Consider the following 55,156-nt stretch of genomic DNA (forward strand, 5'->3'; position numbering starts at 1 on the left):
GGCGCGGTCCAACACGTCCGTCTGCCTCAAGATCGTCGATCCGGCGATTGCGGACCTCTCCGACGACGCGCAGCGGGCCTTCACCAAGGCCATGGTCAAGAAGCTCGAAGCCGAAGCCGCGGCCTATGACATCAATGGCTACCGTGATGCGCCGGCAGGCTTGCGCATCTGGTGCGGCGCGACCGTGGATACGGCCGATCTGGAGGCGCTGACGCCCTGGCTCGACTGGGCCTTCGCCGCCGCAAAGGCCGAGCTTTGATCTGACCGCGGTCCCCGGATCGGGGGCCGCTTTCCCGACATTACCGCCCCGAGTTACGCGGGCGATGCAGACAGGATGGAGCACGAGATGCCCAAAGTACTGATTTCCGACAAGCTCAGCGACGCGGCTGTGCAGATTTTCAAGGATAACGGGGTGGAGGTCGATTTCCAGCCCGACCTCGGCAAGGATCCCGAGAAACTCGCCGCCATCATCGGCGACTATGACGGGCTGGCGATCCGCTCCGCGACCAAGGTGACGGCGGACCTGATCGCGAAGGCCGACAATCTGAAGGTCGTCGGCCGGGCCGGGATCGGGGTCGACAATGTCGATATTCCGGCCGCGTCCGCCAAGGGGATCGTGGTGATGAACACGCCCTTCGGCAACTCGATCACCACGGCCGAACATGCGATTGCAATGCTCTTCTCGGTCGCCCGCCAGATCCCGGCGGCCGATGCGTCGACGCAGGCCGGCAAGTGGGAAAAATCCCGCTTCATGGGCGTGGAGATCACCGGCAAGACGCTTGGCCTGATCGGCGCGGGCAATATCGGCTCGGTCGTGGCCTCCCGCGCGCTGGGGCTGAAAATGAAGGTCGTCGCCTATGATCCGTTCCTCTCCGCCGACCGCGCGAAGGAAATGGGCGTGGAAAAGGTGGATGATCTCGACGAACTTCTGGGTCGCGCGGATTTCATCACCCTGCATCTGCCGAAGACCGACAAGACGGCCAACCTCCTGTCCGCCGAACGGATCGCCAAGATCAAGCCGGGTGCGCGTCTGGTGAACTGCGCGCGCGGCGGTCTGGTCGACGAGGCCGCGGTGGCCGAGGCGCTGAAAGAGGGCCGTCTGGCCGGTGCCGCCTTTGACGTCTTTGCCGAGGAACCGGCGAAGGAAAACCCGCTCTTCGGTCTGCCCAACGTGATCTGCACGCCGCATCTGGGCGCCTCCACCACCGAGGCACAGGAAAATGTGGCGCTTCAGGTGGCCGAGCAGATGTCCGACTATCTGGTCAAGGGGGCGATCTCCAACGCGCTCAACGCACCGTCGGTCACAGCCGAGGAAGCCCCGCTTCTGAAACCGTGGATCGCGCTCGCCGATGTGCTCGGCTCCTTTGCCGGGCAGGTCACCGAAAGCCCGATCGTGGAGATCGAGATCGAATATGTCGGCAAGGTGGGTGCGTTGAACCTCAAACCCCTGACCTCGGCCCTGACGGCAGCGCTCCTCAAACCGCTGGTGGGCGAGGGCGGTGTCAACATGGTCTCGGCCCCGATCGTGGCGCGCGAGCGTGGCATGCGGATCGCGGAAACCCGCAAGGACGAGCAGGGCGCCTACGGCACCTATATGCGGCTCGTCGTCAAGACCGAGAACCAGACCCGTTCTGTGGCCGGCACGATCTTCTCCGACGGCAAGCCGCGCCTCATCCAGATCAAGGGGATCGGGCTGGAATCGGAGCCTCTGCCCTTCATGCTCTACACCACGAACACCGACACGCCGGGCTATATCGGTGCGCTGGGGTCGGCGCTTGGCGCGCTCGACGTGAACATCGCGACCTTCGCGCTGGGCCGGGCCGAGAAGAGCGGCGAGGCAATCGCGCTTCTGGGCATCGACGAGCCGCTGAGCGAGGACATGCTGGCCCAGATCCGCGCCCTGCCGCAGGTCACGCAGGCCAAGGGCCTCAGCTTCTGAGCAGGCTCGCGCAACATCGCACCAATGGAACGGGCCCTTCGGGGCCCGTTTTCGTGACGGCTGCGGGGACGCGGCGAAATGACGGTTTCGCCTGACGGGGCAGGCGGCTATAAGCCGGATGACAGCACGGATCGAAAGGCGGAACCATGGCAAACGTCGTCGTCGTCGGCGCCCAGTGGGGCGACGAGGGGAAGGGCAAGATCGTTGACTGGCTGAGCGAGCGGGCGGATGTGATCGCGCGCTTCCAGGGCGGTCACAATGCCGGGCACACGCTCGTCATCGACGGCGAGGTCTACAAGCTCCATGCACTGCCTTCGGGCGTGGTTCGCGGTGGCAAGCTTTCGGTCATCGGCAACGGCGTCGTGCTCGACCCGTGGCACCTGATCAAGGAAATCGAGACGATCCGTGCGCAGGGTGTCGACATCACGCCCGAGACGCTGATGATCGCGGAGAACACGCCGCTCATCCTGCCGTTCCATGGCGAGTTGGACCGCGCGCGCGAGAACCAGAACTCGGTCGCCAAGATCGGCACCACCGGGCGGGGCATCGGCCCGGCCTATGAGGACAAGGTCGGCCGCCGCGTCATTCGGGTCGCCGATCTGGCCGATCCGGCGACGCTTGCCCTGCGGGTGGATCGCGCTCTGGTGCACCATAATGCGCTGCGCGCCGGTCTGGGGCTCGAAGCCATCGACCGGGACGCGCTGATCGCGCAGCTCAACGAGATTGCGCCGAAGATCCTCGAATTTGCCGGACCGGTCTGGAAGGTGATGAACGAGAAGCGCAAGGCCGGCAAACGCATCCTTTTCGAAGGGGCGCAGGGTGCGCTGCTCGACATCGATTTCGGCACCTATCCGTTTGTCACTTCCTCTAACGTCATCGCTGGTCAGGCGGCAACTGGCACGGGGATCGGGCCGGGCAGCATCGATTTCGTGCTGGGCATCGTGAAAGCCTATACGACCCGTGTCGGCGAAGGTCCGTTCCCGACCGAGCTTGACGATGCGGACGGCCAGCGCCTCGGCGAGCGGGGCCATGAGTTCGGCACCACCACCGGGCGCAAGCGGCGCTGCGGCTGGTTCGACGCGGTGCTGGTGCGCCAGACCTGCGCGACCTCGGGGGTGAACGGCATTTCGCTGACCAAGCTCGACGTGCTCGACGGGTTCGAGGAGCTGAAAATCTGCACCGGCTACGAACTGGACGGCGAACAGCTCGACCATCTGCCGATCGCGGCCGACCAGCAGGCGCGCTGCACGCCGGTCTATGAGACGATGCCGGGCTGGTCGGAAAGCACCGAAGGCGCGCGCAGCTGGGCCGACCTGCCGGCCGCCGCGATCAAGTATGTGCGCCGGATCGAGGAACTGATCGACTGTCCGGTGGCGCTTCTGTCCACCAGCCCGGAGCGGGACGACACCATTCTGGTGACCGACCCGTTTGCTGACTGATGGCGCTGAGCTACAAGGCACGGCGGCGCTGGTCGCTGGTGATCCTGCTCGTCGGGCTGCCGCTCTACATCGTGGTGGCAATCTCCATCGTGGCGCTTCTCGACCGCCCCCCTGTTCTTGTCGAACTTGGTATCTATATCATCCTGGGTATCCTCTGGGCGCTGCCGTTCAAATCCGTGTTTCGCGGGATCGGGCAGGCGGACCCGGATGCCGCCAAACCGGATGAGGAGAACCGACCCGATGCCTGACCTGACAGCCCTGCGCCGTCCGCTCGCCGCCGCCGGCCTTACACTGGCCGCACTGGCCGCACCCGCTGCTGCCGAACAGATCGGAGAGGTGGACACGGTCTGGAAGCTGCTCGGCGCCAACCACAAGATCATTGTCGAGGCGTTTGACGACCCGAAGGTGGAGGGCGTCTCCTGTTTCGTCTCGCGCGCCAAGACCGGTGGCGTGTCCGGATCGTTGGGGCTGGCCGAAGACACATCGGACGCCTCCATCGCCTGCCGTCAGGTCGGTCCGATCCGTTTCCGCGACGAGCTGGAGGAAGGCGAGGAAGTGTTCGGGCGCCGTGCTTCGGTGCTCTTCAAGAAGGTGCAGGTGGTGCGCTTCTTCGACAGGACACGCAACACGCTGGTCTACCTGACCTATTCCGACAAGCTGATCGAGGGCTCGCCCAAGAACAGCCTCTCGGCTGTGGTGATCCGCAAATGGGATGACCAGCCGGCAGACTGACCGCCGCCAAAAAATGCAAAAGGGCCGCCCCCTCGGGAGCGGCCCTTTGCTGTGCGCGCCTGCGTGGGGTCAGGCGGCGCCGATCTTGGTCTCGTAGGAGAAGAGCGCGGCGTCGGAGATGGAGAACTGGCCGTCCTCGCCGCGCAGGATGGTGCCGTTGCGCACCAGCTTGCCGAAGCTCTTGATCCGGGCTTCCGGCGAATAGTTCTTCTCGCCGCTCATCTGGTCGATCATGCGGATGACCGAACTGCGGCTGAACTGGTGCTGGCCCGACACGATGGTCATGTAGGCGGCCGACGCTTCGAGCAGTTCGGGCAGATTGGCCGCGCCGACCTTGCGGGCAAAGTCTCGCAGCTCGTCGCCATTGGCCGCACCGGCGTCGCTGCGGGCCGGGGTCAGGCGACCGCCATCCTGCACGAGGCGGACCACATTTTCCGGCCGTGCGGGCGCCGGCGTCACACGCTCGGTCGCACCCAGCGTCAGCGGGCTGGCGCTCGGCTTCGGCACAGCGGTCTCGGCAGCGGCCTCGGCCACCGGAGCGGGGGCCGGTGCGACCGGTTCCTCGACCTTCGGTGCCACCTTCATTTCCGGTGCCAGTTGCAGCGGCGTCAGCAGGAGCGGGGCCGCTTTCGGTTCGGCCTCCGCCACCGGCTCGGGCTGCGGCGCGGGGGCCGCTTCCGGCAGCGGCGCGTCCGTGGCGACAGGTGTGGCATCGGCCGGAGCCTCGAAGGCAGCGCCGAACGGCTCGTCCATGATCGGCGCGGCCTCGTCCGAGGCGAGCGGCGTCACTTCCGCGTCGGCGTCGATCACCGGATCCTCGGCCATCACGTCCTTCAGCTGAACCATCGGGTTGGCCGGCGGCAGGGCAGGGTCGGCATGGGTCTTGGCCAGAAGACGCTCCAGCGCCGCATCCTCATCCGCATCGTCGGTTGCTGTGGCGACGGCGTCGTCTTCGTTCGCCTCTGCCAGAACCGTCTCGATATCGGCGGTCAGGAACGGGTCCTTCTCGGCCAGCTGTGCGGCATCGGCAAGCGGGTCGGGCGCCCAGTCATGGCCGTCATCGAGCGTGTCGAAACCCACCGCCTCGATCGGGTCGAGCGGCGCGTCCTGACGCGTGTCATCGGCGGACACGTCGATCGCCGCGTCAACGGCCGTCACCGTGTCGGGGGCGGAGATGCCTTCGGCGACATCCACCTGCGGCTCGGGGACGGCTTCCGGCTCTGGTGCGGCCTCAATGGCAACCGGTGCGGCCGGCTGTTCCGCGGCCGCTTCAGCCACCATCGGCTCTGCCTTCGCTTCGGACGTGCCTTTGGTCGACAGGGCCGTCACGGAGGCTGCGGATTTGCGCAGCACCACCTGGTTGTCGGTCACCTCGGCAGAAATCTCGCCGCCCTTGTCGGCCTCGCTCGCGCTGTCGGCGGCCAGAACCGCCAGATAGGCGCTGTCGGGCCGCTCGGGATGCGCGCCGAAGGACGGGTCCCGGCTGGCCAGTTGCTGGAAGTAATCCACAACGTTGCGCATCACCGGAAACGGGTCGTCAAACCCTTCGAGCGTGCAGGAGAAGGCGCCATAGGCGACGGTCAGTTTCTTTTGGGAAAGTTCCATGAGCAGGGGGTTCCATACGCTGGGGGAGCGCGCCGATCGGTTCGCAGGTCGATCGGGACGAACGCAGGGGCGGGCGCAGGCAAGAGGCAGGCAAACAGGTTGACGCTGGCTGCGCGATGCAGCACTTCGATCATATGACGCAGACGCTTTATCATCTGTCCGAACCCGTTACCCTTCTGGGAGCTGCTCCCATCGACGATCGGGCGCTTGACCTTGCGACGCAGGTGGCTCCCGAGGTGATCGCCGCGGATGGCGGAGCGAACCTTGCGGCCGAGCGGGGCCTGGCACTCAAAGCCATCATTGGCGATCTTGATTCCATGGTTAACGCTAAAAATTGGCAAAAATCAGGCACAACCGTTCATCACCTCACGGACCAGGTGAGCACCGACCTTGAAAAATGCCTCTATTCGGTGGATGCGCCGCTCTATCTGGGGGTGGGATTTCTCAGCGGATTGCTCGACCATACGCTGGCCGCGATGCATGCGCTCGTCGCCTATCCGCACCGCAATCTGGTGCTGATCGGACCGCATGAAATCTGCTTTCTCGCACCGCTGGAGCTGGAATTGGACCTGCCGGCGGGCATGCGCCTGTCGCTCTTTCCCTTGGCCGAGGTCAGCGGCACCCGGTCGGACGGGCTGGTCTGGCCGATCGACGGTTTGACCCTGTCGCCGCTGACCCGCATCGGCACCTCGAATGCGGTCTCGGAAAGACCGGTGCGCATCGGGATCGACCGGCGGGCGCTTGTCGTGATCCTGCCGCGTGCGGCGCTCGGGTCCGTGCTGGCGGCGCTGGGTCCTGCCCGCGCCTGACGGGTCAGCAGGAGGGCACGTTCACAGCCAGCCCGCCCAGCGAGGTTTCCTTGTATTTGCTGTTCATGTCGAGCCCGGTCTGGCGCATCGTCTCGATACAGGCGTCAAGCGATACCAGATGCTGCCCGTCGCCGCGCAGCGCCATCGAGGCGGCGGACACGGCCTTGATCGCACCCAGCCCGTTGCGCTCGATGCAGGGGGCCTGCACCAGTCCGCGGATCGGGTCGCAGGTCATGCCCAGATGGTGCTCCAGCGCGATCTCGGCCGCGTTTTCCACCTGTTCCGGTGACCCGCCGAGAACGGCGCAGAGGCCCGCAGCTGCCATGGCGCTGGCCGATCCGACCTCGCCCTGACAGCCGACCTCCGCGCCGGAGATCGACGCGTTGGTCTTGATCAGCCCGCCGATCGCCGCGGCCGTCAGCAGGAAATCAGGCACCCGGTCGCTGTGCGCCCCGGGCACCATTTGCAGCCAGTAGCGCAGGGTTGCCGGCAACACGCCGGCCGCGCCGTTCGTCGGGGCCGTGACGACCTGCCCCCCGGCGGCATTTTCCTCGTTCACCGCGATGGCAAAAACCGAAATCCAGTCGTTGACGACATGCGGCGCGGTCTGGTTGCGGCCAAACTCGGCCTGCAGCGCGTCATGGATGCCCTTGGCGCGCCGCCGCAGGTTCAACCCGCCCGGCAGCGTCCCGTCGCGTGACAGGCCGCGCTCGATGGACCGGTCCATCACCGCCCAGAGTGCCGCGATGTCCGCATCGAGGTCAGTGCCGCTGTAATGCACCCGCTCGTTGGCGCGTTTCATGTCGGCAATGCTCTTGCCCGACGCGCGGGCCATGCGCAGCATCTCGAGGGCGGAATGAAACGGGTAGGGAACCGGTTTGTCCGGCTGGCCGGGGCCGCCATCCTCCAGCTCGCGTGGGGTCAGCACGAAGCCGCCGCCGACCGAGTAATAGGTCTCCTGCCGCGCCAGCACGCCGCGAGCATCATAGGCCGACACGACCATACCGTTGGCGTGGCCGGGCAGGGGCGGGCCGTAGTCGAAAATGATGTCCGTCTCCGGGTCGAAGCGGAGCGGGGGCAGTCCTTCGGGATGCAGCATCTTCTCGCGGTCGATCCGGTCCAGCTCCGTCTCGGCCGCGTCGGCGTCGAAATCGTCCGGCCGGAAGCCGGCCAGCCCGAGGATGGTCGCACGGTCGGTCGCATGGCCCTTGCCGGTGAAGGCCAGCGACCCGTGCAGCTTGCAGTCGACCGCGGTCACCGGACCCGCGCCCGGAATGGCGCCTTCGGTCCGCCGCATCAGGTCCAGAAACCGCCCGCCCGCCACCATCGGACCCATCGTGTGCGAACTGGACGGGCCGATACCGACCTTGAAGATATCGAAGACGCTGAGGAACATGTGCGCGTAGGCCTGCCGGTCATGGTTGCAATCGGACCGGAGCCTAGCGGGGCGGGAACCGCGGCGAAAGGGGGATTGCGACCCCCTGCGCGCAGGCCGCGTCACGGACCCTAGCAACGCGTGTCCGGTCGGGGCGAAACCGCTCGCACCGCCCCGGAAAACCGCCTATAAGTCCGCGCAAACGCCCCGCCAGCTCCGAGGACAGACCATGCAGCCCGCCACATCCCCCGCCGAACGCGCGAAATTCTATGCCGCCCGTCATGCGTTGAAAGAGGTCAAATCGGGGATGCGTGTCGGGCTCGGCACCGGTTCGACGGCGGCCTGGTTCGTGAAGCTCCTTGGCGAGCGGGTCGCCAAAGAGGGGCTGGAAGTGCGCTGTGCCGCGACCTCCACCCGAACGGCGGACATGGCGCGCGAACTGGGCATCCCGCTCTTCTCGCTCGACGAGTTGGGCTGGCTCGACGTGACCTTCGACGGCGCGGACGAGGTCGACCCGAAGCTGAACCTGATCAAGGGCGGCGGCGGCGCGCTGTTGCAGGAGAAGATCGTCGCAACGGCGTCCGACCGGATGGTGGTGTTGACCGACAGTTCCAAGGAAGTGGACACGCTCGGCGCTTTCCCCCTGCCGGTCGAGATTGTCCGTTTCGGCTGGGAAACCACCCAGTCGCTCGTGACCGAGGCGCTCGACGGGGCTGATGTGATGGGCCATGGGGTGAGCCTGCGCAAGGATCGCGATCAACCTTACGTCACCGACGAAGGGCATTATATCCTCGATCTGCACCTGCGCCGGATCGGCAAGCCGCGGGCCCTGTCGAACACGCTTCTCAATATCGCCGGTGTGGTTGAGACGGGCCTCTTCCTCGACATTGCCGACAGCGTGGTGATCGGCTCACCTTCGGGTGAGGTGCGGGTTCGTGACCTTGAAGGCGAGGCGCATTTCACCCCAAGTGACGAGGAACTGGAAAGCGGCAGCATCTTCTCGCCCGATTACTGACCGGGCGTCCGGGGCAGGTCATCCGGCCCGGCTGCACGCCAGTCCAACCGACATGCCCGCCGCGTCGCGGGCCACAAAGCCACAAAAGGAGCAAATCCCATGGCCGAGTTCGACTATGACCTCTTCGTGATCGGCGGGGGCTCGGGCGGTGTGCGGGCCGCGCGGCTGGCAGCCCAGACCGGCGCCCGCGTGGCGCTGGCCGAGGAGTATCGCTACGGCGGAACCTGCGTGATCCGGGGCTGCGTGCCGAAAAAACTCATGGTCTATGCCTCGCAATTTTCCGAGATCGCGGACCATGCCGAGGGCTATGGCTGGAGCTTCGACAAGGGCCGGTTCAGCTGGCCCGACTTCATGGCGCATAAGGATGCGGAGATCGCGCGGCTCGAAGGGCTCTATCACAAGAACCTGAAGGCGGCCGGCGTGGAACTGTTCGACACGCGCGCCACGCTGCTTGATCCGCATCGCGTCGCCTGTTCCAACGGTGCGGAATTCACCGCTCAGCATATTCTTGTGGCGACCGGCGCCGCGCCCTTCATGCCGGACGTGCCGGGGATCGAACATGCGATCAGCTCGAACGAGTTTTTCGAGCTTTCGGCCATGCCCGAGCGGGTCCTGATCGTCGGCGGCGGATATATTGCCTGCGAGTTTGCCGGCATCCTGAACGGCATGGGTGCGCATGTGACCCAGTTCTACCGCCGCGACCAGATCCTGCGCGGTTTCGACCGCGACGTGCGCGACCATGTGGCCGAGGAAATGCGCAAGAAGGGCATCGCCCTGCGCATCCAGACCGATGTGGACCGGATCGAGAAAACCGACGCGGGCCTGACGGTCCATGTCGATGTCGGCGGCACGATCGAGGTCGATGCCGTGATCTACGCCACCGGCCGCAACCCCAATTCAGCCGGCATGGGGCTTGCCGAACTGGGTGTGGAACTGGCCGGCAACGGCGCGGTCAAGGTGGACGACTATTCGCAGACGGCCGTGCCCTCGATCTATGCGATCGGTGACGTGACCGATCGGATGGCGCTGACCCCGGTGGCCATCCGCGAGGGCATCGCCTTCGTCGAAACGGTCTTCAAGTCCAATCCGACCAAGCCCGACTACGAGCTTGTTCCCACTGCGGTTTTCACCCAGCCGGAGGCCGGTGTCGTCGGCCTGACCGAGGGGGCGGCGCGCGATTTCGGCCCGGTCGAGATCTACCGCACGAGCTTCCGGTCCATGTATCATGTGCTCGCACGGTCCGACGAACGGATGCTGATGAAGATCATCGTCCAGAAGGACACGCGACAGGTGCTCGGCGTCCATATTGTCGGCCACGGCGCGGGCGACATGATCCAGTTGGCCGGGATCGCAGTAAAGATGGGAGCGACCAAGGAAGATTTCGACGCCACCGTCGCAGTCCATCCGGTCGCGGCCGAGGAACTGGTCACCCTGCGCGACCCGGTTCCTGAGACTTGAAATTGTGTTAGGAATGAACAGGTTCATTTCGGTGGACCAGACGCGATAAATCAGAGGAAGAACAGCCACATGCCTTACAGCAACAATTCCGGTGGCCCTTGGGGGGGCGGCGGCAACAAGGGCGGCGGCGGCGATGACCGCAAGCCCGAGGGCAACCGGCCCGACCGGAACCGCCCGGGCGGGACCAATCCGCCGGTGCCCGATATCGACGATATCGTGCGCAAGGGTCAGGAACAGCTGAAGGTTCTGATGGGCGGCCGCGGTGGCGGTTCGGGCACCAACGGCAAGGGGCCGGGCGGCGACGGTCTGGGCCGCGCGCCGATCGTCCTTGGCCTTCTGGCGCTGGTCGGTCTCTGGATTTTCGCGTCCTTCTATTCGGTCAAGCCGGAAGAAAAATCCGTCGAACTCTTCCTCGGCGAATATTCCTCGACCGGAGAATCCGGCCTGAACTTCGCGCCCTGGCCGATTGTCACGGCCGAAGTGCTGCCGGTCGACGTCGAGAACACAGAGAATATCGGCCGCCGCGACGAGGAAAGCCTGATGCTGACGGGCGACGAGAATATCGTCGACATCGAGTTTCAGGTTGTCTGGAACATCCGCGACCCTGCCGATTACCTCTTCAACCTTGCCGAGCCGGAACTGACCATCAAGGCGGTGGCGGAATCGGCCATGCGCGAGGTGATCGCGCGCTCCGAACTGGCACCGATCCTCAACCGGAACCGTGCCGCGATCTCGCAGGAAGTGCGCGAACTGATCCAGGCGACGCTCGACAGCTACGAGAGCGGCGTGAACATCGTGCGTGTCAACTTCGACAAGGCCGACCCGCCCGCCGAGGTGATCGACGCTTTCCGGGACGTGCAGGCCGCGAGCCAGGAGCGTGACACGTTCAAGAACCGTGCTGACGCCTATGCCAACCAGGCGCTTGCCCGTGCCCGTGGTGAGGCCGAGCAGCTGCTGCAGGAAGCCGAAGGCTACCGCGCGCGCGTCGTCAACGAGGCGCAGGGTGAAGCTGCCCGTTTCACCTCGGTGCTGGAGGAATATGCGAATGCCAAGGATGTGACGCGCAAGCGTCTCTATCTCGAAACCATGGAAAAAGTCTTGGGAGACGTGGACAAGGTGATCATCGACCAGAGCGCCTCGGGCGGGGACGGTCAGGGCGTGGTGCCCTATCTGCCGCTCAACGAATTGCGGCGCGCGCCGCAGGCTGACGAGACCGGGGGGGTTAACTGATGGGACGTATGGCCATTCTGCTCGGCGTCGCGCTCGTTGCGCTCGTCATCTTCCTTTCGTCCGTCTTCATCGTCGACGAGCGCGAAAAGGCGCTGGTGCTCCAGTTCGGTCAGATCAAGGCCGTGAAGGAAGAGCCGGGCCTCGCCGTCAAGATCCCGTTCCTGCAGGAAGTGGTCCGCTATGACGGCCGCATCCAGTCGCTCGAAACGGAATCGCTCGAAGTCACGCCTGCGGACAATGTCCGCCTTGTGGTGGATGCGTTTGCCCGCTGGCGGATTTCCGATGTCGAACAGTTCCGGCGCGCAGCCGGTGGCGGCGGCATCACAACGGCGGAACAGCGTCTGGAAAACATCCTGAACGCCGAATTGCGTGCGGTGCTCGGGTCCGTGACCTCCAGTTCGGTCCTCTCGGCCGACCGTGTGGGCCTGATGAACCAGATCCGTGACGCGGCCATCGTGCAGGCGCGGGCGCTTGGTGTGGAAGTGATCGACGTGCGGATCAAGCGCGCCGACCTGCCGGACCAGAACCTCGCGGCGACCTTTGCCCGAATGCAGGCCGAGCGTGAGCGCGAGGCCGCGGACGAACGGGCCCGCGGTCAGGAGACCGCGCAGCGGATTCGTGCCCAGGCCGACCGTTCGGCGCTGGAGATCGTCTCCGAGGCGCGGCGCGACAGCGACATCGTTCGCGGTGAAGCCGACGCCGAGCGCAACCGGATCTTCGCAGAAGCCTTCGGGAAGGATGAGGAGTTCTTCGCCTTCTACCGGTCGCTCAGCGCCTATGAGGAAGCGCTCAAGGGGGAGAATTCGCAGCTGGTGATTTCGCCTGACAGCGACTTCTTCAACTACCTGAACTCCGTCGACGGGGCGGCCAGCCAGTCTTCGGGCGCGGCTGCCACCGCGAACTGACGGCCATGTTACGCGATCTGGCGTTCATTCTGGGCGCCGTCGCAGTGGTGGAGGGGCTGGTGCTTGCACTGGCCCCTCATCGTCTGGAGCAACTGCTCTCGCTCCTGACCGCACTGGGTCCGGAGCGGATGCGGCTCATCGGGCTGCTCGCGCTTGCCACCGGCACCGTGCTGCTCGCCTGGGCGCGGAGCGGCTGACGCGCGGCACCTGTCCTGCCATTCATTTCGAAATGTCTCGGCCTTGTGAGCCGATGCCACCGCTCGGCCCTTGCATCCGTCGGGGCTGGCTCGCAAATATGGGTGAGGGAGTTCCGGTGCAGATCATATTCCTGCGGCGGGACCTGACATCAGGGAGGATGACGCGTGAATTCGAGACGCCCGAGCGGAGCCGTGCCGGCCGGACATACGGGGCGCGGCCCCGTCAATGCAAAAGCGGTCGCCCGCACACGAAACGCGGATGGTGCCAACGGGCACCGGCTGATCCTTCCGACCCTCTTGCTGGCCGCCATGGTCTGGGCCCTGTCGGCCCTGCATCTGTCCGCGCAGGGCGCACCGGGCAGTTTTGCCGATCTGGCCGAACAGGTCAGCCCGGCCGTGGTCAATATCACCACCACCACCAATGTCACGGTCGAGGACGGGCCTGGCGGGCCGATGCTGCCCGAAGGCTCGCCGTTCGAGGAATTTTTCCGCGATTTCATGGAGCGCAATCAGGGTCGACAGCGGCCGTCGCGGCCGACCTCCGCGCTCGGGTCGGGTTTCGTGATCTCAGCGGACGGGTTCGTGGTGACGAACAACCACGTGATCGAGGAAGCGGACGGGATTCAGGTCGAGCTTTATGACGGGCGCGAACTGGACGCGACGCTCGTCGGGCGCGACCCGAAAACCGACATCGCGCTTTTGAAGGTGGAGGCCGATGATCCGCTGCCCTTCGTGCCTTTCGGAGACAGCGACACCGCGCGCGTGGGCGACTGGGTGCTGGCGGTCGGCAATCCGCTCGGGCAGGGCTTTTCCGTCTCTGCCGGGATCGTGTCGGCGCGCAACCGGACCCTGTCCGGCGCTTATGACGATTTCATCCAGACCGACGCGGCCATCAACCGCGGCAATTCGGGCGGGCCGCTCTTCAACATGACGGGCGAGGTTGTGGGCGTGAACACGGCCATCCTGTCGCCCAATGGCGGCTCGATCGGGATCGGCTTCTCGATGGCGTCCAACGTCGTGACCAATGTCGTCCAGCAGCTGCGCGAGTTTGGTGAAACGCGGCGCGGCTGGCTCGGTGTCCGCATCCAGAACGTGACGCCAGACGTGGCCGAAGCGCTCGGGCTCGACAGTCCCAACGGCGCACTTGTCACCGACGTTCCCGCCGGTCCGGCGGCGGATGCCGGCATCAAGGCGGGCGACGTGATCATCGGGTTCAATGGCGAGGATGTGGAAAGCTCCGGCGATCTGGTGCGCCGCGTGGGCGACAGTCCGGTCGGTGCGGAGGCGCGCATCCTGATCTTCCGTGACGGCAAGACCCAGACGCTGAACGTCATGCTCGGCCGGCTGGAGGAGGCCGAACTGGCGATGAACGGGTCGGACACGATCCAGGAGGGTCAGGCGACGGATCTGACCATGCTCGGCATGTCGATCGCGCCGCTCACCGATGCCTATCGCAACCAGTTCACCATCTCGCCCGAGCAGGACGGTGTCGTGATCCTGTCTGTCGAACAGGGCTCCGAGGCGTTCGACAAGGGCCTGCGGGAAGGCGACGTGATCGTCGAGGTGGCACAGCAGTCCGTGACCAGCCCCGAGCAGGTGAAGACGCTGCTCGACGATGCGCGCGAGGCGGGCCGCAATTCGGTCCTGATGCTCGTGCGGCGGGACGACCAGCCGCGTTTCGTGGCGCTCAACCCGACGAACGAATGACCTGGGCGGGCAGGGCGGTCCGGCCGCCCTGCCTGCCAATTCTCGAACTATCCCTGACCGTTCAACGGCGCCCGGAAGGGCCGACCGCGTCACAGCTGCGCGGATGCATGCCGCCCGGTCCCTGTCCGCGTCCCGGCCCGGGCGTGGCGTCGGGGCCGATCGGCTCTCCTGTCGCGAGCCGGTCGAGCAGGTGCGACATGTCCTCGATCTTGCGCGCAATCACATGCACCACCTGACCGTCGCGCTGGATCGGCCCTGTGACCCGCAAGAGCCGCCCCGCGATCACCGCGCGGCGGAACCGCTCGTAGACCTTTTTCCAGACCACGATATTGGCGATGCCCGTCTCATCCTCCAGCGTGATGAAGATGACGCCCTTGGCCGTGCCGGGCCGTTGCCGGACCATGACCAGCCCGGCCACGCAGACCTCTGCCCCGGTGGGCGGCCGGTCGAGCAGTATATGCGGCAGGCAGTCGGGCGGCCGCGGCCAATGGTTCGGATGGTCGGACATGGGCGCAGATTACCAGAACGAAATGCGAACATCTAGCCGCGCGCAAGCCATTGTGAGCCGGGTGGCGGCAATCGCGGTTTGAATCCCGTGCAGCCGCGGTTTACATGACCCGCATCACGCGAATTTCAGAGGCTTACATGGCAAAGATCACCTATATCGAGTTCAACGGCACCGAGCATGTCGTGGATGTCCCCAACGGGCTGACCGTGATGGAAGGCGCGCGCGACAACAACATCCCCGGCATCGAGGCCGATTGCGGCGGCGCCTGCGCCTGTTCGACCTGCCACGTCTATGTCGACGCGGCCTGGGTCGAGAAACTGCCGGCGCGCGACGATATGGAAGAGGATATGCTCGACTTCGCCTATGAGCCCAATGCCGAAACCTCGCGCCTGACCTGCCAGTTGAAGGTCAGCGATGCGCTTGACGGGCTCGTCGTGCGCATGCCGGAAAAACAGATCTGATGCGCGCGGGCGGCATCCTGTCCGGTCTGGCTGTTGCGGCATTTGCCGTGCTGGCCACGCCGGTCGCGGCCGCCAACAAGATCGTCACGGCAGAGGGCGCGGGCATCGTCCGCGCGGCCTTTGCCGATGATGCGGATGTCTATCCGCACCGGATCATGGGGCGGATTCGCGAAAAGACTGCGCTCGTCGCCTCGGATGCCGCCGGCAACAGCTATCGGGTCGACCTGTCGGATCAGGGCGCCGGCCATCCGGTGTTCGAGGATATGGCGCCACGCATCGCCGATGTGACGGGAGACGGGCGCAACGAACTGGTGGTTGTGGAAAGCGACCCGCAGACGGGCGCTTCGCTCGCCATCTACGGGCTGCGGGACGGGCGGCTGGAACAGATCGGCGCGACCCCCCATATCGGCACGCGGTTCCGCTGGCTCGCGCCGATCGGCATTGCCGATCTGAACGGCGACGGGCGCACCGACATCGCCTATATCGAGACCCCGCATCTGGGCAAGGTGCTGAAGCTCTGGAGCTGGGTCGACGGGCGGCTGCAGCAGTTTGCGCAGGCCCGCGGGCTGACCAATCACCGGATCGGCGACGAATTCATCTGGGGCGGCCTGCGCGACTGCGGGCAGGGGCCGGAACTCATCACCTCCGACGCGGCATGGAAACGGATCATCGCGACCCGTGTCGGCCCGGACGGTCTCGTTTTCACCGACCTCGGCCGCCACCGTGCGCCGCATGGCTGGTCCAAGGCGATGGACTGCCGCTGAAGCGCGGGCGCGACAGCGGCCTGCGTCCTAGCCCTTGAGCGCCCGCCAGCCGATATCGCGGCGGTAGAATCCGCCCGGCCAGTCGATTTTCTCCGCCGCTGTATAGGCCCGGTCGCGGGCCTCCTGCAGGGATGCGCCGCGGGCTGTCACGTTCAGGACCCGGCCCCCGTTCGACAGGACCGCATCGCCCGAAGCCTTCGTGCCGGCGTGGAAGATTTCCACGAACGGGTCATCATCGGCATGGTCGAGCCCGCCGATCTCCTCGCCCTTGGCATAGGCGCCTGGATAGCCCTTGGCCGCGATAACCACGGTCATCGCATGATCGTTGGCCCAGTTGAGCCGTGCCGTGTCGAGCGCGCCCTCGGCGCAGGCCAGGAGCACGTCGAGCATCTGCGCGCCGAGCCGCAGGCAGAGCACCTGACATTCCGGATCGCCGAAGCGGGCGTTATATTCCACCAACCGCGGTGCACCGTCCTTGATCATGAACCCCGCATAGAGAACACCCTGATAAGGCGTGCCGCGCTTCGCCATTTCCCGGATCGTCGGTTCGATCACCTCCGCCATGGCGCGGTTGATCACGGCCTGTGTCATCACCGGCGCGGGGCTGTAGGCCCCCATGCCGCCCGTGTTGGGTCCCTTGTCGCCGTCAAAGACGCGCTTGTGATCCTGCGCCGTGTCGAGCGGCAGTGCGCTGGTGCCGTCGGTCAGCACGAAGAAGCTCGCTTCCTCGCCCTCCATGAATTCCTCGATCACCAGTTCCGCGCCCGCGTCACCGAATGCCCCGCCGATCATGTCGTCGATGGCGGCATGGGCATCGGCCACGGTTTCGGCCACGACCACGCCCTTGCCGGCGGCAAGCCCATCAGCCTTGACGACGATCGGAGCGCCCTGCGCGCTGACATAGGCTTTCGCGGCGCCGGCATCGGTGAAGCGGGCATAAGCGGCGGTCGGGGCGCCGCAGGCGTCGCACACATCCTTGGTGAAGGCCTTGGAAGCTTCGAGTTGCGCCGCCGCGCCGGACGGGCCGAAGGTCCGGATGCCGGCCTCGCGCAGCACGTCCGAAACACCCGCGGCCAGCGGGGCTTCGGGCCCTATGATGACAAAGCCGATATTCTGGCTTTCGCAGAAGGCGACCACCTCGGCCCCGTCGCAAATGTCGAGCGCGGCGCATTCGGCGATGCCGGCCATGCCCGCATTTCCGGGTGCACAGATCAGACGGTCGCATTTGGGGTTCTGCTTCACGGCCCAGGCCAGCGCATGTTCGCGCCCGCCGCTGCCCAGAATGAGTATGTTCATGCCGCGTTCCTGCCTTGGCCTCTGTCTCCGGTCGTTCTAAGGTCGGGCCGAGTGAACTGCAAGCGAGCCCGCACCCCATGTCCGATCTCTTCGACGATCCCGAGCCGGGGTCCAACACGCCCGAGTTTACCGTCACGGAACTGTCGGGGCAGGTGAAGCGGACGATCGAGCAGGGCTATGGCCATGTGCGCGTGCGCGGCGAGGTGGGGCGCGTGTCGCGGCCGGCCTCGGGGCATCTCTATTTCGACCTGAAGGATGATCGCGCCGTGCTCGCCGCCGTCGCGTGGAAAGGCACGGCCAGCCGGTTGCGCACGCCGCCCGAAGCGGGGCTGGAGGTGGTCGCCACCGGCAAGCTGACGACGTTCGCCGGCCAGAGCCGCTACCAGATGGTGGTCGAGGATATCGCGCCCGCCGGCGCCGGTGCCCTGATGGCGATGCTGGAACGCCGCCGCAAGGCGCTGGAAGCCGAAGGGCTTTTCGATCGCGCACGCAAACAACCGCTGCCGTTCCTGCCGGATGTGATCGGCGTTGTGACATCGCCGAGTGGGGCGGTGATCCGGGACATCCTTCACCGTTTGCGCGACCGGTTCCCGCGCAAGGTGCTGATCTGGCCGGTGCCGGTGCAGGGCGAGGCCTGCGCGCCCGCCGTGGCCGCTGCAATCCGCGGGTTCAACGCGCTGCCAGAGGGCGGCGCGGTGCCGCGGCCGGATGTTATCATCGTGGCGCGCGGCGGCGGCTCGGTCGAGGACCTCTGGGGCTTCAACGAGGAAGAGGTCGTGCGCGCCGCTGCCGACAGCCGCATCCCGCTCATCTCTGCGGTGGGGCATGAAACCGACACGACGCTCATCGATTTCGCCGCCGACCAGCGCGCGCCGACGCCTACGGCCGCGGCCGAGATGGCAGTGCCTGTCCGGCTGGACCTGCTGTCGAGCCTGAGCGCGCTGGAGGACCGGCGCCTGCGGGCCATGTCCCGTGTGCTCGAAGGCCGCGGCCAGCGGCTGCGCGATCTGGCCCGCGCCCTGCCGCGCGGCGAGGCGCTTCTGGCGGCGCAGAGCCAGACGCTCGACGCGCTGGCCGGTCGGTTGCCGCGGGCATTGTCGGGCCTTGCGCAACGCCGGCGCCTGCAACTGACCGAACGCGGCGCGGGGCGGCTGCGCCCGGATCTTCTGGCCAATGACCTGAAACGCCGCGGGCAGGAGGTCCATCGCCTCGTGCGCCGGATGCCCGCAGCGCTTGCCCGGCCGATGCCGGAACGCGCCGCGCGGCTCGACCGGGCATCCGCCGCGCTCGACAGGGTGGTCGCGGAGCGGCAACGGCAGGGGCGCGAAGCGCTCGCCGGCCTCGACCGGATGCTTCGTACGCTCGGCTACGAGGCCACGCTCGCCCGCGGGTTCGCGGTCGTGCGCGCCGGCGACACGGTTGTCACGACGCAGGCGGCTGCGGCCAAAGAGGCGGTGCTGGAGATCGAGTTCCGCGACGGCCGACTGCCGGTCCGCTCGGACGGGGGCGGCGGTTCCGGGACCCCGCCGCCGAAGAAACCCTCTGGCGGTGCGGCCACCGACTCCAAACCGGCACTTTCAAAACCGACAGGCGGCGGTCAGGGCGAGCTGTTCTGAACGGTCAGACCCCGAGCCCCGGCAAGGGGCAGCTCATCATCTGGCTGTCCGTCGGGCCGACCATGTCCACGGTGATCCCGGCCTCGGACGGCAGGAGCGTCACTTCCACCCGGTCGGCGCTGCGTTCGACTGTCCAGCAGAACGGGTCGGGAATCTCGTCATATTCGAAACAGATAGCATCTCCGGCCGGATACCAGCGCCCGTACTGGCAGGCGCCGCCCGGTCCCTGCCAGAGCACCTGACGGCCCGGCAGATATTGCTCGCGCCCGAACGGCATGCCGTTCAACGTGAAATCGAACTTGTGGCCCTCCACCATCGCCTCGAAATCCGGCGCGGTGAGCGGTGCCGCGCAAAGCGCGGCCGGCAGCGGCGCGAGCGTCAGGGCAGTGGCGAGCAGCACGGGCAGGCGGTTCACAGGCGGATCTCCGTCAGTTCCGGGGCGAGGCAGAGCCTATCGGTGCAGAGCGTCAGATGACAAGGCAGGGGCAGGGCAGCCTTCGGCACGGTCCAGACGATCCGGCGCCGCCACCCGTCCGGGCCATCGGACCGATCCGAGCGCGCTGCAGCCACGCCCTGCGGTCCGGCTGGTGCCCCGTCCTGCAAATGCCAGCCGTCGCGCAGCAGCAGTTCAATATGAAGGTCCTCATTGCCAGGCGACAGGCGCAGTCGGGCATGGCCCTCGGCCAGATAGCGCAGAGGGCCAGCGTCGCCCTCGTTGAGTATGCGCGCGGCGCGCAACGCCGCCAGCCGCGCCACAGGCATCTCGGCCAGCGTGCCGGACAGGGCGCGGACCAGATCGGACGCGGCACTGTCGCGTGACGGGTCAGGCGCGCGGGTGGAGAGGTACGCAAGCAGGTCCAGAAGCGCGCTTTCGCCCGATGGCGTCGCGCCATCTTCCAGTTCCAGCACATCGCCAAGTGGCGAGCGTCCGCGGCTCAGCGCATAGCGCCCGCCCTCGGCCGCATGGTCGCGCAGCGCCTGTGCTGCGAAAGTTTCCGCCTGTGCGCGCCAGCGCGGGTCCAGCGTCGCGTCATAAAGCGCCAGCGCCGCACTTCCGGCCCATGCCAGATCGGTCAGGTCGGTCGGGCCGCGCACGACCCCATCGAAGGAGAGTTTGGCAATCTCCGGACCAGACGCCAGTTCAGAGAATAGGGCATCCGCAGCCGCGGCGGCCGCGTCGACCCAGTCGGGCCGGTTGCGCAGAAGCCCTGCCGTCGCCAACCCGCGGATTACGAGCCCGTTCCAGCCGAGGATCATCTTGTCATCGCGGAACGGGCGCGGCCGGGCGGCACGACAGGCAGCCAGCCTGTCGAGGACGGGATCGACCAGCGCCGGATCGGGCGGGGCGCCGGGCGGGTGGTGGATCACCGCGCCGCCGGGCAATGTCGGCGCCGCGTCGAGGCCCAGCAGTGACTGCACCGCACTGCCTGCACCAAGGCAGGCAGACAATTGTGCTTCCGACCAAGTGTAGAAGGCGCCTTCTTCAAGCTTTCCGTCCGGATCGAGCGAATCTGCATCCTCGGCCGCCGCAAACCCGCCCCTGTCGAGCGCCAGATCGCGCATGAGATAGTCAGCGAGCCGTGACAACGCCCGGTCCGCGCCCGCAATCGGCGGGTCCATCGTTGCGGCCTCGGTCAAACATAGCGCCATGAGGCCTTGATTATAGGCCATTTTCTCGAAATGCGGGGTGCGCCAGTTTTCATCGACCGTATAGCGGTGGAACCCGCCGCCAACATGGTCATGCAGACCGCCTGCGATCATGGCATCAAGGCTCTTGCGGAACATTTGCTCCGCCCGCGCGTCCGGCCCGCGGCGCAGATGGTCGGCGAGAAACAGCAAATGCCCTTCCTGCGGAAATTGCGGTCCACGCCCGAAGCCGCCATGTGCCGTGTTGAAGCCGGACGACAGCTGTTCCACAGCCAGCGCAGGCGCGCGATCAAGCGCTGTGGGCGGGGCCGTCCGGCGCGTCACCATTGCGATATGGTCTGTCAGGACACCGCCAAGCCGTTCGAACTCGGCCCGCCCGTCACCCCGCCAGCCCTGCGCAATCGCGGCGAGCACCTGCATGAAATGCGGCTTCGGGAAATAGGTGCCGGTGTGGAACGGCCGCCCGTCCGGCAGGAGCCAGCTGGAATTCGGCCAGCCCGCATGGCCTTGCTGGAGGCTCGTGGCGAGGATGAAATGCTGGTCGAGATCGGGCCGTTCCTCACGGTCGAGCTTGATCGCGACGAAATGACGGTTGAGCAGCTCCGCCACCTCCGGATCGTCGAAGCTCTCCTCCTCCATCACATGGCACCAGTGGCAGGTCGCGTAGCCCGTCGACAGGAAAATCGGGCAGTCGCGGCGGGCGGCCTCGGCCAGAGCGTCCGCACCCCAGGGATACCAGTCCACCGGATTGAACCCGTGCTGGCGCAGATAGGGCGAGGGGGCATCGACGAGCCGGTTGATGTAAGCCGGTTTGCCGTCCGACCAATGTGCCGTGCGCGGGGCCGGCTCGGCAGGCAGGGCGTCGGCGCGCGCCACCAGATCGGCCCAGAGCGCGGCGTCGCGCTCCCGGCCCGGCATATGTTGCTGCATGTCGCTCCCCTTGTCCTTGGTCCATCTTGTGGCGGGCAGCCTTGCGGTGCAAGCCGCGCAAAAGGCGTTCCGCCGGCAGGGGCTTTCCAATCGCCGCCGCCCGTATTAGGTCAACGGGGAGCAAAACAAGGAGCATCGGCGCCCATGTCCTTCTTCAAGAAGATGAAAGAACGGATGTTCAAATCCTCGTCCAAACTGGATGTGGGGCTGGACGCGATCATCGAGGAAGGTGCCGCGCCGGATACCGGTCCGGCCGAGGTGCAGACACCGGATACGGGACCGTCCGCGCCGGAGCCTGTGCTTTCCGAACCGCAGTCTGCCGACCCTGCGCCGGTGCCTGCCGATCCTGATTTTGATCCTGAACCTGAGCCGCAGCCGGAACCGGACGCCGACGCCAGCCCTGATCCAGAGCCCGCGCCTGTGGCGCCGCAACCTGCGCGCGCCGAACCGGCTCCAGCCGAAGAACAGGCACCGAAACAGGGCCTCATGGGCCGGTTGATGGGGCGCCCGGCGGTGCCGATGCGGGTGCTGGATGACGCGATGCTGGAAAGCCTTGAGGAATTGCTCATCCAGTCCGACATGGGCGTGGAGACCTCACTCAAGGTGGCGGCAAACCTTGCCGAGGGGCGGTTCGGGCGCAAGATGAGCGCCGCGGACATCAAGGCGCTGCTGGCCAGCGAGGTGGCCGGCATCCTGACACCGGTCGCCAAGCCGATGCCGCTCTATGCCAAGCGCCCGCAGGTGGTGCTTGTCGTGGGCGTGAACGGCTCGGGAAAGACCACGACGATCGGCAAGCTTGCCTCGCAGTTCAAGGCAGCGGGCAAATCGGTGGTGATTGCGGCGGGCGACACGTTCCGCGCCGCCGCCGTGGAGCAGCTTCAGGTCTGGGGCGAACGCGCGGGCGTGCCGGTGATGACCGCACCCGAAGGGTCCGACCCGGCGAGTCTGGCCTTTGATGCGATGACGCGCGCCGAGGCCGACGGCGCGGATCTTCTGATGATCGACACGGCCGGGCGGCTGCAAAACCGCGCCGATTTGATGGAAGAGCTGGCAAAAATCGTCCGTGTGATCCGCAAGAAGGACCCGGACGCGCCGCACAACACGTTGCTTGTGCTCGACGCCACAACGGGTCAGAACGCGCTCAGCCAGGTGGAGATCTTCCGCAAAATCGCCGATGTGTCCGGCCTTGTGATGACCAAGCTCGACGGGACCGCCAAGGGTGGCGTGCTGGTTGCGCTGGCCGACAAGTTCGGCCTGCCCATCCATGCCATCGGCGTGGGCGAGAGCATCGAGGACCTGCAGCCCTTCGATCCCGAGGAATTCTCGCGCGCCCTGACCGGGGCCGAGGCGTGACGCACGGCCGGGCGGGCGCCATCCTTCCGGCAACCGGCAGAAAAGTTTTTTTGCGTGGATTCCGGCGGATCTGCCGCCACAAAATGGCCCTTTGCGACATGCGCGCAGGGGCGGGCTTGATCTGCGATGACTGACGCTGCGATCTATGCCACCGGAACACGCGCCTCATGCTGACCGATTGGGTTCTGGCGATCGAGGGCACGCCCCGTGCCGCGACGGTGGCGAGCATGCTCGCGCTCCTCTCGGCCGTGGCCCATGCGGTTTTCGGGGCGCTGCAGAAGGGGCGGCACGATCCGTGGCTGACACGCGGCGCGATCGACATCTGCTATTTCGCGCTGGCCCTGCCCGTGGCGCTTTTCCTTGTGCCGCGCCCGGATGCGACGCTCTGGCTTCTGCTCGGCGGGGCCTTCCTGATCCACACGGCCTACAAGATCCTGATGGCGGCTGCCTATGCACGTGCGCCCTACACGGTGGTCTATCCGATCGTGCGCGGCACCGGTCCGCTGGTGACGGTGATGGCCGCCGGCGTGATTTTCGGGGAGAGCTATGCAGCTGGCCAGTGGCTCGGCGTGCTCATGCTGTCGGTCGGCATCCTGTCGCTCTCCGCCTTCAACCTGAGCCGCGTGTCGGTTGATCGCGGGCGGCTCTGGTCGGCCATGTTCATAGCGTTTGCCTGCGGGATCACGGTGGCCGCCTACACGACCTATGATGCGATCGGGATGCGCGCGGCGCCCGATCCGTTCACCTTCCTTGTCTGGTTCTTCGTCATCGACGGTCTCTTCATGCCGATGCTGGCTGTCTGGAAATGGCGGCGCCTCGATGCGCGCCCGACGCTCGCGCCGCTGATGCTGCGCGGGGTGATCGGCGCGCTTATCGCCTATGTGAGCTTCGGCGCCGTGATGCTGGCGACCCGCCTCGACAAGGTGGGGGAGGCCGCGGTCCTGCGCGAAACCTCGGTCGTGTTCGCGGCGCTGATCGGCTGGGCGTTTCTGGGCGAGACCGTCGGTGTCCGGCGGACGCTGATGATGGGCGTCATTGCGCTCGGCGCGGTTTTGGTGGAAATAGCGGGCTGAGCAGGAGGACCGCATGGCCGAGAAGAAACTGAACCCGATTCTGAAACTGGTGCTGGAACTGGGGCCGATCATCCTCTTTTTCGTAGCCTACCGCTGGGCCCCCGTGCCCGAAGGCGCGGTGGCCGAGGATGCGGAACTGGCCAAGATCCTTTTCGCAACCGCGCTTTTCATCCCCACGATTCTGGCTGCGCTCGCCGCGAGCTGGATCCTGAGCCGTCACCTGCCGCGCATGGCCGTCATCACCGCTATCCTTGTGGTCGTTTTCGGCGGCCTGACGCTCTGGCTGCGGGACGGCACCTTCATCAAGATGAAGCCGACGGTCCTTTACCTCGCCTTTGCCGGCATCCTCGGCTACGGGCTTCTGCGCGGTCAGTCCTACCTGCGCTACCTGATGGAAGAGATGCTGCCGATGCAGGAAGAGGGCTGGATGATCTTCACCCGCCGCTTCGTCTGGTTCTTCCTTGCCCTTGCGGTCGCCAACGAACTGGCCTGGCGGGTCGGCGGCACGGACGTCTGGGTGAATTTCAAGACTTTCGGCCTGCCGCTCGCCAATTTCGTCTTCATTCTGGCGCAGATGAGCCTGTTCCAGAAGTTTGCGCCGGAAGAGAGTCCGTCGTCGGACTGACCCAGCCGGCCTCGGCCAGTGCGGGCAGGATTCGGGCGTCGAGGACAGACCGTGTGATCGGTCCCGGATGGCGCATCAGGATCTTGCCCGACCCATCAATGACGAAGGTTTCCGGCACGCCGTAAATGCCCCAGTTGATCCCGTTGCGCCCTGCATCGGCACCGGTCTTGGTGTAGGGGTTGCCAAGCTCCTCAAGGAACGCCACCGCATTCTGCGGCTGGTCCTTGTAATTCACCCCGATGATCGGCAGGCCCATGTCGGCCAGTTCTTCCAGCATCGGATGTTCCGCACGGCACGGGCCGCACCAGCTGGCCCAGAAATTGACGAGCTTCGCACCCGGCGCGGTGATGTCCGCATCCGTCGGAGGGACGAGCCCGGGCGCAATCTCTGTCAGGTTCAGCGCCGGCGCCTGCCGGCCCGCAAGCGCGCTCGGCAATTCATCGGGATTGTCCCGGTTGAGGCTGACAATGAACGCGCCCGTCAGGGCTATGAAGATCAGCGGCGGCAGCAGAAGGAGCCAGTTGAACCGGCGCTTCGGGGCAGGGGTGTCAGACATCGGTGCGCGGGGCCTCCAGCTTGTCGAGCGCCCGTTGCGCGGCGCGGGCGCGGATGATGCTGGCGGCCACGAGCCCCAGCACCAACGCGAGCGTCACCCCGTAGGCCGACAGGACGGTCGCGGCATATTTTCCGAGTTCCGGCAGCATCAGCGGGCCTCCCGCAACATCAGGGCGCGCACCCGGCGCAGACGGATTTCGGTGCGGGTGCGCAAGAGCACCAGCGCCACGAACAGCAGCACGAACCCGGTGATCGACAGGACCAGCGGGTAGAAGAAAACATCGGCCACATTGTCCTCCTGCTTGATCGACAGCGACGCGCCCTGATGCAGCCCCTGGTTCCAGAAGAGCACCGCATAGCGCGACAGGAGCGCGAAGACCGAGCCGACGAGGCAGAGCACGGAGGTCAGGTCAGCTGCCTTGTCCGGATCCTCCACCGCCTGCCAGAGCGCGATATAGCCCAGATAGAAGATGAACAGGATCAGGAAGCTGGTCAGACGCGGGTCCCATTCCCACCATGTACCCCACATGGGCTGGCCCCAGATCGCGCCGGTCATCAGGGCGGCCACGGTCATCACGGCGCCCACAGGAGCGGCAGCGCGGGCGGCGAGGGCCGACACATGGTGCCGCCGGATCAGCCAGATGAGCGATGCGACCAGCATCATCAGCCATGCGTTGATGGCGATGAAGGCGGTCGGCACATGGATGAAGAGGATCTTCACCGTCGATCCCTGCTGGTAATCGTCGGGCGTGAAGAAGAAACCCCAGACCAGCGCAATGCCGATCGACAGGCCCGCGGCCCAGGACAGGCCGGGCAGGATTCGGCCCGACAGGGCCATGAAGCGGCGCGGATTGGCCAGTTCCCAGATGCTCATGCGCTAGTCCTAATCACGGGTCGACCGGCTGTCCATGCCATGGCGTTCACTTCCGGTCATGAGAGCTGCAGACGCAATGTCGCAGCCGCCGCGAAGGGCAGGATCGCGATGCTGGCAAGGGTGATGGCGGTCAGGAAGGTCAGGGCTGCGAGCGGGTCTCCGCCGGTTGCGGCTGCGCTGACCGTCGCCGCGCCGAAGATGAGCGTCGGCACATAGAGCGGCAGCACGAGAAGCGACAGCAACAGCCCGCCGCGCCGGATGCCGAGCGTCAGCGCCGCGCCCATGGCCCCGATGAAGCTGAGCGCCGGCGTGCCGAGCGCGAGGCTCGCCACCAGCCAGGGCTGTGCGGCATCCGGCAGGTGCAGTGTCGCGCCCAGAACCGGCGCGGCGATCAGGAGCGGCAGCCCCGTCGTCAGCCAGTGGGCGATCGCCTTGATCGCGACCAGCGCCTCCAGCGGCAGGCGCGACATCATCAGGATATCCAGCGTGCCGTCCTCGAAATCGGCCTGAAACAGCCGGTCGAGCGACAGGAGGCAGGCCAGCAGCGCGCCAATCCAGAGCATGCCGGGCGCTATGGCGCTCAGCACAGTGCCAGACGGACCGACGCCGAACGGCACCAGAAGGACGAGGATCAGGAAGAAGGCGAGGCCCAGCCCCGCGCCGCCGCCGGAGCGGATCGCAAGCCGCAATTCGCGGCCGAGGAGCGCGCGGGCGCCGGTCATGTCCAGTCCCCGCCGAACGGGTCGCGGTCGGCGTTCGCGGCCGTGTCCGGTGCGGCACCCGGAGCGGTGGCGGGTCTGATCTGCACATCGCGCGCGGCCTTGATGCCAAGGTCGATATGGGTTGCGATCACCGCCATGCGCCCCGCGTCGAGATGGGCCTGCACGATGCGGGCAAAAAGGGCGACCGCATCGCGGTCGAGCGCGACGGTCGGCTCGTCGAGGAGCCAGAGCGGCCGGTCCGAGAGGCTGAGGCGGGCAAGCCCCAGCCGCCGCTTCTGCCCCGCCGAACAGGCAAAGGCCGGCCGGTCGGCCAAAGGTGCCAGGTGCCACAGGTCGAGCGCATCGGCGAGCCGGGCGTCGGCCTGAGGCCCGTCCGCGTCGATCCGCGCCCAGAACCGCAGGTTTTCCGCCACGCTCATCTGCGGTTTGATCGCGTCGAGATGGCCGGCATAGCTCGTCTGCTCCTGCACCGCATCGTGGTCCGCGCCAAGCGATGCGCCGTTGAGCGTGACGGTCCCGTCCGTGACGGGGATCAGACCGGCCAGCATCCGCAGGCAGGTCGATTTGCCCGCGCCGTTCGGACCGCGCAGCACGGTGAGTTCGCCCGCCGCCACCTCAAAGGACAGGCCGGAGAAAATCATGCGGCCGCCACGCAGGCAGCCAAGGTCCGAGACAAGCAGGCTCATGGCCCATGCTTACGGTATTCGCTGCCCGCACGAAAGCCGCCAAATCCTTGATCGGCAGGGGTGAATTGCCGCAATCACAGTTGTGTATGCTATTGTATACCGTCCTTGACCGCGCTACGAAGCAGGTGTATACCGTCGCACACAAATTCTGGCGCTCCCCTTGTTCAGCGGTCGATTCTGCTGCATACGGTCGCCAATCCCATTCAGCCAGACGGAGGCAACATGACCATCACTGTTGGAACCGACACGGCCAAGACCCGCCGCGACCTTACGGTCGGCGGGTCCACGGTCGCCTATTACTCGATCCCCGCGGCCGAAGCGGCCGGGCTCGGCGATTTCTCGCGCCTGCCCGCAGCGCTCAAGGTCGTTCTTGAAAACATGCTGCGGTTCGAGGATGGCAAGACCGTCACCGTCGACGACATCAAGGCCTTTGCCGACTGGGCGAAACAGGGCGGCAAGAACCCGCGTGAAATCGCCTATCGTCCGGCCCGCGTGCTGATGCAGGATTTCACCGGCGTGCCCGCCGTGGTCGATCTGGCCGCCATGCGCGACGGGATCGTGGCGCTCGGCGGCGATCCGGAGAAGATCAACCCGCTCAACCCGGTCGATCTGGTGATCGACCATTCGGTGATGATCGACGAGTTTGGTAACCCGCGCGCCTTCCAGATGAATGTGGACCGTGAATATGAGCGCAACATCGAGCGCTACACGTTCCTCAAATGGGGCCAGAACGCGTTCAACAATTTCCGCGTGGTCCCGCCGGGTACCGGCATCTGCCACCAGGTGAACCTCGAATATCTGGCTCAGACCGTCTGGACCGATACGGACCAGAACGGCACCGAGGTCGCCTATCCCGACACGCTTGTCGGCACGGACAGCCACACCACCATGGTCAACGGTGCGGCAGTGCTGGGCTGGGGCGTCGGCGGCATCGAGGCCGAGGCCGCGATGCTCGGCCAGCCGATCTCCATGCTGATCCCCGAAGTGGTCGGCTTCGAACTGACCGGCGCGATGGTCGAAGGCACCACCGGCACCGATCTGGTGCTCAAGGTGGTCGAGATGCTGCGCGAGAAAGGCGTTGTCGGCAAGTTCGTCGAGTTCTTCGGCGCCGGGCTCGACAATCTGCCGCTCGCGGATCGCGCGACGATCGCCAACATGGCGCCGGAATATGGTGCGACCTGCGGCTTCTTCCCGATCGACGACGAAACCCTGCGCTACCTGCGCAATACCGGCCGTGACGAGGCACGCATCGCCCTTGTCGAGGCCTATGCGAAGGAAAACGGGTTCTGGCGCGACGCGGATTATGCGCCGGTCTATACCGACACGCTGCGGCTCGACATGGGCACCATCGTGCCGGCCATTTCCGGCCCGAAACGCCCGCAGGACTATATTGCGCTCGACAGCGCCGGCACGGCTTTCGGCGACTATGTCAAAGGCGTGCGCGCCGGCGTGGATGCGTCCAAGAAGGCGGAAGTGCGCTGGGAAGGCGAGGGCGGCGCGCCCGAGCCGCAGGACATCCCCGGCGACGAAGGCCACCACAAGCGCGGCTACGTGAAAACCGAGGACGGCCACTACCAGCTGCATGACGGTTCGATCGTGATCGCGTCGATCACCTCCTGCACCAACACGTCGAACCCCTATGTGATGATCGGGGCCGGTCTGGTGGCGCGCAAGGCGCGTGAACTCGGCCTGAACCGGAAGCCTTGGGTGAAAACCTCGCTCGCACCGGGCAGCCAGGTCGTTTCCGCCTATCTGGAGGCCGCTGGCCTGCAGGACGATCTCGACGCGATCGGCTTCAACCTTGTCGGCTATGGCTGCACCACCTGTATCGGCAACTCCGGCCCGCTGGAGGAGGAAATCTCCAAGGCGATCAACGATTACGACCTGATCGCCACCTCGGTCCTGTCGGGCAACCGCAACTTCGAAGGCCGGATCAGTCCCGACGTGCGCGCCAACTATCTGGCTTCGCCGCCGCTCGTGGTCGCCTATGCGCTGGTCGGTGACATGAATGTCGATCTGGCCAAGGAGCCGATCGGTCAGGACAAGAACGGCAATGATGTCTACCTGAAAGACATCTGGCCGACTTCCAAAGAGGTCGCCGATCTGGTCGAGGCGACCGTGACCCGCGAAGCGTTCCAGGAAAAATATGCGGACGTGTTCAAGGGTGACGAGAAATGGCAGGCGGTGGAGACGACCGACAGCCTGACCTATGACTGGCCGGCCAGCTCGACCTACGTGCAGAACCCGCCCTATTTCCAGGGCATGACGATGGAAACCGGTACGATTTCCGACGTGAAGGACGCCAAGGTTCTGGCGCTCTTGGGCGACATGGTCACGACCGACCATATTTCGCCTGCCGGGTCCTTCAAGGACACCACGCCGGCCGGCCAGTATCTGGTCGACCGTCAGGTGCCTGTGCGCGAGTTCAACTCCTACGGCTCGCGCCGCGGCAACCATGAAGTGATGATGCGCGGCACCTTCGCGAACATCCGCATCCGCAACGAGATGCTCGACGGGGTCGAGGGCGGCTACACCAAGGGGCCGGACGGCGCGCAGACGTCGATCTTCGACGCGGCCATGGCCTACAAGGAAGCGGGCACGCCGCTCGTCGTCGTGGCGGGCGAACAGTATGGTGCGGGCTCCTCGCGTGACTGGGCGGCCAAGGGCACGGCGCTTCTGGGCGTCAAGGCCGTGATCGCGGAAAGCTTCGAGCGTATCCACCGTTCGAACCTGGTCGGCATGGGCGTCATCCCGTTCGAGTTCACCGGCGGCGATACCCGCAAAACGCTGAAACTGACCGGAGAGGAAACTTTCTCCATCAGTGGGTTGGAGGGTGACCTTAAACCGCTGTCCGATGTGCCGTGCACCATCACCTATGCCGATGGCGCGACCAAGGAGATCACGCTCAAGTGCCGGATCGATACGGCCGTCGAGATCGAATATATCGAGAATGGCGGGGTGCTGCATTATGTGCTGCGCAACCTTGCCCGGGCGTCCTGATCCGTCAGAAAGACTTTAGAGAGACTGAAGCGCCCGCGGTTCCGCCGCGGGCGTTTTGCATTTGAGGGGATAGCGCCGCGCCGCTAGGCTGGCGGGATGAAACATCTCGATGTGCCGCCGCTCTGGCTTCTGTTCCATCTGCTGGCGCTCTGGCTGCTGGTGCGGGCAGGGCTGTCCGCGGATGTCACCTGGGGGCGGGGGCCGGGGCTCTTCCTGTGTGCGGCGGGTCTTGGCCTGATCCTCTGGTCGGGCTGGCATTTCCGGCGCGGGCGCACGACCATCCATCCGCACGGTCGGCCGGCGGCGCTTCTGAGCGACGGCCCGTTCCGCATCAACCGGAACCCGATCTATACCGGTATGGTGCTGATCCTGACGGGCGCGGGGCTTTATGCCGCCGTGTGGCTCACGCCTGTGGTTGTCGCGTCCTTTGTCTGGCTCGTCACCGCGCGTTTCATCCGGCCCGAGGAAGCGGCGCTGCGCGCAGCCTTCCCGGACACGGCTGATGCCTATTTTGCCCGTATCCGGCGCTGGTAGCGGCACCACATCACGGGAAAAAGCCGCCGGATCACCGAGGGTTGACTGGTCTGTAATACAGGCTTCGACTATGCAGGACGGGTCAAGATCAAAGGCCTATCCCATGCGTTTTCCCACTGTTCTTCTCGCTGTCGCGCTCCTGCTCCCCACACAGATTGTCGCCCAGTCCCGGCAGGTTCCGGTGGTGGTCGAGATGTTCACGAGCCAGGGCTGCTCCTCCTGCCCGCCGGCAGATTCTCTGGTGCGTGACCTGTCGACCCGGTCGGACGTGCTGCCGCTGTCGCTGCATGTCGACTATTGGGACTATCTGGGCTGGAAGGACGTGTTCGGCAGTTCCGACAATACGCAGCGCCAGCGCGCCTATATCGCGTCGATCGGCGGGCGGACCATCTATACACCGCAGGCCGTCGTGCAGGGGCAGGCGGGGATCGTCGGCAGCCACGGGCGCGACCTCGAGACGCTCATTACAAAGTTCCGTGACGGTGGCACCAAAGCACAGATCGGTGCGCGCCGGGCAGGTGACACGGTGGAGATCACGATTGCACCGATGCAGGCCAACCTGCCGCGCTCGGAAGTTCATTTTGTGCAATATGAGCCGCGCGCTCAGGTCAACATCCTGCGCGGGGAGAATGCAGGCCGCACGCTCACCTATGCCAATGTGGTGCGCAACTGGTCGACCCTGCGCGATTGGGACGGGCGCAGCGCGGTGAGCTTCAAGGCCGGATATGGCAAGAACCTGCCCGTCGCGATCATCGTACAGGCGCGCGGCAACGGACCGATCCTCGGCGCGGCGACGCTCAGGTAGCTTTCTTCAGTTTTCCAAGCGACCAGCGGTCGTAGTTCCACAGCCACTGGCCGGGATGGGCGCGGACCATCTCGCCGAGACGCGCGTTGAATTCGAGCGTCATCGCCTCGGCGGAGGCGGGCGCTATCGGCGTTTCGAAAATCACACGGAAACCCTGCTGGTCGGGCAGGCGCAGCGCGAACACCGGCACCATGGGCACCTCGTAGCGAAGCGCCATTTCCGCAGCGGCGGTCGATGTGAGCGCGGGATGGCCCATGAAGTCGAGCTTGTCCGCTTTCGGCACTTTCTGGTCGATGGCGAGCATGATCCGCCCACCGCCCTTCAGGTGCTTCATCAGCCCGCGCGTGCCGCGCGCGCCGCGCGGAAAGATCGGCGCGCCATTGCGCTCGGCCACGCGCGCCACATCGGCCGACAGGTAGGGGTTCACATGGTCGCGGTAGAGCCCGCCCACCTCCAGCCCGATGGATTTCAGGTAGATGCGCGGCACTTCGAACTGGCCGAAATGGCCGGTGACGAGCACCGCACCGCGCCCCTCTGCCGCCGCATCGCGGATCACCTGCAGGCCTGGCCCCTCGACGGAGGCGCTGGTTGACGCTTCGGTGAGCGCCCCGTCGATGAAAAGCTCCAGCGCGCTCACCCCGACATTCGTCGCCACATCATGGATGATGGCCGCCCGTTCCGCGGCGGGCTGGCCCGGCCAGATCAGGTCGAGATTGCGCAGCATCAGCGCCATGTCGCGATGGGTGTTGAAGATGAAGCGGCGGCTGACCCATCCGGCGAGACGGCTCCGCTGCGGCTCCGGCAGGCGGCGCAGCATGCCGACGATCCCGCGCTGCACGAGATTTCGCAGGTAGTGGCTGCGGTCGCTGCGGTTCCGGCTCGCCATATCAGACCTGTGCGCCGTGCGCCGCCGCTTCGGCTTGCACGCGCTTGTGCAGCTTCCAGCGCTGGTGCAGCCAGTACCATTGGCCGGGATGGGTGCGCACCATCGCATCCAGCGAGTCGTTGACCGCCTGCGTCATGGCATCGACATCCGTGTGCGGAATGGGCGCTTCCATGACCACGGTCAGCTTGACCGGATCGTCCGCATCCCGCACGCCATAGGCTGGCACCAGCGGCAGCCCGTAGCGCAGCGCCAAATCGGCGGCGAGCGTTCCGGTCTGCGCGGGCAGGCCCATGAAGCGGAAGACGGGCGCGGTCTTGATGCTCTGGTCGACGAGAAGGGCTGCGACCCCGCCGCCGCGCAGGTGGCGCACCATGTCCCGCGTGCCCGCCCGGTCGCGGGCAAAGACCGGCTTGCCGAATGTCTCGATCGCATCGAGGAAATAGGGGTCGTAATATTCGTTATTGTTGGGCCGGTAGAAGCCCGCGCAGTTGATCCCGCGTTTCAGGAGCACGGACCGCACCGCCTCCCACTGGCCGAAATGCCCGCCCACGAGCACGGCGCCGCGCCCCTCGGCCTGCGCGTCGAGCACCGCGGCCAGCCCCGGCCCCTCGATTTCGAACCCGTCGGTCCGGTCGAGCAGGTCCTGGCCGTGGAAAATCTCGGCATAGGTGCGGCCGGTATTGCCCGCAACCTCCCGCAGGATGGCGCGTTTCTCGCCCGCGTCCCGGTCGGGCCAGACCATATCGAGATTGCGCGAGATCCGGCGCCGGAAGGCGGGCACGGTCAGGATGATCGCCTTCGATATCGCGCCGCCGAACCGGCTGCGCAGCCGGAAGGGCAGGAGGCCGGACAGGAAGATCAGGAACCGGATCCCGAGCGTGATCAGATAGTCACCGAAACTGTGTCGTCTGGTTGAAGCCATGGTCCTGTCACGCCAGCCGCGGGAGCGCACCCGCCCGCTGTCGATGCCACGAAAAGCGGCCACCCGCAACCGGCGCCGGTCAGGGGCGGGTGAAGCGCAGGAGCCGGTTCCGGGCCGGCATGACATGGCGTTCGGCAGGCGAGAGGCCCGCATCCCGTGCCAGCTCATCCAGCCAGTCAATGTCGCGCAGGCCCCAGTCGGGATTGTCGGCGCGCAGCCCGGCGTCGAAGGCGCGATTGCCGTCCCCGTCAAACCTGCCGGCTTCGGTGAACGGCCCGTAGACAAGGAGCATCCCCCCCGGCGACAGGAGTGCACCGGCCTGCGAGAAGATTGCCTTGGCCACCGCGGGCGGCGCGATATGGAGGACGTTGCTGCAGAAGATGGCGGTCAGGGGCGGCGGGTGGCCGGCCGCTGACAGGGGTGCCGCCCAGTCCGCGGAAAGGGCATCGAGCGTGAGCGCGGGCGGCTGGTCGATGCCGGTATGCCGCGCCCAGGCGTCGGCCGAACGACGATGGTCGGGATGCGGGTCGCTCGCGATCCAGGTGAGGCCGGGCATGGCGGCTGCCAGTGCCGCGCGATGCTCGCCTGTGCCGCTGCCCACTTCCAGCACCGGGCCTGAGCGGTCGGACAAAAAAGCCCGAACCGCGTCGCGGATCGGGCCGATGTTGCGCGCGGCGGCCGGGCTTTCCAGCCGTCCATCCGCATGGGTCGGGACCTGACCCGGCCGGTAGCGCGCCGTGTGGCGCGGCCCCGGGCCGGACGGACCCTTGCCGGTCAATTTTTCAGCGGGTTGATCATCATGACCATCTGGCGGCCTTCCATCTTGGGAATGGCCTCCACCTTGCCATGCTCCTCCACGTCGGCGGCAACGCGTTCCAGAAGCTTCCGGCCGAGGTCCAGATGCGCCATTTCGCGGCCACGGAAACGCAGGGTGACCTTCACCTTGTCGCCATTGCCGAGGAACTTGTACACGTTGCGCATCTTGACATCATAGTCATGCGTATCGGTGTTGGGGCGGAACTTGACCTCTTTGACGTCGATCGTCTTCTGGTTTTTCCGCGCTTCGGACTCTTTCTTCTGCTGTTCGTATTTGAACTTGCCGAAGTCCATGATCTTGCAGACAGGCGGGGTCGCGTTGGGCGAGATCTCGACCAGATCGAGGCCGGCATCGGCGGCCAGGTCCATGGCCCGGCTCGGGGTGACGATCCCGTGATTTTCCCCTTCGGCGCCGATCAGGCGGATTTCCTGGGCGCGGATCTTGTCATTGACGCGGGGACCGGTGTCCCGGGTCGGCGGCGCATTGTGCGGTCTACGAGCTATGGCTTTCGAGTCCTTCTATCGTTCTCAATGTGTTTTCGCCCGCAAATCGGGTGATTGCAGGCTCTTTTCTAGTGGATTGTTCTGCGGCGTTCGTCAATAGATATGCGCGCGCAGGCGGCAATCAACAGGCAGGAACATGATCTTGGAAAGCTGGGGCATGTTCGGCCCTGTCACTCTGGCCTGTCTGGGGGCTTCGCTGCTGGCCGGGCTGGCCTATGGGGTGCGCTGGCGCGCGGCGGATGAAGGCCCGCTCCGGTCGGCCCTGAAGACGGGCAGCATTGTGGCGCTCGGTCTGGCGGCGATTGCGGCCGGCCTGCCGATCTGGTCGGTCGCGGCGCTCTTTCTCTGTGCATTGGGCGACTATTGTCTGTCGCGGAGCGGTGAGCGTTGGTTTCTCGCCGGGCTCGCGGCCTTCCTGTCGGGGCATCTTGTCTATCTGGGCGGGTTCCTCTGGGCCGGCGCGCCGGTGGCGCCGCCGGTCTGGGCTATCGCCGCTGTTCTTGCCGTAGCGGCCCTGATCCTGCTGCGCCTCTGGCCGGGCCTCGGGACCATGCGCGGGCCGGTCAGCCTGTATGTGGCGGTGATCGCCGGGATGGCGCTGGCGGCGCTCGGGCAGCGCGAGGCGGCGCCTGCACTGGTGGCGGGCGCGCTTGTTTTCATGGCATCCGACACCATTCTTGCCTTCGACATGTTCCGTCCCTCGGCAGACGCCCGGATCCGGTCGCTGGCCTCGGCCGCCGTCTGGGCCACCTATCTGCTGGCGCAATTCCTGCTGTTTCAGGGTATGGTGCAACTCGGGGCCTGATCCGGCCGCGTTTCCGGGGGGCTGGGTGGAACCTGCCGCGCGGGCCCCGCGTTGATCGGAAATTGAAGGGTGGCCCCAAAGGGCCGCAGGTAAAGGAGTTTCCCATGCGCACCATCCTGATCGTGATCGGCATCATCCTGATTGCCGGGCTTGGCTATTATTTCATGGCCGGTCCAGCGACCGAGCCGGAACTGGAGGCCGTCGCGCCCGTGACCGAGACGCCGGCCGGCGATAGCGAGACGCAGGACGCGGTCGAGGCGGCCCGCGAGGCTGTGAGCGACGCGGTGGAGAAATCGACCGATGCGGCCGAAGCGGTGCTCGACGATGTGAAGACACAGGCAAGCGAGAATGCCGAAGCGCTGGCAGACGCGGCGGATGAAGCGTCGGCTGCGGCAGCCGAAGCGGTCGAGAATGCGGTCGAGGCGGCGCGCGACAGCGTGAATGCTGCGGTCGAGGATGCATCGGGTGCGGTGGCCGAAGGCGCGGAGGCGCTCGGTGCGGCCGCAGACAGCCTGCGCCAGAGCGTGGAGACGACGACCGAGCAGGCGGGCGAAACGCTGGGCGAGATCGGATCGGTGGATTGCGACGATGCGGCCAATGCCGAGGACCCGGCCTGCAAGCCGGCGGAGTAGGGTTCCAGACCGGCGCGCGCGGCGGCGGGCTCAGGACGGATGACGGCCCGTGTCGGGCACGGAGCGGTTCTTCTGTGCCTCCGGCACTGGTAAACCCGGGCGGGTGGCACATAGCGCCAGCGTTCGGCTGATGAGGGCTGAGAAAGAAAAGGGGCCGGCGATCCGCTATGGATCCCGGCCCCATCTCTTTGGCTGGCGGTGCCGTCAGCCCGTCTTGCGGGCCAGATCGGGCGCCAGCGCTTCGGCCGCGAGGTCTGTTGCGACCGTGTCGAGCGGCAGGACCTTCGAGCCCTTGTCGCCGAGGCGCCGCATCGACACCGTGCCCTCCTCGACCTCCTTCAGGCCCACCGCGAGGATCACCGGCACCTTGCCGACCGAATGTTCGCGCACCTTGTAGTTGATCTTCTCGTTGCGCAGGTCTGCCTCGGCCCGGATGCCCCTGGCCTTCAACGCCGCGACGACGTTTTCGGCATAGTCGTTCGCGTCCGAGACAATGGAGGCGACCACGACCTGCCGCGGCGCGAGCCAGAAGGGCAGCTTGCCGGCATGATCCTCGATCATGATGCCGATGAACCGCTCGAAGGAGCCGACGATCGCGCGGTGCAGCATCACCGGCCGGTGCTTGTGGCCATCCTCGCCGATATAGCTCGCATCGAGCCGTTCCGGCAGGACGAAATCGACCTGCAGGGTGCCACATTGCCAGTCGCGGCCGATCGCGTCGGTCAGCACGAATTCCAGCTTCGGCCCGTAGAAGGCGCCTTCGCCGGGGTTCAACTCGTAAGTGGCGCCGGCGGCCTCGGTCGCGGATTTGAGCGCGGCCTCGGCCTTGTCCCAGGTCTCATCCTCGCCTGCGCGGACCTCCGGCCGGTCTGCGAATTTCACCTTGAAGCCGGTGAAGCCGAGATCGGCATAGACCGAGGAGAGAAGGTCGATGAAATCCTTGGTCTCGCTCTCGATCTGGGCCTCGGTGCAGAAGATATGGGCGTCGTCCTGCACGAAGCCGCGCACCCGCATGATGCCATGCAGCGCGCCCGAGGGCTCGTAGCGGGCGCAGGAGCCGAATTCGGCCATCCGCAGCGGCAGGTCGCGATAGGATTTCATGCCGGTATTGTAGACCTGCACGTGGCAGGGGCAGTTCATCGGTTTGAGCGCGTTCACCCGCTTTTCCTGCGCATGTTCCTCGTCCACCTCGACGATGAACATATGCTCCTGATACTTGTCCCAATGGCCCGAGGCTTCCCAGAGCTTGCGGTCGACGACCTGGGGCGTGTTCACCTCGACATAGCCGGCGGCATCCTGCCGGCGCTGGATATAGGCGCGCAGCTCGCGGTAGATCATCCAGCCGTTTGGGTGCCAGAAGACCATGCCGGGCGCTTCTTCCTGCATGTGGAACAGGTCCATCTCGCGGCCCAGTCGGCGATGGTCGCGTTTCTGGGCTTCTTCAAGGAAGGTGAGATAGGCTTTCAGTTCCTGCCGCGAGCGGAAGCCGACGCCGTAGATGCGTTGGAGCATCGGGCGGGAACTGTCGCCGCGCCAGTAGGCGCCCGCGACGGACATGAGCTTGAACGCATCGGCGGGGATCTGACCGGTATGGGCCAGATGCGGACCGCGGCAGAGATCCTGCCAGTCGCCGTGCCAATACATGCGCAGATCCTCGTCGCCGGGGATCGCCTCGATCAACTCGACCTTGTAGGGCTCGTTGTTGTCCTCATAGAAGCGGATCGCCTTGTCGCGCGGCCAGACCTCGGTGCGGACCGGATCGCGCAGGTTGATGATTTCACGCATGCGCTTCTCGATCCGCTCCAGATCGTCGGGCGTGAACGGCTCTTCGCGGTCGAAATCATAGTACCAGCCATTGTCGATGACCGGGCCGATCGTGACCTTCACGTCGGGCCAGATCTCCTGCACGGCGCGGGCCATGACATGGGCGCAGTCGTGGCGGATCAGTTCCAGCGCTTGCGCCTCGTCCTTGATCGTATGGATCGCGAAATCGGCGTCGCGGTCAAGCGGGCGCGACAGGTCGGTCAACTCACCGTCGACGGAGACGGCGATCGCGGCCTTGCTCAGCGATTTGGAAATGTCGGCAGCCACCTCGGCGCCCGTGGTGCCGGCGGGATAGTCGCGCTTGGCGCCATCGGGAAGGGTAAGGGAAATCGTCTCTGCCATGGTGGCATCTCCTTGAAGTTTGGCGCCTACGGAACGCCCGGTTACCGGTTCGGCGGGACCATGGTCAGGGCGGGCAGGGAAGTCAAGCGTGCAAGGGGCGGTTTCGTGCCGCTCAGGCAAGCACGGGCGCCCGCGGGTCGCGATAAAGACCGACGAGCCGGTCCTGCATCCGCGCAAGCCCGAAGCGGGACTGGATGCGGCTGCGGGCGGCCAGCGCCAGATGGGCGCGCTGGCTTGCGTCGAGCGACAGCGCCAGACCGAGTGCGCCGGCCATGGACCTCGGATCGTTCTGGTCGATGAGCCAGCCCGTGACATCGGGTTCGACCACTTCCGCGGCCGCGCCGTTGCGGCAGAGCACGACCGGCCGTCCCATGGCCTGTGCGCGCAGGGCGAGGTGGTCGATCCCCTCGGCCTCGGACGGGCAGGAGAGGAGCAGGGCGGAGAGTTTCAGCGCCGCCTCCATGTCGGCGCAATGGCCGGTGAGCCGCACGAAAGGCGCAAGCCCCTGTTCGGTGACCGCTCGGCGGAACCGCTCCATCCGCGGCGCCTCGGCATCGCCCGTGACGATGAATTGCAGGTCCGCATCCGGACCGGCCGCGGCGATCGTGGCGGCAAGGCCTGCGGCAATCCGGTCCTGCCAGTCCGTGTCGGCAAACTGGCCGGGCACCAGCACGATCGGGCGCGGATCCTCGATCACGCCCCAGGCTGCGGCAAGGCTGATCGTCCGTTCCGGAGAGACGGCATCCTCGGCAAACAGATCGAGGTCGACACCGGGCTGCATCAGGTCCACTTTCGGGCCCGAGCGGTCGTCTGCCGTGCCGAGATAGGGGTCGAGACTGTCGCGGACGAAGGCGGACGGGCAGAGGATCCGGTCGCAGCGCGCAATCAGCCGTGCCGTGCGCCGGTCGAAGAGCCCGCGTTTGGGCAGCGGGCGGCGCAGGTGCAAGAAGAGATGTGCGCCCGATTCCTCGGCCAGCGTAACGGCAAGGTTGGCCTGTTCGAGACCCCAGGCATGGATGACCGAGAGTGCGCCCAGATCGACCTGATCCTTCAGAAGCGCGCGGAGTCCCGAATCGCGCCAGCTGAAGGCAGAGCGTTTCGGAAGCTCGAGCGTCGTAGCGCCGAGCCGCCGGAAATGCGGCTCCATCCGGCCGCCTGCGCCGGCGACGCTCATCCCAAGCCCGTCGGCCACGCCTGCGCGCACCAGTGCCATCGCCATCGGCAGGTCGTCACCGGGCGCGCGTCCCGGCAGCAGTTGCAGCACCTGGGGCGCTGCGGCATGGTGAGCCGGAATCGGGCTTTCAGAGGAATTGGGCAGGACCATGGGCACTCGCGGAGAACTGACGTCCAGTAGGGGACAGGCGCTCGCTTTTTGCAAGACGGAGGCGCGCGGGAAAGGGGAAAATCTCCCCGGTCTGGTCTTTTTGGGCGGTTTCCGCAGCGACATGGAGGGCAGCAAGGCACTGTTTCTGGAAAACTGGGCGGCCGAGCGGGGCCGGGCCTTCCTGCGCTTCGACTATTCCGGACATGGCGCGTCGGGCGGCGATTTCCTTGACGGATCGATCGGGGATTGGGCGGCGGATGCTCGCGAGGTGATCGCCGCGCAGACCGACGGGCCGCAGATCCTGATCGGATCGTCCATGGGCGGGTGGATCAGCCTGCTCGTCGCGCGGGACGACCCCGATCGGGTTGCGGGACTCGTCGGGATCGCGGCGGCGCCCGACTTTACCGAAGACAGCATGTGGGCGGGTTTTGACGATGCGATGCGCAAGACCCTGTTGGAGGAGGGGCAGGTGGCGTTGCCGTCGGACTATTCGGACGATCCCTACATCATCACCCGAAAGCTGATCGAGGAGGGCCGGACCCAGCTTGTGTTGCGTGACCCGCTGCCGCTGCCTATGCCGGTGCGGCTTTTGCATGGCACGGCGGATGCGGATGTCGCCATGTCGGTGCCGCTGCGCATTCTCGACCATGCGAAGGCGCCGGATCTGCGTCTGACCTTCGTGAAGGGCGCGGACCACCGGATGAGCGGGCCGGCCGAACTGGCCCTGATCGGCAAGACAGTGCATGGCGTGACACAGGCTGTGCTGGAGCGATAGGCGGAATCCGACGCCGCCATCTGATGGTTACCATCCGGTAAGTGATGGGTTGTCAGTGGCTTCTACAGGGCTTTCACGGGATGTTTCGGGGTGTTTCAGGGGCGTTACCGGATCGCGACTCTGTGAAGTGACCCTGCGTCAGTCTTTGGAATTTCACACCGCTCTGCTAGGCGGGATACTTCCGTTCACAAATCCGGGCGTGCATTATGAAGATCGCCGGTTTCCTGATCCTGATTGCTGTCCTGCTTCTGATCCTCTTTCTGCTCTTCGGGCCGAGGGAGCCGGTCGACACGGCCGTACAGTTCGATGACGGGCAGTTGCCCGAGGATCTGGACGCCTATCTTGCGGCGGCAGAGGTCGATGTCCCGGATTTGAAGCCGGGGGCGGAGAAGCGGATCGTCTGGGCGGGTGCCGCGAAGGAAAAGACCCCGCTGGCGATTGTCTATGTTCACGGGTTCAGCGCAACGGCAGAGGAAATCCGCCCTGTGCCGGACCGCGTGGCGGAGGCCCTCGGCGCGAACCTCTATTTCACTCGTCTGCGCGGGCACGGGCGCGATGGCGCGGCACTGGCAACGGCGTCTGTCCGGCACTGGGCCGAGGATGTGGCCGAGGCCATGGCCATCGGGCGGCGGCTCGGCGAGCGGGTGATCCTGATGGGCACCTCGACCGGCGCGACCGTCTCGATGCTGGCCGCACTGGACCCGGAGATGCGGCGCGACCTCGCCGGCATGATTTTCGTCAGCCCGAATTTCGGCTTGATGGCTGCGGGATCGAGCCTGCTCACCCTGCCGATGGCGCGCCATTACGTGCCCTATATTGCCGGATCGGAACGGTCCTTCGTGCCAGCCAATGCGGATCACGCAACCTACTGGACCACCCGCTATCCGACCGATGCGCTCTTCCCGATGGCCGCGCTGGTGCGCCATGTGAACCGCGCGCCGCTCGACACGATCGACGTGCCGGTGCTGGCGATCTTCTCCGAACAGGATACGGTGGTGTCGGCCAAGGCAACGCGGCGGCTTCTCGACAAGCTCGGCACCATGCCGTCCATCATTCCGGTGACCGTCGGGGAGGGCGATGATCCTGCGGCCCACGTGATTGCGGGCGATATCCTCAGCCCCGGCCAGACGGACCGCGCGGTCGAATGGATGCTGTCCTGGATCGAGGACCAGATACTGGCGCCAGCAGACGCGCCCGTCGCTAAAGGATCAGGCTGACAACCACGATCGCGAGGCCGAGAAAGGCCAGACCGACGGCCCCCATGTTGAGGGCGACGAGCCCGTGCAGCCGGGCGCTTACATCCTCGCCCGAGCGACTGTCGCGCCGGATCTGCGCCGCGCGGCGCACGCACCAGCCGAGCAAACCGACGCCGGCAAGCGTCACGATGATCCCGATTGCAAGGAGGAGGGTCATGGGGTCGGGCCTTCTGTCTATGGGGTCCTGTGGCCCGCCTTAGGCAATTCGGCGATGCGGCGCAAGCGCCCTTGTTCGCAGGCGAGCCTCTGGCTAGTGTCCGTCGAATCTTCCCCCGAGGGGGCAAAATCGCGACGGAGGCAGAGCGCATGGATGTGACCGAAGACGAAGGCCCGACGAGCCAGTACCGTGTAACCGCAGGCGAGCTGCGCAGCTTCATCGAACGTTTCGAGCGGCTCGAAGCGGAGAAGAAGGACATTGCGGATCAGCAGAAGGAAGTGATGGCCGAGGCCAAGGGCCGTGGCTATGACACCAAGGTGATGCGCAAGCTGATCACGCTGCGCAAGAAGGACCCGCAGGAAATCTCCGAAGAGGAGGCCGTGCTCGAGCTCTACAAGGAAGCGCTTGGCATGTGACGGTCAGACCGCCTGGCTGTGCCGGGCGGTCCCGTTCTGATAGGCATCGAGCCCGGCGGCGATGATCCGCGTCAGCGGCCGGCCCTCGGGCGTCACCCGGAAACAGGTGCCGTCATCCACCACAAACCCGGTGTAGCTTTCGGCCAGCGCCGCCAGGTCGCTGTCGATCAGCGCGGCCATGTCGCCGAACGTCGCTGCCAGCGCCGCCCGGTCGATCTCGAAATCGCACATGAGCGTCTCGATCGCGCGGCCGCGCACCCGGTCTTCGAGCGTGAAGGCCAGCCCCTTGGCCACAGGCAAATCACCGGCTTCGATCGCCTTGTGATAGCCCATCGTTGCGGAGACATTCTGGACGAACCCCTGCGGCAGGTTGCCGATGGATGAGGCGCCAAAGCCGATCAGCGCGGTGCAAAGATCGTCCGTATAGCCCTGGAAATTGCGCTTCATCCGCCCGTTGGCGGCAGCAACGGCGAGGCTGTCTTGGGGCCGTGCGAAATGGTCGATCCCGAGCGCGATATGGCCGTCAGCCAGAAATGCCGCCTCGGCCTGACGGAAGAGCGCCAGCCGCGCCTCGGGCCCGGGCAAGGCCGCTTCGGGGATCATCTTCTGCCGCTTCGCCATCCATGGCACATGGGCATAGCCGAACAGCGCGATCCGGTCCGGTGACAGGGCACGGGTCATGTCGAGCGTGCGGGCGAACCGCTCCGGCGTCTGGTAGGGCAGGCCGTAGACCATGTCGATATTGACCGATCCGACGCCTGCGGCGCGCAATTCTTCGACAATGTCGCGGGTGACCTCGAACCCCTGTTCGCGCCCGATCGTCTTCTGCACGAGCGGGTCGAAATCCTGCACACCGATGCTGGCGCGTGTCAGTCCGGATTCGGCCAGCGCGGCGATCTTGTCCGGGTCGGCGCAGGTCGGGTCGATCTCGACCGAGAAGTCCGGGTCTGCGGCCATCTGCAGGTTCTGCCGGATCGCGCTGGCCAGTTCCGTGATCAGGTCGGGCGGCAGAATCGTTGGCGTGCCGCCGCCCCAGTGGATGCGGGCGACCGAAACACCCGCGGGCAGGTGGGCGGCCACCATCTCGAACTCGCGCATGAGCGACCGCAGGTAGGAGCGCACCGGATCGAGCGATTGCACGCCTTGCGTGCGGCAGGCGCAAAACCAGCAGAGCCGGATGCAGAAGGGAATATGCACATAGACGGACAGCTGGCTGCCGGCAGGCAGGGCGCCCAGCCAGCGTGCATAGGTGTCCGGTCCGATTCCGTCATGGAACATCGGTGCGGTCGGGTAGCTCGTGTAGCGCGGCACCTTGCGGGAGAAGAGGCCCGCCGCCGCCAGTCTTTCCATATCGGTCATGGGTTTCCCTTGCGCCGCGGCGGTTGCGGGGTCTTTGATCAGGATCAAGCCCGTGCCATAAACAGGGCGAACGTGGAGTAAACCGACCCGATGCCGCAGACCGCCCCGACCCGCACCGCACAAAGCTGCCCGCAATGTCCGATCCGCCACAGCGCGGTCTGTTCGCTCTGCGGGCCGAGCGAACTGGCGGAGCTCGATGCAATCAAGACCTACCAGACGTTCCAGGCCGGCGATGTCATCGCCTGGGCCGGTGAGCCGCAAACGATCGTGGGTTCGGTCGTATCGGGTGTGGCGACCCTGTCGCGGACGCTCGCGGACGGGCGGCGGCAGATGGTGGGCCTGTTGCTGCCCTCGGATTTCATCGGCCGCAGCCGCACACAGGTCGCGCCCTATGATGTGACGGCGGCCACCGAGGTTACGCTCTGCACCTTCCGCAAACGCGCCTTTGACGAAATGCTCGACCGCACCATGCATATCGAGCGCCGCCTGTTGCAGATGACGCTCGATGAACTGGACGCGGCGCGGGAATGGATGCTGCTTCTGGGGCGCAAGACCGCGCGGGAGAAGATCGCGAGCCTGCTCGTCATCGTGGCGCGGCGTGATGCCGCGCTCCACCGGCGCGAGGTGGGCAACGGGGTGAGCTTCCGCCTGCCGCTGACGCGCGAGGCGATGGCTGACTATCTGGGACTGACCATCGAGACGGTGAGCCGCCAGATTTCCGCATTGCGCAAGGCCGGTGTGGTGGAAATGCACGGCACGCGGGATGTGACCATTCCCGATTTCGGCCGGCTGCTCGATGAATCCGGTGATGATGCCGATGGCGGCATAGTGTCCTGACGTGATCCGGTCAACTTGATCTGAATCAAGACCCCTGCCAAGCTGCCTGTGCAATGAGACGGGCAACCAGGGTCAGTGCGCCCTGAATCTTGAAAGAGGGCAAAATGATAAACGGGTTCAAGCTGGTGGCACTGGGGCTGATTGCCCTCTTTGCCGCCATCGCCGCCAATTACGGCCACGATCTGGCCTATCAGGTTCACATGATCATCTTCATGCTCGTCGCAGCGGGCATGTTCATCCACGTGTTGCGGCAGACCGGGGAGCCGGTTCCGATCGAACCCGATCCGGATGCGACCGGCTATATGGACGGCGTGATCCGATACGGTGTTATCGCAACCGCCTTCTGGGGCGTGGTCGGCTTCCTTGCCGGGACGTATATAGCCTTCCAGCTTGCCTTTCCCGAATTGAATTTTGGCCTATCTTTTACGTCTTTTGGCCGTTTGCGGCCGCTGCACACATCGGCCGTCATCTTCGCCTTCGGCGGCAACGCACTGATCTGTACGTCCTTCTACATCGTGCAGCGCACCTGCGCGGCGCGGCTCTGGGGCGGGAACCTCGCCTGGTTCGTGTTCTGGGGCTACCAGCTCTTCATCGTGCTGGCGGCGACCGGATATCTGCTCGGGGCCACCCAGTCGAAGGAATATGCCGAGCCGGAATGGTATGTGGACATCTGGCTGACGCTGGTCTGGGTCGCCTATCTGGCGGTGTTCCTCGGCACGATCCTGCGCCGCAAGGAACCGCATATCTACGTGGCCAACTGGTTCCTGCTCTCCTTCATCGTCACCGTCGCGATGCTGCATATCGTGAACAACCTCTCGATCCCGGTCTCGATCTTCGGGTCGAAATCGGTGCAGCTCTTCTCCGGCGTGCAGGATGCGCTGACCCAATGGTGGTATGGCCATAATGCGGTGGGCTTCTTCCTGACCGCGGGCTTCCTCGGCATGATGTACTATTTCGTGCCCAAACAGGCCGAGCGGCCGGTTTACAGCTACAAACTGTCCATCATCCACTTCTGGGCGCTGATCTTCCTTTATATCTGGGCGGGCCCGCACCATCTGCACTATACCGCGCTGCCCGACTGGGCGCAGACGCTCGGGATGGTCTTCTCGGTCATGCTCTGGATGCCCAGCTGGGGCGGCATGATCAACGGCCTGATGACGCTGCAGGGCGCCTGGGACAAGCTGCGAACCGACCCGGTCCTGCGGATGCTCGTCGTGTCTGTCGGCTTTTACGGCATGGCGACCTTCGAGGGTCCGATGATGTCGATCAAGGCGGTCAACTCGCTGTCGCACTATACCGACTGGACGATCGGGCACGTGCATTCCGGCGCTCTTGGCTGGAACGGCATGATCACCTTCGGCGCGCTCTACTTCCTTGTGCCGCGCCTGTGGAACCGCGAGCGGCTCTACAGCCTGTCGCTGGTCAGCTGGCACTTCTGGCTCGCGACCATCGGGATCGTCTTCTACGCCTCCTCCATGTGGGTCACAGGCATCATGGAAGGTCTGATGTGGCGCGAGGTGGATGCCGAGGGTTTCCTCGTCAACAGCTTCGCCGACACGGTCGCGGCCAAGTTCCCGATGTATGTGGTGCGCGCGCTGGGCGGTGTGCTCTACGTCGCCGGGTCGCTGATCATGGTCTACAACCTGTGGAAAACGGCGACGGGGGCGGAAAAGCCCGCCCCTGCCGCTGCGGTTCCGGCTGAGTAAGGGAGGCGGAGATGAGTCTGCTCAAGAAACACGCGATCATCGAAAAGAACGCCACGCTTCTGCTGGTGCTGAGCTTCCTTGCCGTGACCGTGGGGGGCATCGTGGAAATTGCGCCGCTCTTCTACCTCGAGAATACGATCGAGAAGGTCAAAGGCGTGCGGCCCTATTCGCCGTTGGAACTGACCGGGCGCAACATCTACATCCGCGAGGGCTGCTACGTCTGCCACAGCCAGATGATCCGCCCGATGCGGGACGAGGTGGAGCGCTACGGTCACTATTCGCTGGCGGCCGAGAGCATGTATGACCACCCGTTCCAGTGGGGTTCCAAGCGCACCGGGCCCGATCTGGCCCGTGTCGGCGGCCGCTATTCCGACGAGTGGCACGTGGATCATATGCGCAAGCCGCAGGACCTGGTGCCCGAAAGCATCATGCCGCCCTATCCGTGGCTGGAGGAGACCCGCATCAGCCCCGATCATATCGAGGACCTGCTGAAGACCAACCGGATGGTCGGCGTGCCCTATACAGACGAGATGATCGAACAGGCCAAGGCGGATTTCACCGTTCAGGTCGATCCGTTCGGCGATTTCGACGGTCTTCTGGAACGCTATCCCGGCGCGCAGGTCCGCAATTTCGACGGGCAGCCGGAAATCACCGAACTGGACGCGCTCATCGCCTATCTGCAGGTGCTCGGCACGATGGTCGACTTCTCGACCTTCGAGCCGGATGCCAGCCGCTGAGGGAGCGCGCACATGTATGATTTCCTGCGCGAAATGGCCGACAGCTGGGGACTGCTGGCGCTGTTTCTCGGATTTATCTTCGTGATCTTCTGGGCCTTCCGCCCTGGGTCACGGGAAATCCATGACGACATCGCCAACATCCCCTTCCGCAATGACAAGATCGGAGACGATCACGATGGCTGACACGAAAAAAGAACAGGACAAGGCCGAGGAATACGGCACCACCGGCCACGAGTGGGACGGGATCCGCGAATATGACACGCCCATGCCACGCTGGTGGCTCTGGACCTTCTACGCCACCATTGTCTGGGCGGTGATCTATGTGATCCTTTTCCCCGCCATTCCGCTGGTCAACGGCGCGACGCCGGGGCTGCTGGGCTTTTCCACCCGCGGCCAGCTGGCCGAGGAGATGCAGGCCGCGCGCGATGCCAATGCGGAGATCGACAGCCAGCTTGTGGCGGCCGAACTGACCGAGATCAGCGCCGACCCGGAACTGCAGCGCTATGCGATGGCCGGCGGGGCCGCGGTCTTCAAGACCTATTGCGCCCAGTGCCACGGGGCAGGGGCCGCCGGCGTTCAGGCGGCAGGGTACCCGAACCTTCTGGACGATGACTGGCTCTGGGGCGGCGATATCGAGGCCATCCACCAGACCATCACCCACGGGATCCGCTGGGAAGCCGACCCCGACACGCGCTTCTCGCAGATGCCGGCTTTCGGAGAGATCCTGGAGGGTGAGGAAATCGACGCGCTCACCGCCCATGTGCTGGCCATTTCCGGTCAGGACCATGATGCCGGCCTCGCTGCAACGGGGGCAGAGCTCTATGCCGAGAACTGCGCCTCCTGTCACGGGGATGCCGGCATGGGCGACCGCGAACAGGGCGCGCCGAACCTGACCGATGCGATCTGGCTCTATGGCGGCTCGGAAGAGGAAATCCACGAGACGATCACCTACAGCCGCTACGGCATCATGCCGCCCTGGCAGGACCGCCTGACCGAGGCGCAGATCCGTCAGGTCTCCGCCTATGTCCACGGACTGGGTGGCGGCGAATGAGCCACGGGTGCCGGGCCCCACAGTCCGGCACCTGCCGCGCGCGGCGCATCTTGTCGCAGGGCTTGTGACCAGACGCCGCGCGACACCGCTTCACGCCGACGTTGCTTGAAGCCGGGGCGCGAATGCCCGACGCTCGACCCATGGCGCCGACCGGACCGGATGGTCCGGCCCCGCCCGCAGAGCAGCCCACGGAGGCCCGAACTTGAGCACGATGAGCAGCGAGGAACCGCCGAAACTCTACGCCGCGCGGGAGCCGATCTTCCCGCGGCGCGTGTCCGGCTGGTTCCGCCGCCTGAAATGGTGGATCCTCGCGGTGACGCTGGGGATCTATTACCTGACCCCGTGGATCCGCTGGGACCGCGGTCCGAACATGTCGGACCAGGCGGTTCTGGTCGATCTGGCCAACCGGCGCTTCTTCTTCTTCATGATCGAGATCTGGCCGCATGAATTCTATTTCGTGGCGGGCCTGCTCATCATGGCCGGGCTGGGGCTTTTCCTCTTCACGTCGGCGCTTGGGCGGGTCTGGTGCGGCTATACCTGCCCGCAGACCGTCTGGACCGACCTTTTCATCCTCGTGGAGCGCTGGATCGAGGGCGACCGGAACGCCCGCGTGCGGCTCTGGAACCAGAAATGGGATGCGCGCAAGGTCCGCCTGCGGGTCACGAAATGGACCGTCTGGTTCCTGATCGCGGTCGCGACCGGCGGCGCATGGGTCTTCTATTTTGCCGACGCACCGACGCTGCTGCGCGATCTGGTGACGCTGCAGGCGCCCTTCGTCGCCTATGCGTCCATCGGTATCCTGACCGCAACGACCTTCACCTTCGGCGGCTTCATGCGCGAGCAGGTCTGCATCTACATGTGCCCCTGGCCGCGCATCCAGGCCGCGATGATGGACGAGGATACGCTGACCGTGGCCTACCGCTCCTGGCGGGGCGAGCCGCGCGGCAAGCATCGCAAGAAGGAGGGCGCGGAGGCGCTCGGCGACTGTATCGACTGCAATGCCTGCGTGAATGTCTGCCCGATGGGGATCGACATCCGCGACGGGCAGCAGCTGGCCTGCATCACCTGCGCGCTCTGCATCGACGCGTGCGACGATGTGATGGAGAAGATCGGCAAGCCGCGCGGGCTCATCGACTATTGCACCCTGAACGACGAGCCGCGGGAGCGGGCCGGCAATCCGCCGCGCCCCGCATGGATGCATATTCTGCGGGTCCGCACGATGATCTACACCGTGCTCTGGGCCGGGATCGGCATCGCGCTTGTCGTCGCGCTGTTCATGCGGTCCGATATCGAACTGACCGTGGCGCCGGTGCGCAATCCGCTCAATGTCACACTCTCGGACGGATCGGTGCGCAACACCTATGACATCCGTCTGCGTAACAAGCATGGCGAGGACCGGGTGTTCGCCCTGAGCTACACGGCGGACACGTCCGACTTCACCATCGCGCTGGAAGGCGAGGAGGGCACCAGCGTGACGGTGCCTGCGGATTCGGTTTACAATCAGCGGGTCTATCTGACCGCCGGACCGGAAAGTGCGGCGGTGGACGAACGGGTCACGGACGTGCGCTTCTGGGTCGAGGATCCGGAGAGCAACGAACGGTCCTACAGCGACTCGATCTACCACGGGAAAGGCGAATGAGCGCAACCGAGAAACCCCTGACCGGCCGCAAGGTCCTGATGATCTGTGTGGCCGCCTTCGGCATCATCATTGCCGCCAACATGGCGATGCTGTTCGCCGCTGTCGGGTCCTTCCCGGGGCTGGAGACACCCAACAGCTACGTCGCCTCGCAAAAATTCGAGGCCAAGTCGTCGCGGCAGGCCGCGCTCGGCTGGCGCTTCGATCTGGCCTATGAGAACGGGGAAGTGTTGCTCGATGCGCGCGACCGGGACGGGCAGGTGCTCGATCTGGCCGTGGTCGAGGGGACGCTCGGCCGGATGACCCACCAGCGGGACGACCAGCCGCTGGTTCTCACGCGGCGCGGCGATCTGTTCGTGGCACCGGCGGACCTCAACGGCGGCAAGTGGCGCCTTGACGTGACACTGCCCATGCCCGGAACCGACGGCACGGCAGAGATCGACCGCTACGACACGCGGCTGGAACTTTTCGTGGCGCGCGCGGGATGAGCGACACGGCACTGCACGGGCCGGTCTGTCCGGCCTGCCCAGTGGGCGAGATGCCGCGAAGCGGGGACGTGGACACGTCCGGACCGCTGAAACGGTTCCAGTTTTCCGTGCCGACCGTTCATTGCGCCGCCTGCATGACGACCATCGAAGCGGGGTTGGCGGATCGTGCGGACGTGGATGCCGCGCGGGTCAACCTGACCCTGCGGCGGGTCACCGTCACCGCCCATGACCATCCGGAGATCGAGGACCGGCTCATCGCCGCGCTCGACCGGTTGGGGTTCGAGGCCCATGCGCTCGATGCGGGCGCGATGGAAGCGATCCAGACCGACGCGGTCGGGCGCGACCTGCTGGCGCGCCTTGGCGTTGCTGGCTTTGCCGCGATGAATGTGATGCTGCTGTCGGTCTCCGTCTGGTCGGGGGCCACGGACGCGACCCGGGATCTGTTGCATTGGGTGTCGGCCGCGATTGCCCTGCCGACGGTGGCTTTTTCCGGCCTGCCGTTCTTCCGCAACGCATGGTCGGCGCTGCGGGTCGGGCGGCTCAACATGGATGTGCCGATCTCGCTGGCGCTGATCCTCGCCTGCGGCGTGTCGCTCGCAGAGACGATGGAAAGCGGGGCGCATGCCTATTTTGACGCGGCGCTGACGCTCTGTTTCTTCCTGCTGATCGGGCGCTATCTCGACCACCGGACGCGCGCGGCGGCGCGCACGGCCGCAGGCGAACTGGCCGCGCTGGATGTGCAGAAGGTGACACGGCTCGATGCCGAAGGACACCAAAGCGTCGTCTCGGTCGATGCGGTTGCCGCCGGGGACCGTTTGCTCGTGCCCGTCGGACAGCGCGTGCCCGTGGACGGCACGGTGCTGGAGGGGCATTCCGACCTCGACCCGAGCCTGCTGACCGGAGAAACCGTGCCGGTTTCGGTCGGACCGGATATGGCGGCGCGCGCGGGTATGCTGAACCTGAGCGGTCCGCTCACGCTGCGTGCCGATGCGGTGGGTGAGGACACGCTCCTCAAGCAGATCGCGCGGCTTGTGGAACAGGCGGAGACGACCCGCAACCACTACACTTCGCTCGCCGATCGTGCGGCGAAGGTATATGCGCCGCTGGTGCATGGATTGGCGGCTGTCGCGTTCCTGTTCTGGGGGGTGAAGACGGGCGACTGGCGGCTGGCCACGAATATCGCGGCGGCAGTGCTCATCATCACCTGTCCCTGTGCGCTGGGGTTGGCGGTGCCGGCCGTGCTCGCGAGCGCCTCGGGCCGGCTTTTCCGCTCCGGTGTGCTCTTGAAGGACGGGGTGGCGCTCGAAAAGCTTGCGCGGGCCGATGTGGCGATCTTCGACAAGACCGGCACGCTGACCCGCGGCACGCCCACGGTCGATGCGCAGGCGACGACACTCGACGATCGCGACTGGGCCGTTGCCGCCGGTCTGGGGCAGGGGAGCGCGCATCCGCTGGCCGCCGCGATCCGCGACAGCGCATCGGCGCTCGGCATCCGTCCCGCTCAACTGGAAAAAGTCCGGGAATGGCCGGGCTTCGGGACGGAGGCGCTCTGGCAGGGGCGCCGCGTGCGGCTGGGCCGGGCCGACTGGGTCGGCGCGGACGGGACGGGCCGGCAGAGCCAGACGGCAAGCTGGCTCGGGATCGAAGGCGAGGAACCGCGCCGGATCGCCTTCCGTGACGAGATGCGCCCCGAAGCGCCCGAGACGGTCGCCGCACTGACCCGCGCCGGGGTCGATGTGCGGCTCCTGTCGGGCGACGTGGCGCCGGCCGTCGCCGATCTGGCCGACCGGAGCGGGATTGCACAATGGGAAGCCGGCATGACCCCGGAGGAAAAGGTCCGGCATATCACCGGATTGAAAGAGGCCGGTCACACCGTCCTGATGGTGGGTGACGGGCTGAATGACACGGCCGCGCTCGCGGCTGCGGATGTCTCCATGTCGCCGGCCAGTGCCGTCGACGCCACGCGGTCGAGCGCCGATATGATCATCACCAGCAACGACCTGTCGCGTGTGGCGAGCACCCGGGCGCTCGCCGTCGCCGCGCGCCGCCGGATACTGGAGAATTTCTCCATCGCGGCGGTCTATAACATGATCGCGGTGCCGCTCGCGCTCTCCGGCATTGCGACGCCGCTCATGGCGGCGATCGCCATGTCGACAAGCTCGATCCTCGTGTCGGTCAATGCGTTGCGGCTGGGGCGGCGGACATGACGGTTCTGGCGCTTCTGATTCCCGTCTCCCTCGGGCTGGGCCTGCTCGGTCTGGCGGCCTTCTTCTGGTCGCTGCGGGCGGACCAGTATGACGATCCCGAAGGGCAGGCGCACCGGATCCTGTCGGACCGCTATGATGACGCGCCGATGTCCGACAGCGCGCAAGCGCCGGGCCGCCAGCCGCCCGAGAGCGGCGTTGCCGGTGAGGCCGATGCGGATGCTGATACGCCGTCCGAACGGTTCCGCCGCGCGCGCTGAACCGCTGGACTTGGGCCGCCCCGCGCAGTATGGCATCGGCAATGGTTGATCAATCCAGTCAGAATAGCGATTTCGCACCCGCGCGCCGCTGGCGGCTGCCGCGCCCCGACCTCTGGTCGGTGGGTGCGCTCCTGATCGCGGCCATGGTGCTGATGCCGCTCGTCGCGGTTGGCTGGATAGCCCTCACCCCGCGGGAGAATATCTGGCCGCATCTGGTGGCCACGACGCTGCCACGCTATCTGGGCAACAGCCTGATCCTGATGTTCGCGGTCGGCCTCGGCTCGGCCCTCATCGGGACGGGCGCGGCCTGGCTTGTGGTGATGACGCGCTTCCCGTTGCGCAAGCATCTGGACTGGGCGCTCCTGATGCCGCTCGCCATTCCCGCCTATATCGGGGCCTATGCGCTGGTCGACCTGCTGGAATATGCGGGACCTGTGCAGACGGGGCTCCGCAGCCTGTTCGGATGGACCGACGCGCGTGACTACTGGTTTCCCGAAATCCGGTCCTTGCCCTCGGCCTGCCTCGTCCTGACGCTGTCGCTCTATCCCTATGTCTACCTGCTGGCCCGTGCCGCTTTCCGCGAACAGTCGGTCTGTGCACTGGAAGTGTCCCGCGCGCTCGGTTGCGGACCGGTGGCGAGTTTCCTGCGGGTGGCCCTGCCGCTGGCGCGGCCCGCCATTGCAGCAGGCGCCGCCATCGCCATGATGGAAACGCTGAACGATTTCGGGACGGTCGACTATTTCGCCGTGCAGACGCTGACGACCGGCATCTTCACCACCTGGCTCGAGAGCTACAATGCCGGCGGTGCGGCGCAGATTGCCTGCGTGATGCTGACGCTCGTGCTCCTGCTCGCGGCGCTGGAACGTGTCTCGCGCCGCAACCGCCGCTTCCACCAGACATCGAAACGGGTGCGCCCGATCGAGGGCACGGACCTGACGGGTTGGCGCGCCGCTCTGGCACTGGTTGCCTGCCTTCTGCCGGTGCTGGCGGGCTTCGTGCTGCCGGTCGGGGTGATCCTCAACCACGCGCTGTCGCATCTGGATGCATGGGCCGATCCGGCGCTGTGGCGGGCGGGTCTGCACACGCTGGGGCTGGGACTTGCAACAGCCGCCGTGACGGTGCTCGCGGCGCTCTTCATGGTCTACGGGGTGCGGCAGAGCGGCCGGCGCCTGCCGCGGCTCCTGATGCCTGTGACGACGATCGGCTATGCCGCACCGGGCGCGGTGCTGGCCATTGGCATCCTGATCCCGTTCGCCGCGCTCGACCACCGGGTGGCGGACCTGATCGAAGGCACATTCGGCGTCGATCCGGGCCTTCTGCTGACGGGCTCGGCCGCGGCCATGGTGCTGGCCTATGTCGTCCGGTTCTTCGCGATCGGGCAGGGGGCGGTCGACAGTGCCATGGGGCGGGTGACACCCTCGATGGATATGGCCGCGCGGTCTCTGGGGCGCGGGCGGATGGGCGCGCTGGCAGAGGTGCATGTGCCGCTCATCCGCGGCTCAGTGGCAACGGCGGTGCTGCTGATCTTCGTCGATACGACCAAGGAACTGCCCGCCACGCTGATCCTGCGGCCGTTCAATTTCGACACGCTTGCCACGCGTGTCTACGGGCAGGCGTCGCTTGAAAATCTGGGCGCGGCATCGCCGGCGGCGCTGGCCGTGATCCTTGTCGGGCTGCTGCCCGTGCTCCTGCTCATCTACAGCGCCCGCACCAGTTGGCGCCGCTGATCAGTTTCGCCTTGCGTCGGGGCGACGGATCGCAGTAGACACGCCTCGGCGCCCCTATAGCTCAGCTGGTAGAGCAACTGATTTGTAATCAGTAGGTCCGCGGTTCGAGTCCGTGTGGGGGCACCATTTCCAGCCAGAACTCTCCTGAACACCCGCCTCGGCGGACCTATTCCGGCGCGTTTTCCCGGAAGTGGACCCACGCATCCAGGTCCGTCCCGTCGGCCAGCGTGCAGCGGCCGGTCTGGTTGCCGTCATCGCCGGACACGATCCGGTAGGCGCCGCCGCTGTCCACGCAGAAAGCCGCTGCCGGGTTGACCATTTGCGCGGATTGCCCATGGGCCTTTCGGAAATGGTCCCAGCCGTCAACGCGGGTGCCGTCCGCGAGCGTGCAACTGCCATCCGTCAGGTCGTAGCTGCCGCCGCCCTCCACGCAGAAGGTCGCGGCGGGGTTCGCGAGTGTCACAGGGTCCTGGTCAGCCGCGCGAAAATAGTCCCAGGCATCCAGTGCTTCTCCATCTGCCGTCAGGCAGACCCCGGCCCGTCCCGTATCCGTCTCCCGAATGCCGAAGAACCCGCCCTGATCGATGCAATAGACCGCCGCCGGGTTGGCGAGGCGGGTGGTTGCGTCCTCG

General features: G+C 66.0%; 55 protein-coding genes, 1 tRNA gene and 1 pseudogene (2 of these 57 only partly in view). 37 read left to right on the forward strand and 20 right to left on the reverse strand.

Features of this window, described 5'->3' with window-relative positions; translation table 11 throughout:
• The 5 genes from GSH16_RS08690 to GSH16_RS08710 form a co-directional block, all read left to right on the forward strand.
• Positions 1-259 carry the end of a phosphoserine transaminase gene (locus tag GSH16_RS08690; protein WP_160854076.1) on the forward strand. The gene continues 908 nt to the left of window position 1, outside the view, so only the last 259 of its 1,167 coding nucleotides appear in the window; its start codon lies off the left edge, out of view; its stop codon occupies positions 257-259.
• 87 nt (positions 260-346) lie between these two features.
• Positions 347-1,939 carry a phosphoglycerate dehydrogenase gene (gene serA / locus GSH16_RS08695; protein ID WP_205524046.1) on the forward strand — a complete coding sequence of 531 codons (1,593 nt, stop codon included), beginning with the start codon at positions 347-349 and terminating at the stop codon, positions 1,937-1,939.
• 146 nt (positions 1,940-2,085) lie between these two features.
• Positions 2,086-3,378, forward strand: a complete 1,293-nt coding sequence (locus GSH16_RS08700) for an adenylosuccinate synthase (RefSeq protein WP_160854080.1) — start codon at positions 2,086-2,088, stop codon at positions 3,376-3,378.
• Positions 3,378-3,626, forward strand: a complete 249-nt coding sequence (locus GSH16_RS08705; RefSeq protein ID WP_160854082.1) for a DUF2842 domain-containing protein — start codon at positions 3,378-3,380, stop codon at positions 3,624-3,626. The genes GSH16_RS08700 and GSH16_RS08705 overlap by 1 nt, the downstream gene beginning before the upstream one ends.
• Positions 3,619-4,110: a CreA family protein gene (locus GSH16_RS08710; protein ID WP_205524047.1), complete on the forward strand. Its 492-nt coding sequence runs from the start codon at positions 3,619-3,621 to the stop codon at positions 4,108-4,110. Before GSH16_RS08705 ends, GSH16_RS08710 begins: the two co-directional genes overlap by 8 nt.
• A gap of 69 nt (positions 4,111-4,179) precedes the next feature.
• Here GSH16_RS08710 and GSH16_RS08715 read toward each other — a convergent pair whose 3' ends face one another.
• A complete protein-coding gene (locus GSH16_RS08715; RefSeq protein ID WP_160854086.1) occupies positions 4,180-5,715 on the reverse strand; it encodes a hypothetical protein in 1,536 nt (511 codons plus the stop codon).
• A gap of 116 nt (positions 5,716-5,831) precedes the next feature.
• On the opposite strand from GSH16_RS08715, the gene GSH16_RS08720 reads away from it, so the two are divergent.
• The gene (locus GSH16_RS08720; protein ID WP_160854088.1) at positions 5,832-6,524 is read left to right on the forward strand and encodes a thiamine diphosphokinase; all 693 of its coding nucleotides are present in this window, start codon (positions 5,832-5,834) and stop codon (positions 6,522-6,524) included.
• A gap of 4 nt (positions 6,525-6,528) precedes the next feature.
• Here the strand turns inward: GSH16_RS08720 and GSH16_RS08725 are convergent, their stop codons facing one another.
• On the reverse strand, positions 6,529-7,920 hold the full coding sequence (locus tag GSH16_RS08725) for an L-serine ammonia-lyase (protein ID WP_160854090.1): 1,392 nt from the start codon (positions 7,918-7,920) through the stop codon (positions 6,529-6,531).
• 208 nt (positions 7,921-8,128) lie between these two features.
• Between GSH16_RS08725 and rpiA the strand changes: the two genes are divergently transcribed.
• From rpiA to GSH16_RS08755, 6 genes are all read left to right on the forward strand, one after another.
• Positions 8,129-8,914: a ribose-5-phosphate isomerase RpiA gene (gene rpiA / locus GSH16_RS08730; RefSeq protein WP_160854092.1), complete on the forward strand. Its 786-nt coding sequence runs from the start codon at positions 8,129-8,131 to the stop codon at positions 8,912-8,914.
• 99 nt (positions 8,915-9,013) lie between these two features.
• Complete coding sequence (gor, locus tag GSH16_RS08735) at positions 9,014-10,372, forward strand: glutathione-disulfide reductase (protein WP_160854094.1); 1,359 nt, start codon at positions 9,014-9,016, stop codon at positions 10,370-10,372.
• Positions 10,373-10,441: 69 nt separating this feature from the next.
• The gene (gene hflK / locus GSH16_RS08740) at positions 10,442-11,602 is read left to right on the forward strand and encodes an FtsH protease activity modulator HflK (RefSeq protein WP_160854096.1); all 1,161 of its coding nucleotides are present in this window, start codon (positions 10,442-10,444) and stop codon (positions 11,600-11,602) included.
• The gene (gene hflC / locus GSH16_RS08745) at positions 11,602-12,507 is read left to right on the forward strand and encodes a protease modulator HflC (RefSeq protein WP_160854098.1); all 906 of its coding nucleotides are present in this window, start codon (positions 11,602-11,604) and stop codon (positions 12,505-12,507) included. Before hflK ends, hflC begins: the two co-directional genes overlap by 1 nt.
• Before the next feature lie 5 nt (positions 12,508-12,512).
• A complete protein-coding gene (locus GSH16_RS08750) occupies positions 12,513-12,704 on the forward strand; it encodes a DUF2065 family protein (RefSeq protein ID WP_160854100.1) in 192 nt (63 codons plus the stop codon).
• A gap of 309 nt (positions 12,705-13,013) precedes the next feature.
• The gene (locus tag GSH16_RS08755; RefSeq protein ID WP_160855162.1) at positions 13,014-14,411 is read left to right on the forward strand and encodes a DegQ family serine endoprotease; all 1,398 of its coding nucleotides are present in this window, start codon (positions 13,014-13,016) and stop codon (positions 14,409-14,411) included.
• 61 nt (positions 14,412-14,472) lie between these two features.
• Here the strand turns inward: GSH16_RS08755 and GSH16_RS08760 are convergent, their stop codons facing one another.
• Positions 14,473-14,919, reverse strand: a complete 447-nt coding sequence (locus tag GSH16_RS08760) for an OB-fold nucleic acid binding domain-containing protein (protein WP_160854102.1) — start codon at positions 14,917-14,919, stop codon at positions 14,473-14,475.
• A 137-nt stretch (positions 14,920-15,056) separates the two neighbouring features.
• On the opposite strand from GSH16_RS08760, the gene GSH16_RS08765 reads away from it, so the two are divergent.
• Positions 15,057-15,380, forward strand: coding sequence for a 2Fe-2S iron-sulfur cluster-binding protein (locus tag GSH16_RS08765; protein WP_160854104.1), 324 nt, complete (start codon positions 15,057-15,059; stop codon positions 15,378-15,380).
• A complete protein-coding gene (locus GSH16_RS08770; RefSeq protein ID WP_160854106.1) occupies positions 15,380-16,144 on the forward strand; it encodes an FG-GAP repeat domain-containing protein in 765 nt (254 codons plus the stop codon). Before GSH16_RS08765 ends, GSH16_RS08770 begins: the two co-directional genes overlap by 1 nt.
• A 27-nt stretch (positions 16,145-16,171) precedes the next feature.
• Here the strand turns inward: GSH16_RS08770 and purD are convergent, their stop codons facing one another.
• Positions 16,172-17,440, reverse strand: coding sequence for a phosphoribosylamine--glycine ligase (purD, locus tag GSH16_RS08775; protein WP_160854108.1), 1,269 nt, complete (start codon positions 17,438-17,440; stop codon positions 16,172-16,174).
• Between the two features lie 77 nt (positions 17,441-17,517).
• Between purD and xseA the strand changes: the two genes are divergently transcribed.
• Complete coding sequence (gene xseA / locus GSH16_RS08780) at positions 17,518-19,056, forward strand: exodeoxyribonuclease VII large subunit (RefSeq protein ID WP_160854110.1); 1,539 nt, start codon at positions 17,518-17,520, stop codon at positions 19,054-19,056.
• A gap of 4 nt (positions 19,057-19,060) precedes the next feature.
• Here the strand turns inward: xseA and GSH16_RS08785 are convergent, their stop codons facing one another.
• On the reverse strand, positions 19,061-19,471 hold the full coding sequence (locus tag GSH16_RS08785; RefSeq protein WP_160854112.1) for a hypothetical protein: 411 nt from the start codon (positions 19,469-19,471) through the stop codon (positions 19,061-19,063).
• Positions 19,468-21,633, reverse strand: a complete 2,166-nt coding sequence (locus tag GSH16_RS08790; RefSeq protein WP_160854114.1) for a thioredoxin domain-containing protein — start codon at positions 21,631-21,633, stop codon at positions 19,468-19,470. Before GSH16_RS08790 ends, GSH16_RS08785 begins: the two co-directional genes overlap by 4 nt.
• 144 nt (positions 21,634-21,777) lie before the next feature.
• Between GSH16_RS08790 and ftsY the strand changes: the two genes are divergently transcribed.
• The 3 genes from ftsY (at position 21,778) to GSH16_RS08805 (ending at position 24,684) form a co-directional block, all read left to right on the forward strand.
• A complete protein-coding gene (ftsY, locus tag GSH16_RS08795; protein ID WP_160854116.1) occupies positions 21,778-22,986 on the forward strand; it encodes a signal recognition particle-docking protein FtsY in 1,209 nt (402 codons plus the stop codon).
• Between the two features lie 170 nt (positions 22,987-23,156).
• Positions 23,157-24,059: a DMT family transporter gene (locus GSH16_RS08800; protein ID WP_160855164.1), complete on the forward strand. Its 903-nt coding sequence runs from the start codon at positions 23,157-23,159 to the stop codon at positions 24,057-24,059.
• A gap of 13 nt (positions 24,060-24,072) precedes the next feature.
• Positions 24,073-24,684, forward strand: a complete 612-nt coding sequence (locus GSH16_RS08805; RefSeq protein ID WP_160854118.1) for a septation protein A — start codon at positions 24,073-24,075, stop codon at positions 24,682-24,684.
• Here the strand turns inward: GSH16_RS08805 and GSH16_RS08810 are convergent.
• Genes GSH16_RS08810 through ccmA form a run of 5 tightly spaced genes read right to left on the reverse strand, consistent with a single transcriptional unit; the run spans position 24,620 to position 27,521 of the window.
• Positions 24,620-25,240 (reverse strand): DsbE family thiol:disulfide interchange protein, encoded by a 621-nt coding sequence (locus tag GSH16_RS08810; RefSeq protein WP_160854120.1) that lies wholly within the window; start codon positions 25,238-25,240, stop codon positions 24,620-24,622. The two genes, GSH16_RS08805 and GSH16_RS08810, sit on opposite strands and share 65 nt — an antisense overlap.
• Positions 25,233-25,388, reverse strand: a complete 156-nt coding sequence (gene ccmD, locus GSH16_RS08815) for a heme exporter protein CcmD (RefSeq protein ID WP_205524048.1) — start codon at positions 25,386-25,388, stop codon at positions 25,233-25,235. Before ccmD ends, GSH16_RS08810 begins: the two co-directional genes overlap by 8 nt.
• The gene (locus tag GSH16_RS08820; RefSeq protein ID WP_160854122.1) at positions 25,388-26,113 is read right to left on the reverse strand and encodes a heme ABC transporter permease; all 726 of its coding nucleotides are present in this window, start codon (positions 26,111-26,113) and stop codon (positions 25,388-25,390) included. The genes ccmD and GSH16_RS08820 overlap by 1 nt, the downstream gene beginning before the upstream one ends.
• Before the next feature lie 56 nt (positions 26,114-26,169).
• A complete protein-coding gene (gene ccmB / locus GSH16_RS08825; RefSeq protein ID WP_160854124.1) occupies positions 26,170-26,835 on the reverse strand; it encodes a heme exporter protein CcmB in 666 nt (221 codons plus the stop codon).
• Positions 26,832-27,521 (reverse strand): heme ABC exporter ATP-binding protein CcmA, encoded by a 690-nt coding sequence (gene ccmA, locus GSH16_RS08830; protein ID WP_160854126.1) that lies wholly within the window; start codon positions 27,519-27,521, stop codon positions 26,832-26,834. Before ccmA ends, ccmB begins: the two co-directional genes overlap by 4 nt.
• Positions 27,522-27,743: 222 nt before the next feature.
• Here ccmA and acnA point away from each other — a divergent pair, with 222 nt between their 5' ends.
• The 3 genes from acnA (at position 27,744) to GSH16_RS08845 (ending at position 31,860) form a co-directional block, all read left to right on the forward strand.
• Positions 27,744-30,521, forward strand: coding sequence for an aconitate hydratase AcnA (acnA, locus tag GSH16_RS08835; RefSeq protein ID WP_160854128.1), 2,778 nt, complete (start codon positions 27,744-27,746; stop codon positions 30,519-30,521).
• Positions 30,522-30,617: 96 nt separating this feature from the next.
• A complete protein-coding gene (locus tag GSH16_RS08840; RefSeq protein ID WP_160854130.1) occupies positions 30,618-31,055 on the forward strand; it encodes a methyltransferase family protein in 438 nt (145 codons plus the stop codon).
• 103 nt (positions 31,056-31,158) lie between these two features.
• Entirely contained in the window at positions 31,159-31,860 is a 702-nt protein-coding gene (locus GSH16_RS08845; protein ID WP_160854132.1) for a DUF1223 domain-containing protein, read from the forward strand.
• Here GSH16_RS08845 and GSH16_RS08850 read toward each other — a convergent pair.
• The 4 genes from GSH16_RS08850 to infC all read right to left on the reverse strand — a co-directional run bounded on the left by GSH16_RS08850 (position 31,853) and on the right by infC (position 34,988).
• Complete coding sequence (locus GSH16_RS08850) at positions 31,853-32,746, reverse strand: lysophospholipid acyltransferase family protein (RefSeq protein ID WP_160854134.1); 894 nt, start codon at positions 32,744-32,746, stop codon at positions 31,853-31,855. The genes GSH16_RS08845 and GSH16_RS08850 overlap by 8 nt on opposite strands.
• A 1-nt stretch (position 32,747) precedes the next feature.
• Positions 32,748-33,668, reverse strand: coding sequence for a lysophospholipid acyltransferase family protein (locus tag GSH16_RS08855; protein ID WP_160854136.1), 921 nt, complete (start codon positions 33,666-33,668; stop codon positions 32,748-32,750).
• Between the two features lie 79 nt (positions 33,669-33,747).
• On the reverse strand, positions 33,748-34,446 hold the full coding sequence (locus GSH16_RS08860; RefSeq protein ID WP_160854138.1) for a DUF938 domain-containing protein: 699 nt from the start codon (positions 34,444-34,446) through the stop codon (positions 33,748-33,750).
• Entirely contained in the window at positions 34,443-34,988 is a 546-nt protein-coding gene (infC, locus tag GSH16_RS08865) for a translation initiation factor IF-3 (RefSeq protein WP_160855168.1), read from the reverse strand. Before infC ends, GSH16_RS08860 begins: the two co-directional genes overlap by 4 nt.
• A 136-nt stretch (positions 34,989-35,124) precedes the next feature.
• Here infC and GSH16_RS08870 point away from each other — a divergent pair, with 136 nt between their 5' ends.
• Together GSH16_RS08870 and GSH16_RS08875 are read left to right on the forward strand one after the other, a co-directional pair.
• Positions 35,125-35,793, forward strand: coding sequence for a lysoplasmalogenase (locus GSH16_RS08870; protein ID WP_160854140.1), 669 nt, complete (start codon positions 35,125-35,127; stop codon positions 35,791-35,793).
• A 104-nt stretch (positions 35,794-35,897) separates the two neighbouring features.
• On the forward strand, positions 35,898-36,425 hold the full coding sequence (locus GSH16_RS08875; protein ID WP_160854142.1) for a hypothetical protein: 528 nt from the start codon (positions 35,898-35,900) through the stop codon (positions 36,423-36,425).
• 204 nt (positions 36,426-36,629) lie between these two features.
• On the opposite strand, the gene thrS is transcribed toward GSH16_RS08875, so the two are convergent.
• Together thrS and GSH16_RS08885 are read right to left on the reverse strand one after the other, a co-directional pair.
• Entirely contained in the window at positions 36,630-38,591 is a 1,962-nt protein-coding gene (gene thrS / locus GSH16_RS08880) for a threonine--tRNA ligase (protein WP_160854144.1), read from the reverse strand.
• 112 nt (positions 38,592-38,703) lie between these two features.
• Complete coding sequence (locus GSH16_RS08885) at positions 38,704-39,915, reverse strand: glycosyltransferase (RefSeq protein WP_160854146.1); 1,212 nt, start codon at positions 39,913-39,915, stop codon at positions 38,704-38,706.
• On the opposite strand from GSH16_RS08885, the gene GSH16_RS08890 reads away from it, so the two are divergent.
• Both GSH16_RS08890 and GSH16_RS08895 read left to right on the forward strand, forming a co-directional pair.
• Positions 39,914-40,690 (forward strand): alpha/beta hydrolase, encoded by a 777-nt coding sequence (locus tag GSH16_RS08890; RefSeq protein WP_160854148.1) that lies wholly within the window; start codon positions 39,914-39,916, stop codon positions 40,688-40,690. The genes GSH16_RS08885 and GSH16_RS08890 overlap by 2 nt on opposite strands.
• Before the next feature lie 206 nt (positions 40,691-40,896).
• A complete protein-coding gene (locus GSH16_RS08895) occupies positions 40,897-41,907 on the forward strand; it encodes an alpha/beta hydrolase (RefSeq protein WP_160854150.1) in 1,011 nt (336 codons plus the stop codon).
• Here the strand turns inward: GSH16_RS08895 and GSH16_RS08900 are convergent.
• Positions 41,891-42,103 carry a hypothetical protein gene (locus tag GSH16_RS08900; RefSeq protein WP_160854152.1) on the reverse strand — a complete coding sequence of 71 codons (213 nt, stop codon included), beginning with the start codon at positions 42,101-42,103 and terminating at the stop codon, positions 41,891-41,893. The genes GSH16_RS08895 and GSH16_RS08900 overlap by 17 nt on opposite strands.
• 149 nt (positions 42,104-42,252) lie before the next feature.
• Here GSH16_RS08900 and GSH16_RS08905 point away from each other — a divergent pair, with 149 nt between their 5' ends.
• Entirely contained in the window at positions 42,253-42,519 is a 267-nt protein-coding gene (locus GSH16_RS08905) for a DUF2312 domain-containing protein (RefSeq protein ID WP_160854154.1), read from the forward strand.
• A 3-nt stretch (positions 42,520-42,522) separates the two neighbouring features.
• Here the strand turns inward: GSH16_RS08905 and hemN are convergent, their stop codons facing one another.
• Positions 42,523-43,878, reverse strand: coding sequence for an oxygen-independent coproporphyrinogen III oxidase (hemN, locus tag GSH16_RS08910; protein WP_160854156.1), 1,356 nt, complete (start codon positions 43,876-43,878; stop codon positions 42,523-42,525).
• 90 nt (positions 43,879-43,968) lie between these two features.
• Here hemN and fnrL point away from each other — a divergent pair, with 90 nt between their 5' ends.
• The 11 genes and pseudogenes from fnrL (at position 43,969) to GSH16_RS08965 (ending at position 54,650) form a co-directional block, all read left to right on the forward strand.
• Positions 43,969-44,715, forward strand: a complete 747-nt coding sequence (gene fnrL, locus GSH16_RS08915) for a transcriptional regulator FnrL (protein ID WP_160854158.1) — start codon at positions 43,969-43,971, stop codon at positions 44,713-44,715.
• A gap of 104 nt (positions 44,716-44,819) precedes the next feature.
• Entirely contained in the window at positions 44,820-46,421 is a 1,602-nt protein-coding gene (gene ccoN, locus GSH16_RS08920) for a cytochrome-c oxidase, cbb3-type subunit I (protein WP_160854160.1), read from the forward strand.
• Between the two features lie 11 nt (positions 46,422-46,432).
• Entirely contained in the window at positions 46,433-47,158 is a 726-nt protein-coding gene (ccoO, locus tag GSH16_RS08925) for a cytochrome-c oxidase, cbb3-type subunit II (protein ID WP_160854162.1), read from the forward strand.
• Positions 47,159-47,170: 12 nt separating this feature from the next.
• The gene (locus GSH16_RS08930; protein WP_160854164.1) at positions 47,171-47,341 is read left to right on the forward strand and encodes a cbb3-type cytochrome c oxidase subunit 3; all 171 of its coding nucleotides are present in this window, start codon (positions 47,171-47,173) and stop codon (positions 47,339-47,341) included.
• Positions 47,334-48,209, forward strand: coding sequence for a cytochrome-c oxidase, cbb3-type subunit III (gene ccoP / locus GSH16_RS08935; protein ID WP_160854166.1), 876 nt, complete (start codon positions 47,334-47,336; stop codon positions 48,207-48,209). The genes GSH16_RS08930 and ccoP overlap by 8 nt, the downstream gene beginning before the upstream one ends.
• A 211-nt stretch (positions 48,210-48,420) precedes the next feature.
• On the forward strand, positions 48,421-49,848 hold the full coding sequence (ccoG, locus tag GSH16_RS08940; RefSeq protein ID WP_160855170.1) for a cytochrome c oxidase accessory protein CcoG: 1,428 nt from the start codon (positions 48,421-48,423) through the stop codon (positions 49,846-49,848).
• Positions 49,845-50,333 (forward strand): FixH family protein, encoded by a 489-nt coding sequence (locus GSH16_RS08945; RefSeq protein ID WP_160854168.1) that lies wholly within the window; start codon positions 49,845-49,847, stop codon positions 50,331-50,333. Before ccoG ends, GSH16_RS08945 begins: the two co-directional genes overlap by 4 nt.
• Positions 50,330-52,540, forward strand: coding sequence for a heavy metal translocating P-type ATPase (locus GSH16_RS08950; protein ID WP_160854170.1), 2,211 nt, complete (start codon positions 50,330-50,332; stop codon positions 52,538-52,540). Before GSH16_RS08945 ends, GSH16_RS08950 begins: the two co-directional genes overlap by 4 nt.
• Positions 52,537-52,686: pseudogene (gene ccoS, locus GSH16_RS15910) on the forward strand (cbb3-type cytochrome oxidase assembly protein CcoS); the annotation flags it as partial. The gene GSH16_RS08950 and the pseudogene ccoS, both read left to right, overlap by 4 nt.
• A 152-nt stretch (positions 52,687-52,838) precedes the next feature.
• Positions 52,839-54,524, forward strand: coding sequence for an ABC transporter permease (locus tag GSH16_RS08960; protein WP_160854175.1), 1,686 nt, complete (start codon positions 52,839-52,841; stop codon positions 54,522-54,524).
• 50 nt (positions 54,525-54,574) lie between these two features.
• Positions 54,575-54,650, forward strand: a tRNA-Thr gene (locus GSH16_RS08965).
• Positions 54,651-54,690: 40 nt separating this feature from the next.
• On the opposite strand, the gene GSH16_RS08970 is transcribed toward GSH16_RS08965, so the two are convergent.
• Positions 54,691-55,156, reverse strand: partial view of a DUF333 domain-containing protein gene (locus tag GSH16_RS08970; RefSeq protein WP_205524049.1) — the 3' portion only. Its footprint extends 71 nt past the window's final position; the window shows 466 of its 537 coding nt (coding positions 72-537); the start codon falls outside the window, past its right edge — the gene reads right to left on this strand; it ends in the stop codon at positions 54,691-54,693.

The organism is Oceanomicrobium pacificus (assembly GCF_009833495.1).
In the GTDB taxonomy this organism is placed as follows: Bacteria; Pseudomonadota; Alphaproteobacteria; order Rhodobacterales; family Rhodobacteraceae; genus Oceanomicrobium; species Oceanomicrobium pacificus.

What these genes read in the sequence shown, in the direction of transcription:
- serA (WP_205524046.1), top strand. Translation starts at nt 347, where the DNA reads ATGCCCAAAGTACTGATTTCCGACAAGCTCAGCGACGCGGCTGTGCAG.
- GSH16_RS08700 (WP_160854080.1), top strand. Translation starts at nt 2,086, where the DNA reads ATGGCAAACGTCGTCGTCGTCGGCGCCCAGTGGGGCGACGAGGGGAAG.
- GSH16_RS08705 (WP_160854082.1), top strand. Translation starts at nt 3,378, where the DNA reads ATGGCGCTGAGCTACAAGGCACGGCGGCGCTGGTCGCTGGTGATCCTG.
- GSH16_RS08710 (WP_205524047.1), top strand. Translation starts at nt 3,619, where the DNA reads ATGCCTGACCTGACAGCCCTGCGCCGTCCGCTCGCCGCCGCCGGCCTT.
- GSH16_RS08715 (WP_160854086.1), bottom strand. Translation starts at nt 5,715, where the DNA reads ATGGAACTTTCCCAAAAGAAACTGACCGTCGCCTATGGCGCCTTCTCC.
- GSH16_RS08720 (WP_160854088.1), top strand. Translation starts at nt 5,832, where the DNA reads ATGCAGCACTTCGATCATATGACGCAGACGCTTTATCATCTGTCCGAA.
- GSH16_RS08725 (WP_160854090.1), bottom strand. Translation starts at nt 7,920, where the DNA reads ATGTTCCTCAGCGTCTTCGATATCTTCAAGGTCGGTATCGGCCCGTCC.
- rpiA (WP_160854092.1), top strand. Translation starts at nt 8,129, where the DNA reads ATGCAGCCCGCCACATCCCCCGCCGAACGCGCGAAATTCTATGCCGCC.
- gor (WP_160854094.1), top strand. Translation starts at nt 9,014, where the DNA reads ATGGCCGAGTTCGACTATGACCTCTTCGTGATCGGCGGGGGCTCGGGC.
- hflK (WP_160854096.1), top strand. Translation starts at nt 10,442, where the DNA reads ATGCCTTACAGCAACAATTCCGGTGGCCCTTGGGGGGGCGGCGGCAAC.
- hflC (WP_160854098.1), top strand. Translation starts at nt 11,602, where the DNA reads ATGGGACGTATGGCCATTCTGCTCGGCGTCGCGCTCGTTGCGCTCGTC.
- GSH16_RS08750 (WP_160854100.1), top strand. Translation starts at nt 12,513, where the DNA reads ATGTTACGCGATCTGGCGTTCATTCTGGGCGCCGTCGCAGTGGTGGAG.
- GSH16_RS08755 (WP_160855162.1), top strand. Translation starts at nt 13,014, where the DNA reads ATGGTCTGGGCCCTGTCGGCCCTGCATCTGTCCGCGCAGGGCGCACCG.
- GSH16_RS08760 (WP_160854102.1), bottom strand. Translation starts at nt 14,919, where the DNA reads ATGTCCGACCATCCGAACCATTGGCCGCGGCCGCCCGACTGCCTGCCG.
- GSH16_RS08765 (WP_160854104.1), top strand. Translation starts at nt 15,057, where the DNA reads ATGGCAAAGATCACCTATATCGAGTTCAACGGCACCGAGCATGTCGTG.
- GSH16_RS08770 (WP_160854106.1), top strand. Translation starts at nt 15,380, where the DNA reads ATGCGCGCGGGCGGCATCCTGTCCGGTCTGGCTGTTGCGGCATTTGCC.
- purD (WP_160854108.1), bottom strand. Translation starts at nt 17,440, where the DNA reads ATGAACATACTCATTCTGGGCAGCGGCGGGCGCGAACATGCGCTGGCC.
- xseA (WP_160854110.1), top strand. Translation starts at nt 17,518, where the DNA reads ATGTCCGATCTCTTCGACGATCCCGAGCCGGGGTCCAACACGCCCGAG.
- GSH16_RS08790 (WP_160854114.1), bottom strand. Translation starts at nt 21,633, where the DNA reads ATGCAGCAACATATGCCGGGCCGGGAGCGCGACGCCGCGCTCTGGGCC.
- ftsY (WP_160854116.1), top strand. Translation starts at nt 21,778, where the DNA reads ATGTCCTTCTTCAAGAAGATGAAAGAACGGATGTTCAAATCCTCGTCC.
- GSH16_RS08805 (WP_160854118.1), top strand. Translation starts at nt 24,073, where the DNA reads ATGGCCGAGAAGAAACTGAACCCGATTCTGAAACTGGTGCTGGAACTG.
- GSH16_RS08810 (WP_160854120.1), bottom strand. Translation starts at nt 25,240, where the DNA reads ATGTCTGACACCCCTGCCCCGAAGCGCCGGTTCAACTGGCTCCTTCTG.
- ccmD (WP_205524048.1), bottom strand. Translation starts at nt 25,388, where the DNA reads ATGCTGCCGGAACTCGGAAAATATGCCGCGACCGTCCTGTCGGCCTAC.
- GSH16_RS08820 (WP_160854122.1), bottom strand. Translation starts at nt 26,113, where the DNA reads ATGAGCATCTGGGAACTGGCCAATCCGCGCCGCTTCATGGCCCTGTCG.
- ccmB (WP_160854124.1), bottom strand. Translation starts at nt 26,835, where the DNA reads ATGACCGGCGCCCGCGCGCTCCTCGGCCGCGAATTGCGGCTTGCGATC.
- ccmA (WP_160854126.1), bottom strand. Translation starts at nt 27,521, where the DNA reads ATGAGCCTGCTTGTCTCGGACCTTGGCTGCCTGCGTGGCGGCCGCATG.
- acnA (WP_160854128.1), top strand. Translation starts at nt 27,744, where the DNA reads ATGACCATCACTGTTGGAACCGACACGGCCAAGACCCGCCGCGACCTT.
- GSH16_RS08840 (WP_160854130.1), top strand. Translation starts at nt 30,618, where the DNA reads ATGAAACATCTCGATGTGCCGCCGCTCTGGCTTCTGTTCCATCTGCTG.
- GSH16_RS08845 (WP_160854132.1), top strand. Translation starts at nt 31,159, where the DNA reads ATGCGTTTTCCCACTGTTCTTCTCGCTGTCGCGCTCCTGCTCCCCACA.
- GSH16_RS08850 (WP_160854134.1), bottom strand. Translation starts at nt 32,746, where the DNA reads ATGGCGAGCCGGAACCGCAGCGACCGCAGCCACTACCTGCGAAATCTC.
- GSH16_RS08855 (WP_160854136.1), bottom strand. Translation starts at nt 33,668, where the DNA reads ATGGCTTCAACCAGACGACACAGTTTCGGTGACTATCTGATCACGCTC.
- GSH16_RS08870 (WP_160854140.1), top strand. Translation starts at nt 35,125, where the DNA reads ATGATCTTGGAAAGCTGGGGCATGTTCGGCCCTGTCACTCTGGCCTGT.
- GSH16_RS08875 (WP_160854142.1), top strand. Translation starts at nt 35,898, where the DNA reads ATGCGCACCATCCTGATCGTGATCGGCATCATCCTGATTGCCGGGCTT.
- thrS (WP_160854144.1), bottom strand. Translation starts at nt 38,591, where the DNA reads ATGGCAGAGACGATTTCCCTTACCCTTCCCGATGGCGCCAAGCGCGAC.
- GSH16_RS08890 (WP_160854148.1), top strand. Translation starts at nt 39,914, where the DNA reads ATGGGCACTCGCGGAGAACTGACGTCCAGTAGGGGACAGGCGCTCGCT.
- GSH16_RS08885 (WP_160854146.1), bottom strand. Translation starts at nt 39,915, where the DNA reads ATGGTCCTGCCCAATTCCTCTGAAAGCCCGATTCCGGCTCACCATGCC.
- GSH16_RS08895 (WP_160854150.1), top strand. Translation starts at nt 40,897, where the DNA reads ATGAAGATCGCCGGTTTCCTGATCCTGATTGCTGTCCTGCTTCTGATC.
- GSH16_RS08900 (WP_160854152.1), bottom strand. Translation starts at nt 42,103, where the DNA reads ATGACCCTCCTCCTTGCAATCGGGATCATCGTGACGCTTGCCGGCGTC.
- GSH16_RS08905 (WP_160854154.1), top strand. Translation starts at nt 42,253, where the DNA reads ATGGATGTGACCGAAGACGAAGGCCCGACGAGCCAGTACCGTGTAACC.
- hemN (WP_160854156.1), bottom strand. Translation starts at nt 43,878, where the DNA reads ATGACCGATATGGAAAGACTGGCGGCGGCGGGCCTCTTCTCCCGCAAG.
- fnrL (WP_160854158.1), top strand. Translation starts at nt 43,969, where the DNA reads ATGCCGCAGACCGCCCCGACCCGCACCGCACAAAGCTGCCCGCAATGT.
- ccoN (WP_160854160.1), top strand. Translation starts at nt 44,820, where the DNA reads ATGATAAACGGGTTCAAGCTGGTGGCACTGGGGCTGATTGCCCTCTTT.
- ccoO (WP_160854162.1), top strand. Translation starts at nt 46,433, where the DNA reads ATGAGTCTGCTCAAGAAACACGCGATCATCGAAAAGAACGCCACGCTT.
- GSH16_RS08930 (WP_160854164.1), top strand. Translation starts at nt 47,171, where the DNA reads ATGTATGATTTCCTGCGCGAAATGGCCGACAGCTGGGGACTGCTGGCG.
- ccoP (WP_160854166.1), top strand. Translation starts at nt 47,334, where the DNA reads ATGGCTGACACGAAAAAAGAACAGGACAAGGCCGAGGAATACGGCACC.
- ccoG (WP_160855170.1), top strand. Translation starts at nt 48,421, where the DNA reads ATGAGCAGCGAGGAACCGCCGAAACTCTACGCCGCGCGGGAGCCGATC.
- GSH16_RS08945 (WP_160854168.1), top strand. Translation starts at nt 49,845, where the DNA reads ATGAGCGCAACCGAGAAACCCCTGACCGGCCGCAAGGTCCTGATGATC.
- GSH16_RS08950 (WP_160854170.1), top strand. Translation starts at nt 50,330, where the DNA reads ATGAGCGACACGGCACTGCACGGGCCGGTCTGTCCGGCCTGCCCAGTG.
- GSH16_RS08960 (WP_160854175.1), top strand. Translation starts at nt 52,839, where the DNA reads ATGGTTGATCAATCCAGTCAGAATAGCGATTTCGCACCCGCGCGCCGC.